The sequence below is a fragment of the Pseudomonas sp. 10S4 genome (assembly GCF_034344865.1).
Lineage (GTDB): Bacteria > Pseudomonadota > Gammaproteobacteria > Pseudomonadales > Pseudomonadaceae > Aquipseudomonas.
Map to the genome: position 1 here is coordinate 3,335,794 of NZ_CP133774.1, position 56,680 is coordinate 3,392,473.

Annotated in this window: 48 protein-coding genes and 6 pseudogenes (1 of these 54 cut by a window edge); 21 read left to right on the plus strand and 33 right to left on the minus strand. The window is 59.6% G+C overall.

Translation table 11 applies throughout. The features are described from left to right. From RHM58_RS15435 to RHM58_RS15475, 9 genes and pseudogenes are all read right to left on the minus strand, one after another. On the minus strand, positions 1-674 hold the 5' portion of the coding sequence (locus RHM58_RS15435; protein ID WP_201201224.1) for an ABC transporter ATP-binding protein. Its footprint begins 91 nt before the window's first position; 674 of the gene's 765 nt are visible here — the first part of the coding sequence; its start codon is at positions 672-674; its stop codon lies beyond the left edge, outside the window. 13 nt (positions 675-687) lie between these two features. Further along, positions 688-1,806 (minus strand): succinylglutamate desuccinylase/aspartoacylase family protein, encoded by a 1,119-nt coding sequence (locus RHM58_RS15440; protein ID WP_201201226.1) that lies wholly within the window; start codon positions 1,804-1,806, stop codon positions 688-690. A gap of 11 nt (positions 1,807-1,817) precedes the next feature. Then, the gene (locus RHM58_RS15445; protein ID WP_201201228.1) at positions 1,818-2,528 is read right to left on the minus strand and encodes an ABC transporter permease; all 711 of its coding nucleotides are present in this window, start codon (positions 2,526-2,528) and stop codon (positions 1,818-1,820) included. Then, entirely contained in the window at positions 2,525-3,253 is a 729-nt protein-coding gene (locus RHM58_RS15450; protein WP_201201230.1) for an ABC transporter permease, read from the minus strand. The genes RHM58_RS15445 and RHM58_RS15450 overlap by 4 nt, the downstream gene beginning before the upstream one ends. A gap of 56 nt (positions 3,254-3,309) precedes the next feature. Next, a complete protein-coding gene (locus RHM58_RS15455) occupies positions 3,310-4,092 on the minus strand; it encodes a transporter substrate-binding domain-containing protein (RefSeq protein WP_201201232.1) in 783 nt (260 codons plus the stop codon). 313 nt (positions 4,093-4,405) lie between these two features. Continuing rightward, entirely contained in the window at positions 4,406-6,094 is a 1,689-nt protein-coding gene (locus RHM58_RS15460; protein ID WP_322270703.1) for an ATP-dependent DNA ligase, read from the minus strand. Then, entirely contained in the window at positions 6,091-7,113 is a 1,023-nt protein-coding gene (locus RHM58_RS15465; RefSeq protein ID WP_322270704.1) for a ligase-associated DNA damage response exonuclease, read from the minus strand. The genes RHM58_RS15460 and RHM58_RS15465 overlap by 4 nt, the downstream gene beginning before the upstream one ends. A gap of 197 nt (positions 7,114-7,310) precedes the next feature. Beyond that, positions 7,311-9,761: a penicillin acylase family protein gene (locus RHM58_RS15470; protein WP_322270705.1), complete on the minus strand. Its 2,451-nt coding sequence runs from the start codon at positions 9,759-9,761 to the stop codon at positions 7,311-7,313. Between the two features lie 296 nt (positions 9,762-10,057). Then, positions 10,058-10,701: pseudogene (locus RHM58_RS15475) on the minus strand (glutathione binding-like protein). Positions 10,702-10,846: 145 nt separating this feature from the next. Here RHM58_RS15475 and RHM58_RS15480 point away from each other — a divergent pair. Together RHM58_RS15480 and RHM58_RS15485 are read left to right on the plus strand one after the other, a co-directional pair. Beyond that, positions 10,847-11,404 (plus strand): cysteine hydrolase family protein, encoded by a 558-nt coding sequence (locus RHM58_RS15480; protein WP_201201239.1) that lies wholly within the window; start codon positions 10,847-10,849, stop codon positions 11,402-11,404. Positions 11,405-11,627: 223 nt separating this feature from the next. After that, entirely contained in the window at positions 11,628-12,653 is a 1,026-nt protein-coding gene (locus tag RHM58_RS15485; RefSeq protein ID WP_201256610.1) for an IS110 family transposase, read from the plus strand. Between the two features lie 310 nt (positions 12,654-12,963). Here the strand turns inward: RHM58_RS15485 and RHM58_RS15490 are convergent, their stop codons facing one another. The 4 genes and pseudogenes from RHM58_RS15490 to RHM58_RS15505 form a co-directional block, all read right to left on the minus strand. Then, positions 12,964-13,179: an SEC-C metal-binding domain-containing protein gene (locus RHM58_RS15490; RefSeq protein WP_201195404.1), complete on the minus strand. Its 216-nt coding sequence runs from the start codon at positions 13,177-13,179 to the stop codon at positions 12,964-12,966. A 5-nt stretch (positions 13,180-13,184) separates the two neighbouring features. Beyond that, positions 13,185-13,670 carry an LEA type 2 family protein gene (locus tag RHM58_RS15495; protein ID WP_322270706.1) on the minus strand — a complete coding sequence of 162 codons (486 nt, stop codon included), beginning with the start codon at positions 13,668-13,670 and terminating at the stop codon, positions 13,185-13,187. A 197-nt stretch (positions 13,671-13,867) separates the two neighbouring features. Continuing rightward, positions 13,868-14,344, minus strand: a complete 477-nt coding sequence (locus RHM58_RS15500; protein ID WP_201201245.1) for a YchJ family protein — start codon at positions 14,342-14,344, stop codon at positions 13,868-13,870. Between the two features lie 4 nt (positions 14,345-14,348). Then, positions 14,349-14,845 (minus strand): annotated as a pseudogene (locus RHM58_RS15505) (DUF6231 family protein). 191 nt (positions 14,846-15,036) lie between these two features. Here RHM58_RS15505 and RHM58_RS15510 point away from each other — a divergent pair. The 4 genes and pseudogenes from RHM58_RS15510 to RHM58_RS15525 all read left to right on the plus strand — a co-directional run bounded on the left by RHM58_RS15510 (position 15,037) and on the right by RHM58_RS15525 (position 17,245). Further along, complete coding sequence (locus RHM58_RS15510; RefSeq protein WP_201201249.1) at positions 15,037-15,705, plus strand: OmpA family protein; 669 nt, start codon at positions 15,037-15,039, stop codon at positions 15,703-15,705. Between the two features lie 91 nt (positions 15,706-15,796). Next, positions 15,797-15,964 (plus strand): annotated as a pseudogene (locus RHM58_RS34065) (OmpA family protein); the annotation flags it as partial. Positions 15,965-16,215: 251 nt separating this feature from the next. Next, positions 16,216-16,494, plus strand: coding sequence for a DUF1145 domain-containing protein (locus RHM58_RS15520; RefSeq protein ID WP_201255546.1), 279 nt, complete (start codon positions 16,216-16,218; stop codon positions 16,492-16,494). After that, positions 16,487-17,245, plus strand: a complete 759-nt coding sequence (locus RHM58_RS15525; protein ID WP_201255545.1) for a collagen-like protein — start codon at positions 16,487-16,489, stop codon at positions 17,243-17,245. The genes RHM58_RS15520 and RHM58_RS15525 overlap by 8 nt, the downstream gene beginning before the upstream one ends. Positions 17,246-17,407: 162 nt before the next feature. Here RHM58_RS15525 and RHM58_RS15530 read toward each other — a convergent pair whose 3' ends face one another. Beyond that, the gene (locus RHM58_RS15530; RefSeq protein WP_201255544.1) at positions 17,408-17,872 is read right to left on the minus strand and encodes a CopD family protein; all 465 of its coding nucleotides are present in this window, start codon (positions 17,870-17,872) and stop codon (positions 17,408-17,410) included. 99 nt (positions 17,873-17,971) lie between these two features. On the opposite strand from RHM58_RS15530, the gene dinG reads away from it, so the two are divergent. From dinG to pdxH, 5 genes and pseudogenes are all read left to right on the plus strand, one after another. Next, a complete protein-coding gene (gene dinG, locus RHM58_RS15535; RefSeq protein WP_201201257.1) occupies positions 17,972-20,116 on the plus strand; it encodes an ATP-dependent DNA helicase DinG in 2,145 nt (714 codons plus the stop codon). A 95-nt stretch (positions 20,117-20,211) separates the two neighbouring features. After that, complete coding sequence (locus RHM58_RS15540; RefSeq protein ID WP_322270707.1) at positions 20,212-22,725, plus strand: beta-agarase; 2,514 nt, start codon at positions 20,212-20,214, stop codon at positions 22,723-22,725. Between the two features lie 288 nt (positions 22,726-23,013). After that, complete coding sequence (locus RHM58_RS15545; protein ID WP_201201261.1) at positions 23,014-24,159, plus strand: serine hydrolase domain-containing protein; 1,146 nt, start codon at positions 23,014-23,016, stop codon at positions 24,157-24,159. Between the two features lie 112 nt (positions 24,160-24,271). Further along, positions 24,272-25,423: an OmpA family protein gene (locus tag RHM58_RS15550; RefSeq protein WP_201201263.1), complete on the plus strand. Its 1,152-nt coding sequence runs from the start codon at positions 24,272-24,274 to the stop codon at positions 25,421-25,423. Between the two features lie 24 nt (positions 25,424-25,447). Next, positions 25,448-26,094 (plus strand): annotated as a pseudogene (gene pdxH, locus RHM58_RS15555) (pyridoxamine 5'-phosphate oxidase). A 5-nt stretch (positions 26,095-26,099) separates the two neighbouring features. On the opposite strand, the gene RHM58_RS15560 reads toward pdxH, so the two are convergent. Further along, positions 26,100-26,336: a hypothetical protein gene (locus tag RHM58_RS15560; protein ID WP_201201266.1), complete on the minus strand. Its 237-nt coding sequence runs from the start codon at positions 26,334-26,336 to the stop codon at positions 26,100-26,102. A gap of 166 nt (positions 26,337-26,502) precedes the next feature. On the opposite strand from RHM58_RS15560, the gene RHM58_RS15565 reads away from it, so the two are divergent. Further along, the gene (locus RHM58_RS15565) at positions 26,503-26,967 is read left to right on the plus strand and encodes a glycine zipper 2TM domain-containing protein (protein WP_201195394.1); all 465 of its coding nucleotides are present in this window, start codon (positions 26,503-26,505) and stop codon (positions 26,965-26,967) included. A gap of 103 nt (positions 26,968-27,070) precedes the next feature. Here RHM58_RS15565 and RHM58_RS15570 read toward each other — a convergent pair whose 3' ends face one another. The 3 genes and pseudogenes from RHM58_RS15570 to nhaA all read right to left on the minus strand — a co-directional run bounded on the left by RHM58_RS15570 (position 27,071) and on the right by nhaA (position 29,780). After that, a complete protein-coding gene (locus tag RHM58_RS15570) occupies positions 27,071-27,295 on the minus strand; it encodes a hypothetical protein (protein ID WP_322270708.1) in 225 nt (74 codons plus the stop codon). Further along, positions 27,292-28,472, minus strand: a pseudogene (locus RHM58_RS15575) (colicin E3/pyocin S6 family cytotoxin). The gene RHM58_RS15570 and the pseudogene RHM58_RS15575 overlap by 4 nt, the downstream one beginning before the upstream one ends. Positions 28,473-28,592: 120 nt before the next feature. Further along, positions 28,593-29,780, minus strand: coding sequence for a Na+/H+ antiporter NhaA (gene nhaA / locus RHM58_RS15580; protein ID WP_322270709.1), 1,188 nt, complete (start codon positions 29,778-29,780; stop codon positions 28,593-28,595). Positions 29,781-30,030: 250 nt separating this feature from the next. On the opposite strand from nhaA, the gene RHM58_RS15585 reads away from it, so the two are divergent. After that, positions 30,031-31,125, plus strand: coding sequence for a PLP-dependent cysteine synthase family protein (locus RHM58_RS15585; protein WP_201201271.1), 1,095 nt, complete (start codon positions 30,031-30,033; stop codon positions 31,123-31,125). A 253-nt stretch (positions 31,126-31,378) separates the two neighbouring features. Here the strand turns inward: RHM58_RS15585 and RHM58_RS15590 are convergent, their stop codons facing one another. From RHM58_RS15590 to RHM58_RS15600, 3 genes are all read right to left on the minus strand, one after another. Continuing rightward, positions 31,379-32,992: an NAD(P)/FAD-dependent oxidoreductase gene (locus tag RHM58_RS15590; protein WP_322270710.1), complete on the minus strand. Its 1,614-nt coding sequence runs from the start codon at positions 32,990-32,992 to the stop codon at positions 31,379-31,381. A 94-nt stretch (positions 32,993-33,086) separates the two neighbouring features. After that, entirely contained in the window at positions 33,087-33,740 is a 654-nt protein-coding gene (locus RHM58_RS15595; RefSeq protein ID WP_201201275.1) for a COG3650 family protein, read from the minus strand. 201 nt (positions 33,741-33,941) lie between these two features. After that, positions 33,942-34,541, minus strand: coding sequence for a short chain dehydrogenase (locus RHM58_RS15600; RefSeq protein WP_201201277.1), 600 nt, complete (start codon positions 34,539-34,541; stop codon positions 33,942-33,944). Between the two features lie 105 nt (positions 34,542-34,646). Here RHM58_RS15600 and RHM58_RS15605 point away from each other — a divergent pair, with 105 nt between their 5' ends. The 3 genes from RHM58_RS15605 (at position 34,647) to acpP (ending at position 36,337) form a co-directional block, all read left to right on the plus strand. Then, entirely contained in the window at positions 34,647-35,561 is a 915-nt protein-coding gene (locus tag RHM58_RS15605) for a LysR family transcriptional regulator (protein WP_201201279.1), read from the plus strand. A gap of 266 nt (positions 35,562-35,827) precedes the next feature. Then, positions 35,828-36,079 (plus strand): hypothetical protein, encoded by a 252-nt coding sequence (locus RHM58_RS15610; protein WP_201255536.1) that lies wholly within the window; start codon positions 35,828-35,830, stop codon positions 36,077-36,079. 18 nt (positions 36,080-36,097) lie between these two features. Then, complete coding sequence (gene acpP, locus RHM58_RS15615) at positions 36,098-36,337, plus strand: acyl carrier protein (RefSeq protein ID WP_201255535.1); 240 nt, start codon at positions 36,098-36,100, stop codon at positions 36,335-36,337. Positions 36,338-36,406: 69 nt separating this feature from the next. Here the strand turns inward: acpP and RHM58_RS15620 are convergent, their stop codons facing one another. From RHM58_RS15620 to RHM58_RS15640, 5 genes are all read right to left on the minus strand, one after another. Beyond that, a complete protein-coding gene (locus RHM58_RS15620; protein ID WP_322270711.1) occupies positions 36,407-37,120 on the minus strand; it encodes an ABC transporter ATP-binding protein in 714 nt (237 codons plus the stop codon). After that, the gene (gene livG, locus RHM58_RS15625) at positions 37,121-37,888 is read right to left on the minus strand and encodes a high-affinity branched-chain amino acid ABC transporter ATP-binding protein LivG (protein ID WP_201201295.1); all 768 of its coding nucleotides are present in this window, start codon (positions 37,886-37,888) and stop codon (positions 37,121-37,123) included. After that, positions 37,885-39,141, minus strand: a complete 1,257-nt coding sequence (locus RHM58_RS15630) for a high-affinity branched-chain amino acid ABC transporter permease LivM (RefSeq protein WP_201201296.1) — start codon at positions 39,139-39,141, stop codon at positions 37,885-37,887. The genes livG and RHM58_RS15630 overlap by 4 nt, the downstream gene beginning before the upstream one ends. After that, a complete protein-coding gene (gene livH / locus RHM58_RS15635) occupies positions 39,138-40,061 on the minus strand; it encodes a high-affinity branched-chain amino acid ABC transporter permease LivH (RefSeq protein WP_322270712.1) in 924 nt (307 codons plus the stop codon). The genes RHM58_RS15630 and livH overlap by 4 nt, the downstream gene beginning before the upstream one ends. Before the next feature lie 231 nt (positions 40,062-40,292). Then, the gene (locus tag RHM58_RS15640; protein WP_201195380.1) at positions 40,293-41,420 is read right to left on the minus strand and encodes a branched-chain amino acid ABC transporter substrate-binding protein; all 1,128 of its coding nucleotides are present in this window, start codon (positions 41,418-41,420) and stop codon (positions 40,293-40,295) included. A 349-nt stretch (positions 41,421-41,769) separates the two neighbouring features. On the opposite strand from RHM58_RS15640, the gene RHM58_RS15645 reads away from it, so the two are divergent. After that, a complete protein-coding gene (locus RHM58_RS15645; RefSeq protein WP_201201301.1) occupies positions 41,770-42,075 on the plus strand; it encodes a DUF2288 domain-containing protein in 306 nt (101 codons plus the stop codon). 307 nt (positions 42,076-42,382) lie between these two features. On the opposite strand, the gene RHM58_RS15650 is transcribed toward RHM58_RS15645, so the two are convergent. Further along, positions 42,383-44,584 carry a hypothetical protein gene (locus RHM58_RS15650; RefSeq protein WP_201201302.1) on the minus strand — a complete coding sequence of 734 codons (2,202 nt, stop codon included), beginning with the start codon at positions 44,582-44,584 and terminating at the stop codon, positions 42,383-42,385. A gap of 194 nt (positions 44,585-44,778) precedes the next feature. Between RHM58_RS15650 and RHM58_RS15655 the strand changes: the two genes are divergently transcribed. Continuing rightward, positions 44,779-45,675, plus strand: a complete 897-nt coding sequence (locus RHM58_RS15655) for an NAD(P)-dependent oxidoreductase (RefSeq protein WP_201201303.1) — start codon at positions 44,779-44,781, stop codon at positions 45,673-45,675. Here RHM58_RS15655 and RHM58_RS15660 read toward each other — a convergent pair. Next, positions 45,566-47,848, minus strand: coding sequence for a putative bifunctional diguanylate cyclase/phosphodiesterase (locus RHM58_RS15660; RefSeq protein ID WP_322270713.1), 2,283 nt, complete (start codon positions 47,846-47,848; stop codon positions 45,566-45,568). The two genes, RHM58_RS15655 and RHM58_RS15660, sit on opposite strands and share 110 nt — an antisense overlap. Positions 47,849-47,995: 147 nt before the next feature. After that, positions 47,996-48,349 (minus strand): YkgJ family cysteine cluster protein, encoded by a 354-nt coding sequence (locus RHM58_RS15665; RefSeq protein WP_201255534.1) that lies wholly within the window; start codon positions 48,347-48,349, stop codon positions 47,996-47,998. Positions 48,350-48,717: 368 nt separating this feature from the next. Between RHM58_RS15665 and RHM58_RS15670 the strand changes: the two genes are divergently transcribed. Beyond that, entirely contained in the window at positions 48,718-50,067 is a 1,350-nt protein-coding gene (locus RHM58_RS15670) for a spinster family MFS transporter (RefSeq protein WP_322270714.1), read from the plus strand. A gap of 174 nt (positions 50,068-50,241) precedes the next feature. Here the strand turns inward: RHM58_RS15670 and rapA are convergent. Beyond that, positions 50,242-53,087 (minus strand): annotated as a pseudogene (gene rapA / locus RHM58_RS15675) (RNA polymerase-associated protein RapA). Between the two features lie 240 nt (positions 53,088-53,327). Between rapA and RHM58_RS15680 the strand changes: the two are divergent. Then, a complete protein-coding gene (locus RHM58_RS15680; protein WP_201201309.1) occupies positions 53,328-53,669 on the plus strand; it encodes an aspartate-semialdehyde dehydrogenase in 342 nt (113 codons plus the stop codon). Positions 53,670-53,715: 46 nt separating this feature from the next. Here RHM58_RS15680 and RHM58_RS15685 read toward each other — a convergent pair whose 3' ends face one another. The 3 genes from RHM58_RS15685 to RHM58_RS15695 all read right to left on the minus strand — a co-directional run bounded on the left by RHM58_RS15685 (position 53,716) and on the right by RHM58_RS15695 (position 56,334). Next, a complete protein-coding gene (locus tag RHM58_RS15685; RefSeq protein WP_322270715.1) occupies positions 53,716-54,906 on the minus strand; it encodes an aminotransferase class V-fold PLP-dependent enzyme in 1,191 nt (396 codons plus the stop codon). Beyond that, positions 54,903-55,373: a RidA family protein gene (locus RHM58_RS15690; protein WP_201255530.1), complete on the minus strand. Its 471-nt coding sequence runs from the start codon at positions 55,371-55,373 to the stop codon at positions 54,903-54,905. Before RHM58_RS15690 ends, RHM58_RS15685 begins: the two co-directional genes overlap by 4 nt. A gap of 88 nt (positions 55,374-55,461) precedes the next feature. Beyond that, positions 55,462-56,334, minus strand: coding sequence for a LysR substrate-binding domain-containing protein (locus tag RHM58_RS15695; protein ID WP_322270716.1), 873 nt, complete (start codon positions 56,332-56,334; stop codon positions 55,462-55,464). 89 nt (positions 56,335-56,423) lie between these two features. Here RHM58_RS15695 and RHM58_RS15700 point away from each other — a divergent pair, with 89 nt between their 5' ends. After that, the gene (locus RHM58_RS15700) at positions 56,424-56,666 is read left to right on the plus strand and encodes a hypothetical protein (protein WP_201255552.1); all 243 of its coding nucleotides are present in this window, start codon (positions 56,424-56,426) and stop codon (positions 56,664-56,666) included. Positions 56,667-56,680 lie beyond the last annotated feature (14 nt).

Below are 56,680 nucleotides of genomic sequence, written 5' to 3' on the forward strand. Positions count from 1 at the left end.
CCTTGGTGCAGAAACAACACCTGGCTCGACACTTTGCGGGCGAAGCTCATTTCGTGGGTCACCATGATCATGGTCCGGCCTTCTTCAGCCAAACCCTGAATCACGCGCAGTACTTCACCCACCAGCTCCGGGTCGAGTGCCGAGGTCGGTTCGTCGAACAGCATGACTTCCGGTTCCATCGCCAAGGCGCGAGCAATCGCAACCCGTTGTTGCTGGCCACCCGAGAGAAACGCCGGGTATTGGTCGGCGACGCGTGCTGCCAGGCCAACTTTGTCGAGATAACGCCGAGCACGGTCTTCGGCTTCTTCCTTGCTGCAACCCAGCACCCGGCGCGGGGCCATGGTGATGTTTTCCAGGACCGTCATGTGGCTCCACAGGTTGAAGTGCTGGAACACCATCGCCAGGCGAGTGCGGATCCGTTGCAGTTCATCGGGATCGGCCACGTGCATGCCGTGGCGATCGCTGATCATGCGGATGTTCTGGCCGTCCAGGCTCATGGCGCCGTCGTTCGGCTGTTCGAGGAAGTTGATGCAGCGCAGGAAGGTGCTTTTGCCCGAGCCGCTGGCGCCGATCAGGCTGATGACGTCGCCGGTCTTGGCCTTGAGCGAAACGCCTTTGAGCACCTGGTGATCGCCGTAGCTTTTATGCAGGCCTTCGATGGTCAGTTTGTACATGGGGCATGCATCCTCAAGGCGAAAGTAGGTAGCCGCTGCGATAGGCTTCGGTGCCCGCGACATGGGCGATCACCATGCCGGCAGTGGCCATGCGTCGCAGCGAACGGGCGTACATCAGCCCGGCGGCGGTGCAATGGATAGGGGTGACACGATCATGGATCGGGTCGATGACTTCGGCGATCAGTTGCCCGGCTTCCAGGTATTGCCCTGGCACCGCAGTGAACACCAGCAACCCGCCCACCGGCGTGGCCACCGGCTCCACTCCGGCCAGCGGCGTGGCCGGGTAGGGCAGTTCGGGCAATGACGTGGGTTCGCCGGCAATGGCGCCGAAGTGAATCAGGTAATCGATCAACGCCTGGCAATCGGCGCTGGCCAGCGGGTGATAGACGTCGCCCTGGCCACGCAACTCGACGGTGACCGATAAGCTGCCCAGCGGAATATCGAAGTGCTCGCCGAAGCGTTCCTTCAACTGCCACCAGAGCAGGGTGAAGCATTCATCAAACGACTGACCGCCAGAGTCGGTGGCCAGCAAACTCGCCTCGGCACCGATGTAGCGCGCCAGCGGCTCAACCTGCGGCCAGGCCTCGGGCGTGGTGTAAAGGTGCGTGACGGCTTCGAAATCGCAATGCAGGTCGAGCACCATGTCCGCGTCACAGGCCAGCCGTTGCAGGGTCAGGCGCTGGGATTGCAGTTGAGTGCCAGCCGTTTGGCGGGCGAGAGCATTGCGCAGGCTGGTACGAATCAGTGTGAGGTTGTGCTGCGGATCGTCGCCGAGTTGGCCTTCGATCTCATTGCCGACTTCTTCGCTCAAATCGACGAACCAGCGGTTGAAGTTCTGGCCGCTTTCCAGTTCGTAGCGGCCCAGAGGCACATCCATCAACACCTGTTCCAGGCCGACCGGGTTGGCCACGGGCACCAACACGATTTCGCTGCGCAGGCGGCCGGCGGCTTCCAGCTCCGCCAGACGCTGCTTGAGGTGCCAGGCCACCAGCATGCCGGGCATTTCATCGGCGTGCAGGGACGACTGGATGTAGATCTTGCCCGCGACGTTGGCCGGGCCGAAATGAAAGCTGTGGATCTGTCGTGCGGTCCCAGGCAGTGGGGCCAGCAAGTCATGTTTCTGGTGGCGCATCTGAAAAAATCCTAGTGAGTCGGCCCGAGGAAGGCCAGCCATCGGCGTTCAGCGAGGCGGAACAGGCCGACCAGCGCAAAGGTCACGCATAGGTAGATCAGCGCGGCGATACCGAACGACTGGAAGGTCAGGAAGGTCGCCGAGTTGGCGTCCCTTGCGACTTTCAGGATGTCCGGGATGGTCGCAGTGAAGGCGACAGTGGTCGAGTGCAGCATCAGAATCACTTCGTTGCTGTAGTACGGCAACGAACGACGCAGGGCTGAGGGCATGATCACGTAGGCATAGAGCTTCCAGCCAGTCAGACCGTAAGCCTTGGCCGCTTCGACTTCACCGTGGTTCATGCTGCGGATCGCCCCGGCGAAAATCTCCGTGGTGTAAGCGCAGGTGTTCAGGGCGAAGGCCAGGATGGTGCAGTTCATCGCATCACGGAAAAACGCGTCCAGCACCGGTTGCGCACGGATCGCGGCCAGGCTGTAGATCCCGGTGTAACAAATCAGCAGCTGGATATACAGCGGCGTACCACGGAACAGGTAGGTGTAGAACTGCACCGGCAAGCGGATGTAGAAGTGCGGCGACACCCGGGCGATGGACAGCGGGATCGACACCAGGAACCCGATGAAGATCGAGGCGCTGAGTAGCCACATGGTCATGGCCAGGCCGGTGATGTGGTAACCGTCGGTATAAAGGAAGGGTTTCCAGTATTCCTGCAAGAGTTCGATCATCGTACGGCCTCCCGGGAGCCGGCGGCGTAGCGGCGTTCAAGCCAGCGCAGAACGAAGTTGGAAGCACTGGTGATCAGCAGGTAAATCAGCGCTGCCAGCACCAGGAAATAGAACAGTTGATAGGTGCTTTTACCGGCGTCCTGCGCAGCCTTGACCAGATCGGCAAGGCCGATGATCGAGACCAGGGCAGTGGCTTTGAGTATCACCATCCAGTTGTTGCCGATGCCCGGTAGGGCAAAACGCATCATTTGCGGGAACACCACAAGACGAAAACGTTGGCCGCGTTTCAGGCCATAGGCGGTGGCGGCTTCAACCTGGCCCCGTGGCACGGCGAGAATCGCCCCGCGGAAGGTTTCAGTGAAGTACGCGCCGTAAATGAAGCCCAGGGTGATGACGCCGGCGCTGAACGGGTTGATCTCGATGTATTCCCAATCCATGTACTCGGTGAACGTCGTCAGCCAGGTTTGCAGGCTGTAGAAAATCAGCAGCATCAACACCAGATCCGGCACGCCGCGAATCAGCGTGGTGTAGACCTGCGCGGGTACGCGCAGCAGTTTGACTTTGGACAGTTTGGCACTGGCGCCCAGCAGTCCGAGCAAAACGGACACTAAAAGCGACAAGACCGATAATTTGATGGTCATCCAGGTGCCTTCCAACAGCAAAGGACCGAAGCCCTTGAGGCTGAAGGCTGAGAGCCCCAGGTTTTGTAAGAGGTTTTCGAACATAAATCAGCAACCTGATCGAGTAAAAAAAGCGCCCATCGCGAGATGGGCGCCGGGCATTATTTGCCGCTGTACAGATTCAGATCGCCAAAGTGTTTTTTCTGAATGGTGGCGTAGGTGCCATCGTCGTGTAACGCTTTGATACCTTTATCCAGAAGTGCCTTCAGGTCTTTGTTACCTTTCGAGATACCGACAGCTGTTTTGGCTGGCAGCAGTGGGTCATTAAATGGCTTGCTGACTTCGTAATCGGCGCCTTGTGGCGACTTCAAAAAGCCCAGTTCGGCTTGCAGCATGTCCTGAATCGAAGCATCCAGACGACCGGAAGTCAGGTCCGCATAGACCTGGTCCTGGTTGGCGTAGGCCTGAGTGGTCACGCCAGCCTTGTCCAGCACGGCTTTGGCGTAGGCTTCCTGGATGGTGCCCTGCTCGTAACCGACCTTTTTACCCTTCAGCGAAGCGATGTCGGTGGTGACGCCGGAACCTTTCTTGTAGACAAGGGAAGTCGGGCCGGAGAACAGCTCGCTGGAGAAGTCGATGACTTTTTCGCGGGCTTCGGTGACGGTCATCGAAGAGATCACACCGTCGAATTTATTGGCCTTGAGGCCCGGAATCATGCCGTCGAAATCGCTTTCGACCCATTTGCACTTGACCTTCAGCTCGGCGCAGATCGCGTTACCCAGATCGATATCGAAGCCAACCAGGCTGCCATCCGCCGCTTTGGACTCGAACGGTGCGTAGGAAGGGTCAACGCCAAAACGCAGCTCTTTGTATTCCTTGGCCAGCGCGGAGCCAGCAGCCATGCACAACGCCAGTGCAGAAAGGGTCAGCAATGCTTTTTTCATTATTCAATCCCTAAGAACCAATATGAGCGCTTGTGGCGCAGAATTATTGTTACTGGAAAGCGTAAGACCTAATGAAAGTAGCAATTTCCGAACCAGAGTCCCGAACAAGCGTTTTAAAAGGTGATTAAAGAAAAGGTTATGACGCATTTGTGCACGAAAGTGGGCGTCGGGAAATTGGTGCACTAGAATGGTGCGATCAGGCGCAAAAACCATGTGCGAGCGGGCTTGCTCGCGAAAGCGGTGTGTCAGTCAAATAATCGTTGCCTGACACACCGCTTTCGCGAGCAAGCCCGCTCCCACATTTTTGATTCATTCAGGTCAGTAAGTCTTGCAGCGTTGCCAGGTTATCGGCCTCTTCGACCGTCTTATCCTGGCGCCACCGCAACATCCTTGGAAACCGCACCGCAATCCCACTCTTGTGCCGCCGCGACCGGGCGATCCCCTCAAACCCCAGCTCAAACACCAGGCTTGGCGTCACGCTGCTCACCGGTCCGAACTTCTCCAGCGTGGTTTGGCGGACGATGCCGTCGACCTTGCGCATTTCTTCATCGGTCAGTCCTGAATACGCCTTGGCGAACGGCACCAGCGTCCGCTCGCTCGCCTCGGGCGGCCCGTCCCACACGGCGAACGTGTAGTCGCTGTAGAGACTCGCTCGACGACCATGACCCTGTTGCGCATAGATCAACACCGCATCGACGCTGAACGGCTCGACTTTCCATTTCCACCAGACGCCCATGTCCTTGGTCCGACCCACGCCATACAGCGAATCCCGGGCCTTGAGCATCATGCCTTCGACACCGAGCCGGCGAGAGGCTTCCCGTTGCCCGGCGAGGTCGAACCAGTCTTCGCCGGTCAGTACTGGCGACGCCAGCAGCACCGGGCTGTTGCAGGTGGCGATGACTTGCTCCAATTGGGTGCGACGCTTTGCCTGAGTCTGGTTGCGCCAGTCTTCGCCTTGCCATTCCAGCAGGTCGTAGGCGAGTAACACCACCGGCACTTCATCGAGGATTTTCCTGCCCAGGGTTTTACGGCCGATGCGTTGTTGCAGCAAGGCGAAGGGTTGCACCGCCGGGGGCTTTGAGGATTGCGGGTCGAAGGCATCCTCGGTGGTGGGGTGTGCAGACTTCCAGGCGACGATTTCGCCATCGATCACCGTGCCGTCCGGTAAACCATGGGTCAGCGCTTCCAGTTCGGGAAATCGCTCGCTGACCAGTTCTTCGCCCCGGGACCAGATCCACAGTCGCCCCTCGCGCTTGACCACTTGGGCACGGATGCCGTCCCACTTCCATTCCACCTGCCATTGGCTGGCGGGACCGAGCAGGGCTTCGAACTGCTCGACCGGTTGCGACAAGGCATGGGCGAGGAAAAACGGATAAGGCTGGCCACCGCGTTGGGCATATTCATCGTCGGAGGGCGGCGCGATGAGTTTCAGGTAATGGGCGGCCGTCGGGCGTTTGGACAGATCGGTATACCCCACGAGGCGCTGCGCCACGCGTTTGCTGTCGAGCCCGGCCATGGCTGCCAGCGCTCGCGTAACCAGTAATTTGGAGACGCCGACGCGAAAACTGCCGGTGATCAGTTTGATGCACAGCATCAGGCTGGCGCGGTCCAGTTGCGCCCACAGGGCGGGCAATCGCCTGGCCAGGAACTCCGGGTTTTCACCTCGCAGCGGCAGAAGCTTGTCTTCGATCCAAGCGGCCAGCCCGTCGGTAGAACTGTGGGTGGCTTCGGGTAGCACCAGCGAGATGGTTTCCGCCAGATCGCCAACCGCTTGATAACTCTCTTCGAACAACCATGTCGATAACCCGGAAATCTCCACCGCCAATTCCCGCAGCGCACGCACCGGCACTAACTGCCGAGGGCGGCCGCCAGACAAAAAGTACACGGCCCACGCCGCATCTTCTGGTGCGGCTTGGGCAAAGTAAGCCTGCATCGCCGCCAGTTTGTCGTTGCTCGAGGTGGTGGCGTCGAGTTCGGCATACAACCGGGCGAAGGCTTTCATGGCAGCACCTCGGCAGCGTCCACGTGTTCTACCTCATCGTCACCGTATTCGGTGCTGAACGCCTGGGCATCGAGGCCTTGTTCACTCAGATGACGAACCAGCACGCCCACCGAACCGTGAGTGACCATCACCCGCTCGGCCCCGGTCTGTTCGATGGCCCAGAGCAGTCCCGGCCAGTCGGCGTGGTCCGAGAGCACGAAACCGCGATCTACACCGCGCCGCCGCCGGGTGCCGCGCAAACGCATCCAGCCACTGGCAAAACCATCGCTGTAATCGCCGAACCGACGCATCCAACTGCTGCCACCTGCGGATGGCGGGGCAAGCACCAAGGCCCTGCGCATGATCGGGTCGTTCTTTTGTACCTCACCGGCATAAATCGTTGGCGGCAAGTAAATCCCACCGTCGCGATAAACCCGGTTGAGCGGCTCAACGGCGCCATGCACCAGAATGGGGCCGATGCTGGCCTCGATGCCGTGGAGAATCCGTTGCGCCTTGCCGAAGGAATAGCAGAACAGCACGCTGGCTTTCCCGGCCACGACGTTGGCCTGCCACCACTGATTGATTTCGGCAAAGACCTGCGCCTGAGGTTGCCAGCGATAGATCGGCAAACCGAAGGTCGATTCAGTGATGGAAGTGTGGCAACGCACCGGTTCGAAGGGCGCGCAGGTGCCGTCGGGCTCGATCTTGTAATCCCCCGAGGCAACCCAGACTTCACCACCGTATTCCAGGCGCACCTGGGCCGAGCCGAGCACATGGCCGGCCGGATGAAAACTCAGGGTGACGCCGTGATGCAGCAAGCGCTCGCCGTAGGGCAGGGTTTGCAGGTTGAGGTCTTGGCCAAGCCGTGCGCGCAGGATGCCTTCACCGGGGGCGGCCGCCAGGTAGTGTTGATTGCCGGCGCGGGCATGATCACCGTGCGCGTGGGTGATCACCGCACGCTCCACCGGGCGCCACGGGTCGATATAGAAATCCCCGGCGGGGCAGTACAAACCTTCGGGACGAGCGATAACAAGATCCATGTTGTTACCAAAATGGAGGGACTTGTTAGCTATGAGGTTTGCGCGGGGCGAGAAGTTCTATCGGGCTTTCGGGTCTAGCGACATTCCCATGTGGGAGCGGGCTTGCTCGCGAAGGCGTCGTGTCAGTCAACATCATCGTTGCCTGACACACCGCTTTCGCGAGCAAGCCCGCTCCCACATGGGGTTGGTGGTGATGCTTACTTACCGGGGATTAGCGTCAACCGCGCCTTGCCATACACCTTGTCAAAGTTCTGTGGCTGCATCGGCAGGCTCATGTACTGGCCCTTGAGCCACGGATCGATGCTGTCGAGGTAGTTCGGACTCGCCGGGTTGCCGGACTGGCCCGTACCGTTCTGGCCCATCAGCGGTTCGACCTGGCCGAAGTCGACGATAAAGCGCATGGACGGCACCAGCGTGGTGTTGAAGTCCTGACCCCAAGCGAACGCCGCAGTGTTCAGCGTGGTGTGATCGCCACCGGCCGCCAACGGACCGCGCACGGTCTGGCCACTGGCATTTTTCCACTCGTAGCGGTGCAGTTTGCCCCACTGCCAGGCTTTGTGATCGCCGCCCAACTGACTGTCCCCCGCAGTGATCGCTGCCGCCAGGCTACGGGCGAGGATCGCCGGTTTATCTTCTTTCTGCGGCGTGCGGACGTCATCCCAGAACGGGCTGTCCTCGCGACCGAGCAGGTGATCGGCCTGAGCGGCGTAGGACAACTTACCGTTGGCGACAAAGGCTTTCCACGCCGGGCTGGTTTCCGGGCCCAGTTCGTCAAGGAAGATTTGCTTCATGCTTTCTTGCAGGAACAGCTCATAAATCGCTGCATCGGCGGAGGTCGGGCTGAGCTTGCCGTCGAACGCCATCAAACGCGTCAACGCCTCGCGCGCCTTGCCACGATCGGCCACCGGCAGCGCTTCGATCGCCTGTTTCAGCGGCTGGGACATGCCCGGCGCCTCAAACATTTTCTTCAATTTGGCGGCGAAAGTGGTGGTCTGGTCGTATTGCATGGCGATCAGGCTGCGGGTGTCGTGCTTGCCGACGCCGGCCAGTTCCGCCAGACGTTCGCCACGTTCCGGGGCTGCCCAGGAGTTGGACAACTGCATGCCGTAACCATGGGGAATGACACGCTGGTTGGCGGTGCCGAGCCAGCCTTGGGCCGGGTCCTGATCGTACGGGTGCAGCATCGGGTCGGCGTAACCGTCCCAATCGTAGCGACCGTCCCAGCCCGGCGATGGCAGCAAGCCTTCGCCTTCACGGCGGTTCGGGTAACGACCGGTGACCTGCCAGCCAATGCTGCTGGCGTCGGCAAACACCAGGTTCAGGGCGATGGCGCGTATTTCACGGCTTGCATCCGAGGCTTTCTCGACGGTCTGCGCACGGGACAGGTCGAAAAATGCATCCAGGGTTTTGTCGTCGGTGAAGCTCGGGGTCTGCAAGGCCAGGCCGAAACCATTGGCCATCGTCAGGCCTTGGGCACTGTTGAGCAGCGGCCCGTGGCGGGTTTCGTACACCGCTTCGCGAATCGGCCGCTGGCCTTTGACGAAGTAGGTTTCGTTACGCACGCCCACCGGCTGCCATTTGCCGTTCACTTCGTATGAAAGGCCATTGCCCTGGCGTTTGATTTTTTCCAGGAACAGGTCCTGGTTGTCGCCCATGACCGTGGTCATGCTCCATGCCACTTTGCCGTTGAAACCACCCAGTACCATAGGCAGGCCGGCGATGCTGACGCCAGCGGCCTGATATTTCGGCGCGCGGATCTGCACGTAGCTGTACAGCGACGGCACGCCCATCGGCCCGTGACTGTCGCTGGCCAGCAGGCTTTTGCCGCTGCGGCTGCGTTGCGGGCCGATCGCCCAGTTGTTCGACGAGGTGGCGCCCAGCAGGTTCAGGTCGGACAGTTGCCCGGTGGCTTTGGTGATTTCGGCCAGACCCGGGATCGCGCCGTTGAGCTTGATGCCCTGGAGTTTTTCCGCTTCAGCCAACGGCAGTTTTTCGTCGGGAGCGGAGGGCGTCAGCCACGGGAGCTTATCGGTGCTGACGGTTTGGGCGATGACCAGCGAAGAGATTTCTTCCGGCAGGTTGGCCGACTGGCTGAAATTCAACAGGCAGAAAATCAGCGCCGAATCTTCCGGCTGCCAGTATTCAGGTTTGTAGCCGGTGGCAGCGAGGTCCGCCGGGAGCTTGTCGCGATAGCGGAACAGATAGGCGTTGACGCCCCGGGCATAGACTTCAAAGAAGCGCTTGAGCCGTGGCGAAGACGCCTTGTACAGCTCGCCGGCGCTTTTCTTTAGATTGACGGCGCGCATGTAGCGGTCGGCGTCGAGCAGGTCCGGACCGGACATTTCTGCCAGACGGCCTTCAGCCAACAGGCGCATGGTCACCATTTGGGTGATGCGGTCGCTGGCGTGCACGTAACCGAGGGTGAACAGCGCGTCGTGGAAGCTGTTGCTTTCGATCAACGGCATGCCCATGGCATTGCGCCGAACCGAAACGTTCTGCGCCAGGCCTTTGAGCGGCTGCACGCCGGAGGTCGGCGGGAGGGTGTCCTGGGTGTTCCAGGTCTGACAACCGGTCAGGCTCAAAACACCGGCCACTGCTGCGGCAACGCCGAACCGGGGAAGAAAATGTGTAAGGGCTGGCGAGGCCATGGCAAAGCTCCTGCGGGGGTAGTAACGCAATAAAGGCGCTACGTTAGTGAGCAGGAGGTGGCCGCGCAAGCGGGGCGCAGGGTTATTTCAGGATTTGTCGGATAAACCACAATCCCGGAGGCGCGCAAGTCCCTTGTGGCGAGGGGCTTGCCCCCGTTCGGCTGCGAAGCAGTCGCCAATCCGTCACCGCGCGCGCTCTGCAAGAACACCGTTGCCGGTTTTGGGACCGCTGCGCGCTCCAACGGGGGCAAGCCCCCTCACCACAGAAGCCCCTCACCACAGGGGTTGTGCAGGTCTCAGGACTTGGGCGGGTTGACCTTTGCCGCAATCGCATACGCCTTCACCGTCGCCGGGCGGTTCTGGATGTGGGTGAACCAGCGCAGCACGTTGGGGAAGTCTTCCAGGTTCTGGCTCTGCCACTTGTGGGAAACGATCCACGGGTAAATCGCCATGTCAGCAATGCTGTACTCGCTGCCGGCGACGAATTCATTGCTCGCCAGTTGCTTGTCGAGCACGCCATAGAGGCGGGCGGTTTCGTCGATGTAGCGTTTGATCGCGTAAGGGATTTTTCCGGCGCGAACTGACTGAAGTGGTGATTCTGCCCGGCCATCGGCCCCAGACCGCCCATCTGCCAGAACAGCCATTGCAGCGCTTGCTGACGCCCGCGCAGGTCCTTGGGCAGGAACTTCCCGGTTTTCTCCGCCAGGTACAACAGAATCGCCCCGGATTCGAACAGCGATAAAGGCGCGCCGCCATCAGCCGGCTCATGATCGACGATGGCCGGAATTTTGTTGTTCGGCGAGATCTTCAGGAACTCAGGTTTGAATTGATCGTTCTGGCTGATGTTGATCGGGTACACGTCGTACTTGAGGCCAGCCTCTTCGAGGAAAATCGAGATTTTGTGACCGTTGGGGGTGGTCCAGTAATACAGGTCGATCATGGAATGCTCCAAAAAATAGACGTCGTTAGATACGGACAGCAACCGCTCGCATTAGGTCGTCCTGTTTGCACTGGAGAGCTTGCCTGTAGGAAGAGGTGATGCTGAAGTGCGTGAAATTCAATGACCCGACACGAGAAAAGTCAGCATGGAGCTCAAGACCAACGCGGCACTGGTCATCATCGACCAGCAAAAAGGCATCCTGCATCCAAAACTGGGGCGTCGAAATAATCCTCAGGCCGAGCAGCGAATCCTCGATTTGCTGACGTTTTGGCGTCGAACCGGGCGGCCAGTGATTCACGTGCAGCACCTGTCTCGCTCACCGGAGTCGGTGTTCTGGCCGCAACAATCCGGCGTGGAGTTTCAGGAACGATTTCAGCCAAAGGCCGGTGAGCAACTGATTCAGAAGCAGGTGCCGGATGCGTTTTGTGCGACGGGGCTGGAGGCGGGTTTGCGCGAGGCGGGGATTGATCAACTGATCATCGTTGGCGTGGCGACCAACAACTCGGTGGAGTCCACGGCGCGAACGGCCGGCAATCTGGGGTTTGATGCGTGGGTGGCGGAGGATGCGTGCTTTACCTTCGACAAGGCTGACTTTTTCGGCACGGCCCGTTCAGCCGAGGAGGTGCATGCCATGTCGTTGGGGAATTTGCATGGCGAGTACGCCACCGTCGTCAGCACCGCAGAGATCCTGAAGGCTGACTGAAATCTGAAATCCCTGTGGGAGCGAGCTTGCTCGCGATAGCGGTGTATCAGTCGACATAAATGTTGAATGTCAGTCCGTCATCGCGAGCAAGCTCGCTCCCACAGCGGATGTGTGGTGACCGCAGAATCGGGTCTCACGCAGATCAAATAATGAAATGGCTCCCCCGCCGCCCCCTGTGATCACCCACTAAGCTTTCACAGGGGGCTCATCGGAGACCGTTGCCATGAACAAAGTAGCTATTGTCGCCATCGATCTGGGAAAACACACCTTTCATCTGCATGCACAAGATGATCGTGGTCATGAGCTTTACCGCAAAAAGTTTAATCGGGCGGCGCTCATCCAGCATCTGGCCAATCTCGAACCCTGCACCGTTGCGATGGAAGCTTGCGGCGGAGCCCACTTCATGGCGCAGGAAGTCTCAAGACTGGGGCATATACCCAAACTCATTGCTCCGCATCTCGTGCGTCCGTATGTGAAAAGCAACAAGAACGACTTCGCTGATGCCGAAGCGATCTGCGAGGCTGCAACTCGTCCAACAATGCGCTTTGTGCCGCCCAAGAATCAGGCTCAGCAGGCGCTGGCCATGCTCAACTCGACACGTGATTCGTTCATCAAAGAACGTACTGCTACCGTCAATCGGATTCACGCAGCCCTCCTGGAAGTCGGAATCAGCTTGGCCCCAGGCTTCAAGTCCATCAAAGATCTTCCAGCGCTGCTTGAAGCACATCCACTTCCCGATTCCATCAAAAAACTACTGACCAGGCTGCGTGAGCACTTCAATTACTTGCACGAGCAGGTCAAGGCTTTGGATAAGGAAGTGGAGTGCCAAGCCGCTGAAGATGATCTGGCTGTTCGCTTGATGACGATGCCGTGTGTCGGCCCGATCACCTCCAGCGTCCTGGCTGCCGAGTTGGGCGATGGCAAACAGTTCAAGTGCGGCCGAGGCTATTCGGCCTCGATCGGGCTAGTGCCCAAACAACACTCCACGGGCGGAAAAACCGTACTTTTAGGCATCAGCAAGCGGGGTGACCGAAACCAGAGACGTCTGCTGATCCAGTGTGCCCGCGTCTATCTGATGCAGTTGGATCGACAGAAAGGAGCGCTGGCGGACTGGGTCCGACGGCTATGGGACAACCATCACTCCAATCATGTGGTCTGCGCACTGGCCAACAAACTGGCGAGAATCGCCTGGGCGATTGCAGCACACCACACCGAATTCGATGCGGGGCCAGGCGCGATGAACGCCTGACCCCGCTGTCACCCGAGCACCACCCACCTGGTTTGCGATGCTGGATAACAGATGACGTGAACGGCCAACCGGCCTGACGAAAACCCTGAGCTCCCACACGGCTGAAAGGCCGTCCAAGTAATTAGGATCGCCGGGCATCGATTCTCATCAAGGCGCGAATGGACCAACCTCCACTCAGACGCCGGATAGATGAAAGCAAGCCAAACACATCATCAAAAACAGTATTGCAGAAAAGGGGGAACCATAGATGTGGGAGCGAGCCTGCTCGCGATGGCGATTCAGCGGGCGAAGACGATCTTCGCCCGACGCATCAAGCGCCGTGGCACTTCTTGAATTTCTTGCCGTTGCCGCATGGGCAAGGGTCGTTGCGGCCGACGTCTTTCAAGGCGTTGCGCACCGGTTCCTGGTGAGCGTGGCCGCAGTTTGGGCCGTGGACATGGCCATGGTCGTGATCATGCTGGTCGTGGGCGTGATCGTCATGATCGTGGTTGCAGTCTGGGCCATGGACATGGGGTTGTTGGGTCATCGGGGTTACTCCGGAATTAAATCGGCGGGGATTATCACGCCATTGCGCGCCAGGTGCACGTAGTGCGCGATGAATAAACCGGTTTCCAATTCACCTTCCAGACGATAGGGCACGGGTTGCCTGGGGTTTTTCAGCATTTTCACCACGTCCCGGACCTTGGGCCACAGGTTGGTGCGGATCGGCACTTTGAAATAGGCGCTGTGCTTGGGGCCGACTGTGAACCAGTGCTCGTGTTCGCCTTCGGTCAGCAGCATGTCGCCCAGATGAATGCGGTATTCGATGCTGCGAACGGTCAAGTCACTGTCGTTCGGGTTGTCGACACGAAAGTGCAGCAGGAATTTCTGCTCCAGCAGTTTGGCCCGCACCACCTCTACCTTGACCAGATGCACCTGAGGATCCGGTTCGTCGTCGCTAAACCAGGACGCGCAGCCGCTGAGGCTCAGGAAAGTGAGCAAGGTGACAAGGTATAAGGCGCGACGTTGACTGAGCATGATGGTGTTTCTCCCTTGAGGCCCAGTCTAGTCCTAAAAGATCTCAATCTTTGTAGGCGCGAGCGGTGCGGCGATCCGACTTGCCCGCGAAAAACGATAACGCGGACTTTCAGAAAGACCGCATCAGCTTCTTCGCGGGCAAGTCGGATCGCCGCACCGCTCGCTCCTACGAAAAACTGCGATCTTTTGCCTTTATCTCAAACCCCGAAATACCCCGCACAACACTTCTTGAATTTCTGCCCGCTCGCGCATGGGCACGCATCATTTCGTCCGGCCTTGAGCTGCACGGTCGGGTCGATGAAGTACCAGCGCCCGGTGTTCTGCACAAACGAAGAACGCTCGCGATGGCTATGTTCACCGGTGCTGTCGTGCCAGCGCGCCGTGAAGGTGACGAAGGCGTGTTCCGGTTGGCCGCCGAGCACCTCGGAGCTTTCCACCTCAAGGCCCAGCCAGGTGCTTTGTGCGCTCCAGTCACCGATGGACTGACGATCCAGCCCTGTCTGTTGGGCGGGCAGGGTGGTCGCCACCAGATAGTCAATCAGCCCTAACACATAGGCGCTGTAGCGCGAACGCATCAGGGCTTCGGCGCAGGGGGCCGGATGACCGGCATGGTAATGACCGCAACAGGCATCGAGCAGGGTGCCGCTGCCACACGGGCAAATGGATGTACTCATTGCGTTACCACCAGTATTTCCCGAAGTTTTCCGGATTGGCCCAGAACCGTGAGTTGAGCCAGTCGGGCACCTGTTTATAGTCAAGCAAATCATAGGTGAACAACGTCAACACCTGATCGTCGCGCTGGAAGCGTTCGCTGGCTTGCAGGGCCAGGGAAAAAAGTCTGTTTCCTGCCAGCCACTGGCCGGTAAATCCGCCAGCACTGCGATACGACTGGCGTTGAGGTTGCGGATCCCGCCCAGCAGATTCAGACCGTCGCGTTTGGGCAGGTGCTCCAGGCAATCGACCACCAGCGCCAGATCAAAGCGTTGCGCCGCCAGTTCCGCAGGCAAGGCGCCGGGGGCGGCGTGAGCGACACAACTGTCCGGGTGCGCGAGCTTGAACGCCTCAAGTGCCGGGAACTGGCTGGCGCCTATCAGCAACAGGCGCATGGGTGCATAGCGGTCAAGCAAAGCGGCCAGCGCTTGCTGGGGCGTGCGCGAAGAAATACCTGCAATCATCAAAGATCCTCAATCAGAGTCTGCCAAGACTAGCCTGCCCCAACGTTCGGGCCTAGAGCCATGGTGTGCCAAAAGTGCTGATCTGCCGTGAACACGGGGAAAAACAGCAATGGCCTATTGCTGGCGGAGATTAAAACTCCGGTCTTTACTACCTGAATCGGTTCTAAGCCGATCCCTCAGGAGAAAACTAGATGAGCATAGTTCGGACAGCATTACCCTTGGTTCTGCTAACCAGTGTGTTGACTGGTTGCGCAGGTTTGCAGAAAACCGACTGGCCGACCTGTGCGGCGGTCGGCGGTGTCGTCGGTGCCGGTATCGGCGCGACCGAGAGTTCGGCGTGGGCGGGGTATGGCGCGCTGCTGATCGGCGGCACGGCAGCCGCTTATTGCTGGGTGCACGGCGCAGTACCCGAGAAGTGCCCGGGCACACCCAAAGGCGTACCGGTCGATGCTGACGGTTGCCCTGTCGCCGCACCTCCTGCACCAGTGGTTGAAGAAGTCGTGGTGGTCAAGGAAGAAACCATCGTCATCCGCGATGTTCACTTCCAGTTCGACAAAGCCACGCTCACACCTTCTGACAAACAGGTCCTCGATAAAGTCGCTACTCGCCTGAAACAGGAGTCCTCTACCGCACGCCTGACCGTGACCGGTCATACCGACAGCGTCGGCCACGCTGCCTACAACCAGAAGCTGTCGGACAGACGCGCGCATTCGGTGGTGGAGTACCTGATCCATGATGGCGTACCGCGCAGCAGCTTCGTGTCTGTCACCGGTAAAGGCGCAAGCCAGCCAGTAGCCGACAACAAAACTGCGGATGGCCGCGCATTGAACCGTCGTACCGAAATCAAAATCGACCGTTAAACCCCTTCCGCGCCGCGGCTTGTGCAGTCGCGGATGCGGGTCTTTCACTCCTGTGTGACCGGTATGGGCCGGTCACACAGGAGCATTCACCATGAGTGTTCTCGCAAGGACTGTCCTGCCGGCTCTGCTGCTTGGCAGCCTCTTGACCGCTTGCGCTACTCACAGCGATGGCACTGCCCCTCTGAATCAACGTACCTGACCGATCTGCAGCGTTATCGGCGGCCTGGTCGGTGGTGGCCAGGGCGCTATCGAAAGTGGCGAGGCAAGGGCGAAAGTCAGCCGTTGGCCGATAACGAGACGGAAGCAGGGCGGGCACAAAACCGTCGCGTGGAATTGCATATCAATCGCTGACACTTGGTGTAGAGCCTCGTTCTAGAGCCGCCGGACGACATTTTTCGTCGAGCCGGCGGTCATTCGGCGGCTCGCAGAAGATTTTTGTGTCGCCCTCTGGCTTATCTCGCGTGGAAGCCGTTACTGTGCGCGCAAAGAATAATGCTGCAAGGGGGCTGTATGAAGGTGTTTTGGGGGCTGGGGAAGGTGCTCACCTGTCTGTTTTGGTTGGTGGTGCTGGTCAATGTTCTGATTCCGTTTATCAAACCGCTGCACCTGTTGGTCAATCTGGCCGGCAGCCTGCTGCTGCTCACCCACCTGCTTGAGTTGTTGCTGTTGAACGGCAGCCTCAAAGGTCGCGCCCACCCTTGGCGTGATCGCCTGCAAATCCTCTTCGTCGGCATTTTCCATCTGCAAACCATTCCGGCCCCGGCCGTCCCAGGGGCATCCCATGCGTAAACTCTGTCTGCTCGCCGCACTCATCAGTCCATTGGCCTGCGCCCAAGTGGTAAGCGTCGAAACCAACTCGCTGATGCGCCTGCCCAACACGGCCAGTACGTTGCAGCTGGAACGGCTGGAAGTGGCTGACTACGGCACGTTGCTGATCCCCTCGAACGTGACCGAAGTGACGGTCGGCGAATTGCGCCTGGGGCGAGAAGCGCGCATCGCCATCGTGCCGGGTGAACAGGCGCTGGAATTGAAAGTCAGCCGTGCGAACTTGTCTGAAGGCAGCCTGATCACCTCGCGTGGTGCGCCGGGGACTTACCTCAAGGCTGCCCGCTCCGGGCGAAACCTGAACTTGCTGATCAAGTCGCTGAACGCACCGGTATTAACGGTGGATGCGCGCGGTGGTGCAGGCGCGCCGGGTTTTGTCGGTCTGGATGGCGGCAACGGTGAAGATCCGGGTTGCACCTGGGGTCAGGCCGGGCACGGGTTCGACGGCAGCAATGGCAGCGACGGTCAGCCAGGGGCGGCCGGTGCACTGGTGCGCCTGCAAGTGCCTCGCGAATATCCGGCAGAGCAAATCAAGGTTCAGGTTGCTGGTGGTGCCGGTGGTTTGGCCGGGCCTGGTGGCAAACCGGGCGCGGGTGGCAAGGCCAAGGGTTGCCTGGTTTACACAACGGATGGCGGCAAGAGCGGCCGCGCAGGGGCTGATGGCCAGCCAGGGCCGGTCGGTGCAGCGGGTGCTGTGACGCTTCAGCGGTTATAAACCCGTCGAGTAACCCTGTGGCGAGGGAGCTTGCTCCCGTTGGGCTGCGAAGCAGCCCCAAAACCATTCAACACGATTTCTCAGGATTAGCGCGTTGGATGGATTACGACTGCTGCGCAGCCGAGCGGGAGCAAGCTCCCTCGCCACAAGAGTTCGATGTTTCTAGAACATAGGCCTCGCCGCAGCAATCGCCACCAACACCAACCCGACAATCAGATTAATCCCCACCAACCGCCGAATCTTCCCAAGCGTCGCTGCGCCAGTCGGCCAATCCTGCGCCGCCACCGCTGTACGCAACTCCGGCAGCAACAACGCCTGAATCCGGATAAACAGCGCGGTCATCACCACATACAGCCCCATCATCACCTGCACATAGCGCGGCGCCGCTTCAAAGCCTGCGAACTGCAAATGAATCATGCCCACACCGCTGATCGGCAAAAGCACCACCGCCACCCAGACCCAGCGGAAAAAACCTTGAAACACTTCTACCCACAGCTTCAATCGGCCGGGGCCTTCCAGGGCCTTCATCGCCGCCGGGCGCAGGACCATCCAGGCGAAAAACATTCCGCCCACCCACACCAGGGCGGACAGGACATGCAGGGTATAAACGAGGCTAAAAGCGGTCATTGAGGTACTCCGTTCTGCGCGGGATTAATTAGCGCGGTATGATAGCCGCCCATCCGAACCACTGAAAATTTATCCAGCGTTTTTTGCGCCCGACAATCCATGATCAGTACCGAACTCAAAACCACGATCCAGGGCGCCTACTCGCGTTTTCTTGAAGCCAAGAGCCTCAAACCGCGCTACGGCCAACGCCTGATGATCGCCGAAATTGCCAAAGTTCTCGGTGACATCGACACCGACGACGAAGGCCGGCGCAGTGGCGACCCCGCGATTGTCGCGGTGGAAGCCGGCACCGGTACCGGCAAAACAGTGGCCTACAGCCTGGCGGCGATCCCGACGGCGAAGGCGGCGGGCAAACGCCTGGTGATCGCCACGGCCACCGTGGCCCTGCAAGAGCAGATCGTCTACAAGGATTTGCCTGACCTGATGCGCAACAGCGGGCTGAATTTCAGCTTCGCGCTGGCCAAGGGCCGTGGGCGCTACATGTGCCTGTCCAAGCTCGACATGTTGCTGCAGGAAGGTCACGCGCAAACCGCCACTGCGCAGCTGTTCGAAGAAGAAGGCTTCAAGATCGAGGTCGATGAGGCCAGCCAGAAGCTCTTCACCAGCATGATTGAAAAGCTTGCCGGCAATAAATGGGACGGCGACCGCGACAGTTGGTCCACCGCCCTGGAAGATGCCGACTGGGCGCGCCTGACCACCGATCACAGCCAGTGTACCAACCGTCATTGCCCGAACTTTGGCCAGTGCGCCTTCTACAAGGCCCGCGAAGGCATGGGCAAGGTCGACGTGATCGTCACCAACCACGACATGGTCCTGGCCGACCTGGCCCTGGGTGGCGGCGCCGTGTTGCCGGACCCGCGCGACACCATCTACGTGTTCGACGAAGGCCATCACCTGCCGGACAAGGCGATCGGTCACTTCGCTCACTACACACGCCTGCGTTCCACTGCCGACTGGCTGGAAGCCACCGCCAAGAACCTCACCAAATTGCTCGCCCAGCACCCGTTGCCGGGCGATTTGGGCAAGTTGATCGAGCAGGTGCCGGAGCTGGCTCGCGAGATCAAGACTCAGCAGCAGTTTATGTTCACTGCGTGCGAGCAGGTCGCCGATTTCAAACCCGGCGAAGACGTCGAAGGCCGTGAGCGGCCGCGTCACCGCTTCGTCGCTGGAGTGATCCCCGAGCACATGCGCGAGATGGGCGTCGAGCTGAAGAAAGCCTTCGCCCGCCTGACCGATTTGTTCACCCGCCTCACCGAGTTGCTCAAGGAAGGCATGGATGGCGAGGTCAACATCGGCATCGCCAGCAACCAGGCTGAAGAGTGGTATCCGTTGTTCGGCAGCTTGTTGTCGCGCTCTTCGGGCAACTGGGAGTTGTGGACCGCGTTCACCGCCGAAGACCCGGAAGACAACCCGCCGATGGCCCGTTGGCTGACCCTGGCCGAAAGCGGTTCGCTGTTCGACATCGAGGTCAACGCCAGCCCGATCCTCGCGGCAGAAATGCTGCGCCGCAATCTGTGGAACGTGGCCTACGGCGCATTGGTGACCTCGGCGACACTGACCGCACTCGGCACGTTCGACCGCTTTCGCATGCGCGCCGGCCTGCCGAAAAAAGCCGTGACGGCGGTGGTGCCGAGTCCGTTCCATCACGCCGATGCCGGTGTGCTGCGGGTGCCGGACCTGAAAGCCGATCCGCGTGACGCGCCGGCCCACACCGCCGCGATCATTCGCGATCTGCCGGCACTGGTCGAAGGCTCGCGCGGCACCCTGGTGCTGTTCTCCTCGCGCAAACAGATGCAGGACGTGTTCGACGGCCTCGACCGCGATTGGCGCAAACAAGTGTTCATTCAAGGCAACCTGTCGAAACAGGAAACCCTGAACAAGCACAAGGCGCGGGTCGATGGCGGGGATTCCAGCGTGCTCTTCGGCCTCGCAAGTTTTGCCGAAGGCGTGGACTTGCCCGGTGCGTATTGCGAGCACGTGGTGATCGCCAAGATTCCATTCTCGGTGCCCGACGATCCGGTGGAAGCCGCGTTGGCCGAATGGATCGAAGCCCGGGGCGGCAATCCGTTCATGGAAATCTCCGTGCCGGACGCCTCGCTGAAACTGGTCCAGGCTTGCGGTCGCTTGCTGCGGACTGAAGAAGACCGCGGCACCATCACTTTGCTGGATCGGCGTCTGGTCACCCAACGCTATGGCAAAGCGATCCTCAATGCGTTGCCACCCTTCCGACGTGAAATTTCCTGATACACGGGTGGGCAGTTTTGCCCAACCCGTTGTCTATTTCTCCGCCATCGCTTTTCCACTGGCCCATTGAGGTCGTTAGGGAGAATTTCGTTCTCATGATTCGTCGTTCGCTGCCTGCTGTATTTGCCCTGTTGTTCGCAACGCCCTTGCTGGCCGCTCCCGCAGGCCAACAGACGCTGTTTAACTTTGTGCGCCCCGCTGATGTGGTTTCGGTGGCGACCCAGGACGCCAGCCTGCCGCAATCCAACGCCGAACAAACGGCCGAAGGCGAAGTCTTGCGCCGGGTCACGTTCAACCCAGTGGCCCGGCCAACCTTGCGCCTGACCCCGCAAACGGGTGCCTGGGACTGGTCGCAGTCGGGTGTCATGAGCTTGCGGGTCCAGAGCGCGATGAACTGGGCCTTGACCCTCTACGTGACGATCCAGAGCAACGATGGCAAGACCCTGGTCAGCCGCGTCGATCTGCCGGCCGGCCCGGCGCAAACCCTGCTGGTGCCCTTGGTCGCCAGTTCGCCGTTGAGCCAAGGCATGAAGGCCGGTCCGCCGATGCCGATGACCTTTGACGGTCAGCGCGTGTTGCTGGCCAGCAGCGCCGGTGAGCTGGATCGCAGCCAGATCGTGTCGGTGACCTTGTCGATGGATCAGCCGAAAGTCGCCCAAAGCATCTTGCTGGAACGCTTCGGCGTGCAGGACGGCGCGGACGTGACCAAAGCCGCCTATGGCGGTTTGGTCGACGCTTACGGTCAATCGACCCGAGCCAAATGGCCAGAGAAAGTCAGCAGCGACGAGCAGCTGAAATCCGCTGCCGCGAAAGAACATCAACAGCTGAAAACCTGGCTGGCCGAGCGCGAGAAATCGTCCCTGGACCAATACGGTGGCTGGAACAAAGGCCCGGCGTTCAAGGCCAGCGGCTTTTTCCGGACCGAGAAACGCGATGGTCGCTGGTATCTGGTAACGCCTGAAGGACACCCGTTCTACTCACTGGGCGTGAACACCGTCGCCCCGGACGTCAATCAAACCTACATCGCCGGTCGCGAGTGGATGTTTGAAAACCTGCCAAAACCCGGCGAGCCGCTAGCCAGTCAATATGGCGAAGGCGACAACCGTGGCGGCAACGGCGCCGATCAGGGCCGTGCCTACAACGCCGGCCGTTGGTATGACTTTTACGGCGCTAACCTGCAGCGCCTCTATGGCGAACCTTGCGCACCGGGCAGCGACACCAAGGCCGGTGTTGCCGAAGCCGCCAAGGCCGACGCGGTTGCGGCGACAGTTGAGAAAGCCGCTGAACCGCCGGTCGTTCCTTCGGCTACCGAATCCGGTGTCGCCGAAGCTGCCAAGAACGGCGCCGTAGAAGCGACTGTCGCGAAAGCAGCCGAGCCAAAAACCACCGAGCGCTGCAAAGCAGTGGTTGATGAAAAACGCTGGGCCAGTCATACCCTGGATCGCCTGCAAGCCTGGGGCTTCAACACCATCGGCAACTGGAGCGCCCCGGCACTGGGCAATGCTGACCGCGTGCCGTACACCTTGCCGCTGTCGATCGTCGGCGATTACGCCAGCATCAGCACCGGAACTGACTGGTGGGGCGGCATGCCCGACCCGTTCGACCCGCGTTTCGCCATGGCCACCGAGCGTGCCGTGGCCATCGCGGCTCGGGATCACCGTGACGACCCGTGGCTGATCGGTTACTTCGCAGACAACGAACTGGCTTGGGCCGGTCCCGGCGATGATCCGAAATCCCGTTACGCCCTGGCCTACGGCACGTTGAAAATGACCACCGACGTGCCGGCCAAACGCGCATTTCTCAAGCAATTGCGCGACAAGTACCGCAACCAGGCGGGCCTGTCGAAAGCGTGGGGCATTGATCTGCCGGCCTGGGAATTGATGGAAGACCCGGGCTTCGAAGCGCCGCTGCCAAGCGCCGATCACCCGGAAATCGAAGCTGACTTCAAATACTTCCAGAAGGTGTTTGCGGACACCTACTTCAAGACCATTTCCGATTCGCTCAAGTGGCACGCGCCGAACCAGTTGTTGTTGGGTGGTCGTTTCGCCATCAGCACCCCAGAGGCCGTCGAGTCCTGCGCGCAGTATTGCGATGTGCTGAGTTTCAACATGTACACCCTCCAACCGCAGGACGGTTACGACTTCGCCAAGCTGCGTAGCCTCGACAAACCGGTGCTGATCACCGAGTTCAACTTTGGCTCGGCGGATCGCGGCCCGTTCTGGGGCGGCGTGACGCAACTGGCGAAGGAAGAAGATCGTGGCCCGGCTTACGCCAACTTCCTCAAACAGGCGATGAGTGAACCGTCGATTGTCGGTGTGCACTGGTTCCAGTACCTCGACCAACCGGTGACCGGTCGTCTGCTGGATGGCGAAAACGGGCACTTTGGTCTGGTGGGCATCACTGATCTGCCATTCCAGGGTTTCGTCGACAGCGTGCGCAAAAGCAATTTGCTGGCCGTCGATCAACTGGGCAAAGAGGCCGAGAAGGCCAAGGCTGAAGCGGATAAGGCCAGCCACGCCGCAACAGAAGGCGGCCGAAAAGGCGAGGCCGGCAAAGGTCCGGGGCAGGGCGCTGGCCATGCGGGTGGGCATTCCGGGAATGGTCATTAAGCACTGAGACCTGTGGCGAGGGAGCTTGCCCCCGTAGGACTGCGCAGCAGTCCCGTTCTTTTTAGGGCGAAATGGGGCCGCTTCGCAGCCCAGCGGGAGCAAGCTCCCTCGCTACAGGTACAGTGTTCATCCCTAAATATGGGTGTGAGGGCTTGCCCTCTGGCTACTCACTATTTCTGAATAAATCTATGGGCGGGTACACCGCCCAGCCCGCACCTGTTCCCAAAACCCTCCGGGGCTGGAACAATGCGGACCACTTTGTAGAGCGTTAATCCGGGGGAGTTGCGGGTGCAGATTCAGGGTCATTACGAGCTTAAGTTCGAAGCGGTGCGCGAAGCCTTCGCCGCGCTGTTCGACGATCCCCAGGAACGTGGCGCGGCGCTGTGCATCCAGGTCGGCGGTGAAACCGTTCTCGATCTCTGGGCCGGTACCGCCGACAAGGACGGCACCGAAGCCTGGCACAGCGATACCATCGCCAACTTGTTCTCCTGCACCAAGACCTTCACCGCCGTCACCGCGCTGCAACTAGTGGCTGAAGGCAAGCTGCAACTCGATGCTCCGGTTGCGCGCTACTGGCCCGAATTTGCCGCCGCCGGTAAAGAATCCGTGACGTTGCGCCAATTGCTCTGCCATCAGGCCGGTCTGCCGGCCCTGCGCGAGCTGCTGGCCCCTGAAGCGCTTTATGACTGGCAAACCATGGTTGACGCGTTGGCCGCCGAAGCCCCGTGGTGGACGCCGGGCCAGGGCCACGGCTATGCCGCGATCACTTACGGTTGGCTGGTGGGCGAGTTACTGCGTCGTGCCGACGGTCGTGGGCCGGGGGAGTCGATTGTGGCGCGGGTCGCCAAGCCGTTGGGCCTGGACTTCCACGTCGGCCTGGCTGACGAAGAGTTTCATCGCGTGGCGCATATCGCACGGGGCAAGGGTAACGTCGGCGATGCCGCGGCCCAGCGCCTGCTACAAGTGACAATGCGCGAGCCAACGGCCATGACCACCCGGGCGTTCACCAACCCGCCGTCGATCATGACCAGCACCAACAAACCGGAATGGCGGCGCATGCAACAACCCGCCGCCAATGGCCACGGCAATGCCCGCAGCCTGGCCGGTTTCTACGCCGGTCTTCTGGACGGTAGCCTGCTGGAAAGCGAAATGCTCGATGAGCTGACCCGCGAACACAGCCTCGGTGAGGACAAGACTTTACTGACCCAGACCCGTTTCGGCCTGGGTTGCATGCTCGATCAACCAGATGTCCCGAACGCTACCTACGGCCTCGGCCCACGGGCGTTCGGTCATCCGGGCGCGGGCGGCTCCATCGGTTTTGCTGACCCAGAACATGATGTGGCCTTCGGCTTTGTGACAAATACCTTGGGGCCGTACGTGTTGATGGATCCACGCGCACAAAAGCTCGTACGGGTACTTGCCGCTTGTCTGTAAAGCGATGCTGAAAGGTCCTGCACAGGAACCTCGTTACCTTTTTTGATTCAAAGCGTCTGTTTATGCGGTCCGTTGTGGGCGTGCATTTATTACTTCATTTTGTGGATATCCAATGTCATCTAATAAAACTCTCGCTTTGGCAGTGTGCTTCGCCATCACCGGTTGCGCACAAACTCCGCAAAATGACGCCGCGGGCGACAGCCACTGGTGGCAGTTCGGTTCCTCCGACAAAGTGGCGACCAAGGATTCGGCGCCAGCCGCCAAGCCTGCTGCGACACCTGCCGCTGCTCCGGCTCCAGTGAAAGCGGCCGCCGCCGCGCCGGTTGCCAAGGCTGAAAGCGCCAGCCATTGGTACTGGCCGTTCGGTTCCGATGACGGTGCCGCCAAGCCGGCCGCCACGCCTGACGTAAAAGCTGAAGTCAAACCCCAAGCCACGCCTGCCGTTGTGGCCAAGGCCGATGCCGACACCGGTAGCAAGTGGTGGTGGCCGTTCGGCGGCAAAGACCAACCTACCGCCAAAGTCGTGCCGATGCCGGACCCGAAAGTCACCCAGGCCTGGCTTGATGACTACGAACCGCGTCTGCGTGAAGCGATCAAGGACAGCAACCTGCAACTCGAACGCCGTGAAAACGTATTGGTCGTGATCGCGCCGATTGACAGCTCGTTCAACCCGAAGCGTCCGGGCATGCTGCTGCCGGTAACCCTTGGCCCGTTCACTCGCGTGGCGAAGATTCTCGAAGTCGATCCGAAAACCGCCGTGCTGGTCCTCGGTCACAGTGATACTACGGGCGTCGCCACGGATAACGTGAAACTGAGTCAGGAGCGTGCGCAATCGGTTGCAGCGATCTTCCGCCTCAGTGGTTTGCAGCGTGATCGCCTGATGTTGCGTGGCATGGGCGGTGACGCACCGCGTGCCGCCAACGACAGCCAGGAAGGTCGAGCCATGAACCGTCGTGTGGAACTGCTGGTGACCCCGCAAAACACCATGGTAGCGTTGCTGAGCAAGTACAACATGCCAGCTCCGGCGCCGATGACCATGATCGCTGCTCAGACCGTCAAGCCTGTGGCCGCGCCAGTCACACCTGCACCTGCCGCGACGAAAGCTGCTGTGCCCGCCACGAAAAAGGCTTCAGCCAAGAAAGCGGCGGCCAAGGCTCCAGCGAAGAAGGCCCCGGCCAAGAAGGCTGCAACCCCAGCCAAGAAAACGGCCCCGGTCAAAGACGCGTCTGACGACGGCAAAGTCGCTGACGCCAGCAAAAAGTAATTCGTTAACCAGAAGGAATGCGCCATGACCCAGGCCCTGGCTGATATGCGTCGCGACTACACCCGCGACGGCTTGACCGAGGCGCAAGCCCCGGCCGAGCCGTTCGCGCTGTTCCATCAGTGGTTCGCCGATGCGGTGAAAACCGAGCAGGTGCCGGTCGAGGCCAATGCAATGACCCTGGCCACCGTCGATCCGGACGGTCGACCGCATTGCCGCATTCTGCTGCTCAAGGGCCTGGATGCTCAGGGCTTTACCTTCTTCACTAACTACGAAAGCGCCAAGGGCGAGCAGTTGGCGGCGAACCCGTTCGCCGCCATGACGTTTTTTGGCCGACCCTGGAGCGTCAGGTGCGCATAGAGGGCCGCGTGGTGAAGGTTACGCCGCAAGAGTCCGACGCCTACTATCAGGTTCGGCCACTGGGCAGCCGCCTCGGTGCCTGGGCTTCGCCCCAGAGCCGCGTGATCGCCGGTCGTGGCGAGTTGGAAGACTTGCTCAAGGCTACCGAGCAGCGTTTCAGCGACACTCAACCTGACTGCCCGGAACATTGGGGCGGTTATCGTTTGCTACCCGAGCGCATCGAGTTCTGGCAAGGCCGTCCGAGCCGCCTGCACGATCGCCTCAACTACCGCTTACAGGGCGCTGACTGGATTCTTGAACGTCTGGCACCCTAAGCGCTCTATCGACCGGGATAGCCTGCTGCAGCGGCTTCAAGCCACTGCGGCAGGTCTCGACGCTTGATTCTCTGCGCTTGAGCGTTCGCCAGTTGCTGGAGCATGAAGGCTTTTTTCTGCTCGTCCTTCCCGGCCAAGGCTAACGCCAGATCGCGGTCCATCCAGCGTTTGATCCGTATGTACAGCCACCCGTGGAAGTACAAACCGGCCAGCGTCGTGACCACAATGATGAAATAATCCATGAAAATCCTTGGCTCAACGGCGCAGTTTTAGTCATTTGACGCTACTGTGTTGTCAGTTCAGAGGCGCCTGTACCGGGCCTGAATGAAAACAATTTTATCCGGGCGATGCCGTGACAGGCGTCAAGCTGCGGAGTTTAATGAATACCTGTCCTTTGGAGTTGATGCTATGCGTAAGTCTGTTCTGCTGGTTGCTTCCTTTTCCACGATGGCGATGTTGCTCACCGGCTGCCAATCGAGCCTGACCGGTGACTCCTACTCCCGTGACGAAGCGCGTCGCGTGCAGACGATTCGTATGGGTACCATCGAATCCCTGCGCCCAGTGAAAATTGAAGGCACCAAGACCCCAATCGGCGGCGTAGCCGGTGCCGTGGTCGGTGGTGTTGGCGGCAGCGCCATCGGTGGCGGTCGCGGCAGCATCGTGGCAGCGGTAATCGGTGCCGTTGCTGGCGGTCTGGTCGGTTCGGCTGCTGAAGAAGGCCTGACCCGCACCCAAGGTGTGGAAATCACCGTTCGTGAAGACGACGGCAGCATGCGTGCCTACGTCCAGGAAGTTCAGCCAAACGAAGTGTTCCGTGTGGGTGAGCGCGTGCGCATCTCCACGGTTGGTGGGACTAGCCGCGTTTCGCACTAAGCGGGATTACGGATAAAAGAAAACCCCGATCAGGTGACTGGTCGGGGTTTTTTGTTTTGCGCGATTGTTAAAAAAAGCTGGAATTTGGTTTTTTGAAAGCTCGTTATTCGTATGTGGTCAGAAACAAATCAAGATTTTTCGGCAAATCGAGAGAGCATGCTTTTTCTATGCTCGTGATCTGTTGTTCGGAAAGGCGATAGTCATGTAATGAGTCTTCATCTTTCTCCCAACCCATAATCAGTTTGAGTTTGGTAGTTGTAATAGGGATTTGCTTCTCAAATGAAGGGAAATCTTCACCCTTCGGAACCCCCATAATTAGATGCTTCATGGCTCTACCTTTCTTGTCGGGTCTGCTGGTTTGTTCTGAGTGCCGGTTTCATGGTCGAACTCGCCCAAATGTTTTCCTCGCTTGTTGTATTTTTCAACTGCGCCGTGCTGAAAATCCCATTCGTAAATCGTTCCACTTCTATCCTTCCAGCGTGGGCGTAATCCTCCGCCACCTTTGATGGGGGTTTTGGGGTTAGCCCATTTAGCGTCCGGATAGGCAGGCAAAAGTGTAGGTTTCGGATGGTAGTTCAGCTGAGGCGCATTCAGCACTATGTAAACCGGCTTCACCCCGAACCCACCGGAAACACAAGAATGAAATCCTTGTACTCAGGCGGATAAACCGGATTCACGATGATGCTGTCCGCCGCTTTCGTCGGCGGGTAAACCCAGATGTGCGGGGCCTGCGGTGCGGCTTCTAAAGCGGGAATACCAAGAATGTCAGACCCATCCACCGCCGGGGTCCAGATCAGCTCAACGCCATCCCCGAGATCAGCCACCCGCTGACTGTCGCGCAACGCGAACTGCACGACATCAACCATTTCCCATTCCCGGTTCTTGCCGGTGTAGAAGCCATAACCCTTGAGGCTGCCATCGGGCTGTTGCTCGATCCTTAGGCGAACACGGGTGCGGGCCTGTTTCAGGGCGCGAAGCTGATCTTCGGTGTAGAGCGCGCTATCACCCAGGCTGGGTGTCCAGAACAGCGCAACCAATCCGGCCAGTACGGTGGCCCCGGCCACGCCGAGTGCTGGCGCTGCGGATATGGCCGGGAGCCGCAATGCGATGTGTCCGATACCGAGCGGGAGGGCAGTGCTGCTGATCGTTTCAAGATTCAGCAACCCGGCATCGTCTACTTCGCGAGCACCGAGCCAGGCGACTTCCCCGTAATCCTTGAGGCTGTCGGTCGGCACCATTCCCGAAGGGTTGGAATAATCGATGATCGCGTCCGGCAAGTTGCAGGATTTGGCGAAGACGCAGCCGGCCCGAACGGTTTCGTCCTTTGACGAGACGACCGTAAGACTGCGTTCGAAGGCGTCTTGCCTGGCAAGCATGGCGTCGTAGGCGCTTTGCCTGGCGTCCCGCGCGGCCAGCTCGGCGGCAGTCATGAAGCGATGGGTGACGTGATGGCCGTCACCCGACGGTGAATTTTTAACCCGGGGAATGTCCTTGTTGCCAGCCACTGATTATCCTTTCATTCGTCCATCGGCAGCCCCCTTAAAGGGACTGCACGACGTTAACGAACGTGGCTAACCGTGGCTGTAGGACGAGTCTTCAATGTCCTGAGGAGTATTCTCTGTTTCTCAGGATTGCAGCGCGGCACTCTTTCGACTCGCCGCCGCCGTCACCGCATAACCGATCAACGCAGCCAGAATCGAACCGGTCAGAATCCCCATACGGTCCATCCCAGCGTATTCACTGGCGCCCGGCACAAACGCCAGGGAACCGACAAACAGGCTCATGGTGAAACCAATCCCGCAGAGGATCGCCACACCCAACACCTGGCCCCAGTTGGCGCCTTGGGGCAGGGAGGCGATGCCGATTTTCACCGACAGCCAGGTCAGGCCGAACACGCCGACGGTCTTGCCCAGCAGCAGGCCGGCGGCGATGCCCATCGGTACATGGTGGGTGAAGCTTTCCACGGTCACGCCACTGAGGGACAGGCCGGCATTGGCAAAGGCAAACAGCGGCAGAATGCCGTAGGCCACCCACGGATGCAGGGCGTGCTCCAGCGTCATCAACGGTGAAGGCTCGGCGTTTTTGGTGCGCAGTGGAATGCAGAAGGCCAGGGTTACGCCGGCCAGTGTCGCGTGGACACCACTCTTGAGCACGCAGACCCACAGGATCAGACCAATGATCATGTACGGCCCGAGCTTGACCACGCCGAGCCGGTTCATCGCGATCAGCGCGACGATACAGGCGCCGGCCAGTGCCAGGGACAGGGTCGACAGCGTGCCGGAATAGAAGATCGCGATGACGATGATCGCACCCAGGTCGTCAATGATCGCCAGGGTCATGAGGAACAACTTCAGCGACACCGGCACGCGCTTGCCCAGCAGGGCGAGTACGCCAAGGGCGAAGGCAATGTCAGTAGCCATCGGAATCGCCCAGCCACCCAACGCCACCGGGTCGTCGCGGTTGAGGAACCAGTAGACCAATGCTGGCACGACCATGCCGCCAATCGCCGCCGCGCCGGGCAGAACGATCTGCGACGGTTTCGACAGTTGGCCGTCGAGGACTTCGCGCTTCACTTCCAGGCCGATCAGCAGGAAGAACATCGCCATCAGGCCGTCATTGATCCACAGCAGCAAAGGCTTGGCGATTTTCAGCGCGCCGATCTGGGCCACCACGGGGGTGTCCAGCAGGCCGTTATAGAGCCACGACAGCGACGAGTTGTTGATGATTAAAGCCAGGGCTGCAGCGGCGATCAGTAACAGACCGCTGGCAGCTTCCAACTGAAAGAAACGCGTGAAAGTGCTACGCAGAGGCAAGGTCGCTCTCCATCGATAAATTCAAAAGGTGGCACACCCTAACCCGTACCGTTAGTTGTTAAAACAAAAGTTATATTCTTTTTTGTTATATGTCGTTACAGCGCAAGCGGTGGGCACGATCCTGAGCCTAGCAGTTGTCCGGCGTATTGGAACTCAGCTGTATCTGTGCGTGATGCAGGAATTTTCCTAAGCTTGTGGGCTGAGCCTTGAAACAAGGCCGACTCTTGCCTGATTCAACGAGATCACCACCATGAGCGACAATCGACAGTGGGCCCGCGAAGCCATCCGGATCATCGAAGCTGACTTCCAGCGCAGCGCCGACACCCACCTGATCCCCTTGCCGCTGCCGGGCTTGCCGGGCATCGAGTTGTACTTCAAGGATGAGTCCAGCCACCCCACCGGCAGCCTGAAACATCGGCTGGCCCGTTCGCTGTTCCTCTATGCGCTGTGTAATGGCTGGCTCAAGCCCGGCGCGCCGGTGATTGAGGCGTCCAGCGGTTCGACGGCGATTTCCGAGGCGTATTTCGCTCGTTTGCTCGGTTTGCCGTTTATTGCGGTGATGCCGGCGACCACCTCCAAAGAGAAGATCGCGCAGATTGCTTTTTACGGCGGCAAGAGCCATCTGGTGGACGATCCGACTCAGATCTACGCCGAATCCGAGCGCCTGGCGCGCGAAAACGATGGCCACTTCATTGACCAGTTCACCTACGCCGAACGTGCGACCGACTGGCGGGCGAACAACAACATCGCCGAATCGATTTTTCAGCAGATGCGCTTCGAGCAGCACCCGGAGCCGAGCTGGCTGATTTCCAGCCCTGGCACCGGCGGCACCACTGCAACCCTGGGCCGTTACGTGCGTTATCGTCAGCATTGCACTCGAGTCCTGTGCGCCGATGCCGAGCGCTCGGTGTTCTTTGATTACTACCTGACCGGCGACGCCAGTCTGCGCCTGGACTGCGGTTCGCGGATTGAAGGGATTGGTCGGCCACGGGTGGAAGCGTCGTTCCTGCCCAAAGTGATCGATGCGATGGTCAAGGTGCCGGACGCGCTGTCCCTGGCAGCCATGCATTACCTGGCGCAGCGCTTGGGCCGGCGAGTGGGCGGGTCGAGCGGGACCAACCTGATCGGCGCCTTGATGGCGGCCCAGCAGATGGTTGCGGCGGGGGAGTCGGGGTCGATCGTGGCGATTCTGTGCGACGGCGGCGAACGCTACGCCACCACCTATTACGATCAGGATTGGCTCAAGGGCCAAGGGTATGAACTGAGTGGCTTGATCGATGCGGTGGCGGCGAGTGTCGAGCGCGGCGAGCCGCTGCCGGCCAGCGTGCTGCGCGCCAATATCTGACACATCGAAGATCAAAAATGTGGGAGCGGGCTCGCTCGCGAATACGGTTTTCCATTCAGCAGAGATGTTGGCTGGTCCACCGCTTTCGCGAGCAAGCCCGCTCCCACAGGGATTGGCGTGCTGACATGGATAGCATGCACTCCTAGAAACCAATGTGGGAGCGAGCTTGCTCGCGATGACGGCTGAGCATTCAACAGAGATGTTGGCTGATCTACCGCTATCGCGAGCAAGCTCGCTCCCACAGGGTTTTGTGTCAGGCCTCCAGGCCGAGGATGTCGCGAGCCACGGCTTCGGCAATCCGAATCCCGTCAACACCCGCCGACAAAATCCCGCCCGCATAACCCGCGCCTTCACCGGCCGGGAACAAGCCTTTGATGTTCAAGCTCTGCATCGACTCGTTGCGGGTAATCCGCAGTGGCGACGAGGTGCGTGTCTCGATACCGGTCAACACTGCGTCGTGCAGCGAGTAGCCACGAATCTGCTTCTCGAACGCTGGCAATGCTTCACGAATGGCTTCGATGGCAAACGCCGGCAAGGCCAAGGCCAGATCACCGAAGGCAACGCCTGGTTTGTAGGACGGTTCGACGCTGCCCACCTCGGTGGACGGTTTGCCGGCAATGAAGTCCCCGACCAGTTGCGCCGGGGCTTCGTAGTTGCTGCCACCGAGCACAAAGGCGTGGGATTCCAGGCGTTCCTGTAGCTCGATGCCGGCCAGCGGGCCGCCCGGGTAATCGACTTCCGGGGTGATCCCGACGACGATCCCGGAGTTGGCGTTGCGCTCGTTACGCGAGTATTGGCTCATGCCGTTGGTGACTACGCGACCCGGCTCGGACGTCGCCGCTACCACGGTGCCACCCGGGCACATGCAGAAGCTGTAGACCGAACGACCGTTCTTGGCGTGGTGCACCAGTTTGTAGTCGGCAGCGCCGAGTTTCGGGTGGCCGGCGTATTTTCCCAGGCGCGCGCGGTCGATCAGCGACTGCGGATGCTCGATGCGGAAACCCACCGAGAACGGCTTGGCTTCCATGAACACGCCACGGCCGTGGAGCATGCGGAAGGTGTCGCGGGCACTGTGGCCGAGGGCCAGAATCACATGTTTCGAATGGATCTGCTCACCGCCATTGAGCTCGACGCCGACCAGTTGGCCGTCCTCGATCAATACATCGGTGACCCGCTGCTGGAAGCGTACTTCGCCGCCCAATGCGCGGATCTGCTCACGCATGTTTTCCACCACGCCGGTCAGACGGAACGTACCGATATGCGGTTTGCTGACGTAGAGGATTTCTTCCGGCGCGCCGGCTTTTACGAATTCATGCAGGACTTTGCGACCGATGAACTTCGGGTCCTTGATCTGGCTGTAGAGCTTGCCGTCGGAGAACGTCCCAGCGCCACCTTCACCAAACTGCACGTTGGATTCAGGGTCGAGCACGCCTTTGCGCCACAGGCCCCACGTGTCCTTGGTGCGCTGGCGCACTTCGGTGCCGCGCTCGAGGATGATCGGCTTGAAGCCCATCTGCGCCAGCAGCAGCCCGGCGAAGATCCCGCACGGGCCAAAACCGACGACGATCGGGCGTTGCGCAAGATCGGCCGGTGCCTGGCCGACCACTTTGTAACTGACATCCGGCGCCACGTTGACGTTACGGTCATCGGCGAACTTGTGCAGCAGCGCCGCCTCATCCTTGGCGGTGAGGTCGATGGTGTAGATGAAGCACAGTTCGGAGGATTTTTTGCGCGCATCGTAGCTGCACTTGAACAAGGTGAAATCGAGCAGGTCATCACTGGCGATGCCCAGGCGCTGCACGATGGCAGGGCGCAGGTCTTCTTCGGGATGGTCGATCGGCAGCTTGAGTTCGGTGATTCGTAACATGACAGGATCCGGTTCGCGGGGCGCACAACTGCGCCAAGGCGTTTGAAGGCGGCGATTATAAGCCCCAAACGCCGGTCTCGTGAGGCAAAAACGATCAGTCGTTGCGCGAGCCGCCGAAATACCCGCAGCCGCGCTGCACCTGGCCGTCGATCCGCAGTTCAGAGCTCATGTGCTGGACACTGCCGGTGCTGCTGTCGACGCAGCGTTTGGGCGCAACCCACAGTTCAATGTGCTTGCCGTTGGCTTCGCTGCTGAGGTTGAAACGACCATCGCCCAGTTGCTCCTCAACATACGGCACCGCCAATGGAGGTTCGCCGGCGCGGTCGATAACCATGCCTTTGCCGCTGACTTTGACGTTCCACTCTGGTCCGTGACCGGCGGCCCGCAGGATCAGCAGTTTGAAGTTGGGATCGTCGCACGCTGTGCCCGAGCGCTCGACGCGGTACAGCTGCTCCAGGTCGAGACGGCTGCCATCGATCCGGCCACGCACATCGGCGAACAGCTTGCCCTGATCATCGGCCAGGGTCGCGGCTTCTTGCAGGATGCTGGTGCCACCGGTGTCGTTGACCACAAAGCTGCGCGATTCATTGCATGGCTGAAACACCAGTTTGCCGTCGGCCGCCGTCAACTGACCCTGCATACGGGTTTGCCCGACGTGAGAGGCGCTTTGCCGTGGACCATCAAACAACTGGCACGCGGCGAACAATGGAAGCAGGGCAACGAGGACGAGGGAACGGGCAACACGCATCTTTGGTTCTCCAGACAAGTGCCGCCACGTTACGCAGCCTGACCGTCCATCACAACCCCACCGATTTCAATGTCGCCCGTCGATCTCCCGTAGGCGCTGCCGAAGGCTGCGATCTTTTGATCTTGATCCTCTCAATAACACTGAAAATCAAAAGCCAGATCAAAAGATCGCAGCCTGCGGCAGCTCCGGATCGGGGTGTTCTTAACCGACGTGGAATGTCTGACCAGTCTGCAAGCCTTCCACACTTTTGGCGTAGGCCAATGCCACATCCACTGCCGGAACCGGCTTGTAGCCGCGGAAGTACGGCGCGTAGCTGCCCATGGCTTCGAGCAGCACGGTCGGGCTGATCGAGTTCACGCGCAGGCCACGAGGCAATTCGATGGCGGCCGCACGGACGAAGCTGTCCAGCGCACCGTTGACCAACGCTGCCGAGGCGCCGCTGCGAATCGGGTCGTGGCTGAGCACGCCGGTGGTGAAGGTGAACGAGGCGCCATCATTGGCGAATTCGCGGCCAATCAGCAGCAGGTTGACCTGGCCCATTAACTTGTCTTTCAGGCCCAGGGCAAAGCTGTCAGCGGTCATTTCGTCCAGCGGGGCGAAGGTCACGTTACCGGCGGCGCAGACCAGCGCATCGAACTTTCCGGTCTTTTCGAACAGGGCGCGGATCGAGGCGCTGTCGCTGATATCCACATGCAAATCACCGCTGTTGCGGCCGATGCGGATGACTTCGTGACGTTGCGACAACTCTTTGTCGACCGCCGAACCGATGGTGCCGCCTGCGCCTATCAAAAGAATCTTCATCGTGCTGTTCCTCGAAGTGGTTGAACGAGGCCTAAGTCTAGAGTGGATTTTCCCGTTGATAAGCGTGCTAATAGGCAACCTTTGGTTTTCAAATGGAAACAATCCATGAGCGAAATGGATGACCTGGCGGCGTTCGCGGTGCTGATCGAAGCCGGGAGTTTTACCCTGGCGGCCCAGCAATTGGGTTGCAGCAAGGGCCAACTCTCCAAACGCATCAGCCTGCTGGAGTCGCGGTTTTCCGTGGTCCTGCTGCAACGCACCACTCGCCGCCTGAGTTTGACGGCAGCAGGTGCGGCGCTGCTGCCGCAAGCCCAGGCGCTGGTAGTCCAAGTGGAGCGAGCGCGTCAGGCATTGGCGCGGTTGAAGGACGACATGGCCGGACCGGTGCGTATGACAGTTCCGGTGTCGTTGGGGGAAACCTTCTTCGATGGCTTGCTGCTGGAGTTCTCCAGCAAGTACCCCGAGGTGCAGATCGAACTCGACCTGAGCAACAACTACCGTGATTTGTCCCGCGACGGTTTTGATCTGGCGGTTCGCTCCGAGGTGAACAATGACGAGCGCCTGGTGGCCCGGCCGCTATTGGCTTGGCACGAAATGACCTGCGCCAGCCCGGCCTACCTAGAGCAATACGGCGAACCGCTGACGCCTCAATCCCTCGCCGAACACCGTTGTTTACTCAACAGCCATTACAGCGGCCGCGAAGAATGGCTGTATCACCAGCAACACGAGTTGTTGCGAGTTCGTGTCTCGGGACCGTTCGCCAGCAATCATTACAGCCTGCTGAAGAAAGCGGCGTTGGCCGGCGCCGGTATCGCGCGGTTGCCGTCGTACCTGCTGCAAGCGGAATTGGCTGACGGACGATTGCGCTGGCTCCTGCGTGATTATCAGACTCGGCGTATGCCGATGTACCTGGTGCATCCGTATCAGGGCGGTTTGCCGAAGCGCACCCAAGTGTTGGCGGATTATTTGATTGGTTGGTTCAAGCGCAGTGGTGAGGCCCTCGACCGACTTCAGCGTTAACCTCTGGCACCGCACAGACCCTGTGGGAGCGGGCTTGCTCGCGAATGCAGTTTCACATCCAACAGAGATATTGACTGACCAACCGCCTTCGCGAGCAAGCCCGCTCCCACATTTGGATTTGTGAACATTTTCGATGGTTGCGTTTGGAATAAACCCAAGCTGCTGATAGCGATTAGTTATCTAGACCTGTTATTTCTGACAGTAGAAAACTGCCCAGCCGGCGAATACATTGAACGCCAGGCAGGTTACTGAGCAGGAGTAATGCCATGAACAAAGTCGATTTGACTGACTATCTGGAAACCATGATCCACGTAAAGTCGAAAGCCATCGTCGAGCGGAGAATGCTGGATGGCAGCGCGGCGCTGGGCGAATTGACTATCTATTACTGTCTTCGCCGGATTTTGAACAACAAGGCAACGCTTCAGGACATCGGCGTCCTGCATGCCGTTAATCACCTGATGCAGGTAGTTGGGCTTCTTGATCCCAAAGAGACACTTGGTTCAACCCTTGAAAAATGATGCTCAGGGAGCAAGAAAATGTCAGACGTAGAAGAGCGTGTAAGAACGATCATTTGTGACCAACTGGGCGTGAAACCCGAAGAGCTTAAGAACTTCAACAGTTTTGTTGACGATCTGGGGGCGGATTCCCTGGATACAGTTGAACTGGTCATGGCTTTGGAAGAAGAGTTCGAGATGGAAATCCCGGACGAAGAAGCCGAGAAAATCACCACCGTCCAACAGGCAATAGACTACGCAACCGTTCATAAGGGCGACTAACCCTGTTGCTCTCCGCTGTCAGTGAAGGTTCACAATGCATAAAAAAACGGCCCGAAGGCCGTTTTTTGTTTAGCGAAATGACTCAACCCCCAGATACGCCTCGCGCACTTTCGGATCAGTCAGCAGCGCTTCACCAGTGCCTTGCATCACCACCCGGCCGTTCTCCAGAACGTACGCGCGGTCAGCAATTTTCAGCGCCTGGTTGGCGTTCTGCTCCACCAGGAACACCGTCACACCGTCCTTGCGCAGTTGTTCGATGATGTCGAAGATCTGCTGGATGATGATCGGCGCCAGACCCAGCGAAGGCTCGTCGAGCAGTAGTAGCTTGGGCTTGCTCATCAGCGCACGGCCGATGGCGAGCATTTGCTGTTCGCCGCCGGACATGGTGCCGCCGCGTTGGGCAAAGCGCTCTTTCAGGCGTGGGAAAAGTCCGAGAACCTTGTCCATCTGTTCCTGATAATCGCCCTTGTCGGTGAAGAAGCCGCCCATGGCGAGGTTTTCTTCCACGGTCAGGCGGGCAAACACCCGACGACCTTCCGGCACCACGGCAATGCTCTTGCGCATGATCTGCGCCGAGGTTTGCCCCACGAGCTCTTCACCCATGTACTTGATGCTACCGCTGTGGGCTTGCGGCGAACCGCACAGCGTCATCAGCAGGGTGGATTTACCCGCGCCGTTGGCGCCGATCAGGGTGACGATTTCGCCTTGGCGGATCTCCACGTTGACGCTGTGCAGGGCCTGGATCTTGCCGTAGAAGGTGGAAACGTTTTCGAATTGCAGCATTTACGCTTCCCCCAGGTAGGCTTTGATCACTTCAGGATTGTCGCGGATCTGTTCCGGCGTGCCGTTGGCCAGGGGCGTGCCCTGGTTGATCACGACGATGTGGTCGGAAATGCTCATGACCAGCTTCATGTCGTGTTCGATCAACAGCACGGTCACGTCGTGCTCTTCGCGGAGCACGCTGATCAGCGCCTTGAGGTCTTCGGTTTCCTTCGGGTTCAGGCCGGCGGCCGGTTCGTCGAGCATGAGGATCCGCGGGCGGGTCATCATGCAGCGAGCGATTTCCAGGCGACGTTGCTGACCGTAGGCCAGGGTGCCGGCCGGACGGTTGGCGAAGGCCTTGAGGTTGACCTTGTCCAGCCAGTACTCGGCGAACTCCATGGCTTCGCGTTCGCTTTTGCGGAACGCCGGAGTCTTGAACAGACCGGCCAGGAAGTTGGTATTCAAGTGACGGTGCTGGGCGATCAAGAGGTTCTCGACCGCGGTCATGTCCTTGAACAACCGCACGTTCTGGAAGGTCCGCACTACGCCTTTGCGGGCGATCTCGTGGCCGGGCAGGCCTTCGATGGCCTGGCCGTCGAGCAGGATGCTGCCGCCACTTGGCTTGTAGAAACCGGTCAGGCAGTTGAACACGGTGGTCTTGCCGGCGCCGTTAGGGCCGATCAGCGCCACGACCTGTTTTTCCATCACGGTCAGGGCCACGCCGTTAACCGCGAGCAAACCGCCGAAGCGCATGCTCAGATTGTCGACTTTGAGGATCTCGCGGCTCATTTTCGCAGCTCCATGTGAGGACGTTGCATGGGCAGCAGACCCTGAGGACGCCAGATCATCATCAGCACCATCAAGGCGCCGAACATCAACATGCGGTATTCACTGAATTCACGCATCATTTCCGGCAACAGGATCATCACTGTAGCGGCGAGTACGACGCCCAGTTGCGAGCCCATGCCGCCCAGCACCACGATGGCGAGGATGGTCGCCGACTCGATGAAGGTGAAGGACTCCGGTGTCACCAACCCTTGGCGCGCGGCGAAGAAGCTGCCGGCAAAACCGGCGAAGCAGGCACCCAGGGTAAACGCCGAAAGCTTGATCATGGTCGGGTTCAGACCCAGCGCACGGCAGGCGATTTCGTCTTCACGCAGCGCTTCCCAGGCACGACCCAGCGGCATGCGCAGCAAGCGGTTGATGACGAACAGTGCGAACAACGACAGCACCACCGCAATCAGGTAAAGGAAGATCACCTTGTTGACCGGGTTGTAGGTCAGACCGAAGTATTCGTGGAACGTCTGCAGGCCCTCGGCAGCAGTTTTATCGAAGGTCAGTCCGAAAAGCGTTGGCTTGGGAATGTTACTGATGCCGTTCGGGCCACCGGTAATGTCGGTCAGGTTACGCAGGAACAGACGGATGATTTCACCGAAGCCCAGGGTCACGATCGCCAGGTAGTCACCACGAAGGCGCAAGACCGGGAAGCCGAGCAGGAAGCCGAAGGTGGCCGCCATCATCCCGGCGATGGGCAGGCAGATCCAGAAGCTCAGACCGTAGTAGTGCGACAGCAGCGCATAGCTGTAGGCGCCGACGGCATAGAAACCGACGTAACCGAGGTCGAGCAGGCCGGCCAGGCCGACCACGATGTTCAAGCCGAGGCCGAGCATTACGTAGATCAATACCAGCGTCGCGATGTCCACCGCGCCACGGGAGCCGAAGAACGGCCACACCAGTGCACCGATGATCAGCGCAATGATGATCCAGCGCTGGGTGGTCGGCAGAGTCAGGAAGGTGCTGACCTTGGCCGGCATCACCGGCATGCTTGGCGAGGATTTCCACGTCGCGCTGATCTTCTGGTCGAACATTACCCGCAGGAACATCAGCACCGAACAGACGGCGATGGTGATCAGCGTGGCGTTGCTGGTGCCATGAACTTCGAGGTTGATGCCGACGATGGTCAGCTTCAGACCGAGTACCGGATAGGCAACAGCCCACACCAGCAAGGCGCTGAACAACGCCTGTTTAAGATTCCTAGTCATACTTTTTCAACCTCCGGACGGCCCAGCAGGCCGGTAGGCCGGAACAACAACACCAGAACCAATAGACCGAACGCCACGACGTCCTTGTATTGGTCGCCGAAGATATCGGCACCGAAGGCTTCCGCCACCCCGAGCACCAGCCCGCCGAGCATGGCTCCGGGGATGCTGCCGATACCGCCCAGTACTGCGGCGGTGAAGGCCTTGAGGCCGACGAGGAAACCGGCGTTGGGGTTGATCACGCCGTATTGCATGCTCAGCAGCACGGCCGCAATGGCCGCCAGCGCAGCACCGATGACGAAGGTCAGGGCGATGATGTTGTTGGTGTTGATACCCAGCAGGTTGGCCATCTTGATGTCTTCGGCACAGGCGCGGCAGGCGCGACCCAGGCGAGAGCGGGAGATGAACAGCGTCAAGCCGAGCATGGCGACCAGGGTCACCACGAACACCACGATTTGCATGTAGGAAATCAGCACTTCATGTGCGCCACCTGGCCCGATGGATAAGTTGCCGGGGATCAGGTTGGGGATGGATTTGTCCTTGGAGTCTTGCGCCAGCAGAACCGTGTTCTGCAGGAAGATCGACATGCCGATGGCGGAAATCAGCGGGATCAGACGGTTGCTGCCGCGAAGAGGGCGGTAGGCGATCCGTTCGATGCTGTAACCGTAGGCACTGGTAACAACGATGGTTGCGATGAAGGCGGCGGTCATCAACAGCGGAACACTGTCGAGTCCCATCATGGACAGGCCCGCGATGGCGATGAACGCCACGTAGGAGCCAATCATGTACACCTCGCCGTGGGCGAAGTTGCTCATTCCAATGATGCCGTAAACCATCGTATAGCCGATGGCGATCAGGGCATATGTGCTGCCAACGGTCAGGCCGTTAACCAGCTGCTGGAAGAAGTGATAGATGTCAGGCATTACTGCGCTCCTAAAAACCTGATACGCATTTCACTGGTGGAGTCATTTTCCCGCTCGAGCCCCGTGGATCTGCATCCACTTCGAATTCGAGGTTTGCCAGCGAACCGCTGATGACGGTTTTGAGATTTTCAGGTGGGGAGACTGGCGGATCACGCCAGCGCGGCCCAATACGTTCGTAAAACAAAGCCCACGGCACGCCGTGGGCTTTATTGGCAGTCAGTCGGCTACGCCTTACTGAGGCGAAACTTCGGTTTTAGGTTTGCCGAAGTGCCACTCGTAAACCACGAACTTGAAGTCTTTCAGGTCGCCCTTGGCGTCGAAGCTCAGGTCGCCAGTCGGGGTCTTGAAGGAACCTGCGTGGATGGCTGCAGCCACTTTTGCAGGGTCTTCGCTCTTGGCGGCAGTGATACCACCGGCGATGACTTCAACAGCCGAGTAGGAAGGGAACACGAACGGACCGCTCGGATCTTCTTTCTTGGCTTTGAACGCGTCAGCCAGGGCGACGTTGGCCGGATCCTGGTCGAAGGATTTCGGCAGGGTCACCAGCAGGCCTTCGGAAGCGTCCTTGGCGATCTGCGAAATGGAGTCGTTACCCACGCCTTCCGGACCCATGAACTTGGCTTTCAGGCCTTTTTCCTGGGATTGACGCAGGATCAGACCCAGCTCCGGGTGGTAGCCGCCGTAGTAGACGAAGTCGACGTTGGCTTGCTTGAGCTTGGAGATGATCGAGGAGAAGTCTTTGTCGCCGGCGTTGATGCCTTCGAACACGGCAACTTTCACGCCTTTGCTTTCGAGGGTTTTCTTGACGGCAGTCGCGATGCCTTCACCGTATTGCTGTTTGTCGTGCAGAACAGCAACGATTTTCGGTTTGACGTGATCCGCGATGTAGTTACCGGCGGCAGGGCCCTGGGCGCTGTCCAGACCGATCGTACGGAAGATCATTTTGTAACCACGGGCGGTGATGTCCGGGCTGGTGGCAGCCGGGGTGATCATGACCACGCCTTCGTCTTCGTAAATGTCGGACGCGGGTTGAGTGGAGCTGGAGCACAGGTGACCGACCACGAACTTGACGCCGTCGTTGACGACTTTGTTCGCTACAGCAACCGCTTGTTTCGGATCACAGGCATCGTCGTATTCAACGGCTTCGAGCTTCTTGCCGTCGACACCGCCCTTGGCGTTGATTTGTTCGATGGCCATTTTGGCGCCACTGAACTGCATATCGCCGTATTGGGCTACCGGGCCGGTTTTAGGGCCGGCGATACCGATCTTGATGGTGTCAGCTGCGAACGAATGGCTGGCAACCCCGGCCAGAACCATAGCGGCAAACAGTTTGGAAATCTGCTTAGTAGCCTTAGTCATAGTGCTCCACTCTTACTGTTGTAGTTTTTATAGTCCTGGCGCCGTAGCAGCAGAACCGGGTCAGATATCTTGGATATCCTCCGGAAAATGCCCCCGGCAACTGTACCGGTACAGTGTAGAGCGCCGATTGTTAGCCTGGGAAGGCAGCGCCGGGGGCAAAACCTGAGGGTGTCGCTATTTTGAAAGAAAAAGACAGAATTGCGGCGGGATGTTAGCTGGCTAATCGCTTGATTCATCAGCATTCCTTGGCGTTCCTGCGAATTTCATTCGGTAACTCAATTGCATCCGGGTTTTTCTGCCAGACCACCGACGTTATCATTCACGCCGATTTCTTTTCCGGACAGGACCCATGACTCAAGAACCTAGCACCCTCTATGCCAAGCTGCTTGGTGAGACCGCATCTATTACCTGGAAGGAACTGGAACCGTTCTTTGCCAAGGGTGCCCTATTGTGGGTCGACCCAAGCCTGGATTTGATCGCTGCCGCCGAAGCCGTGGCCACGGATGAAGGCGAGAAAGTGGCTGCCTGGCTGGCCGCCGACACCCTCGCCAAGCTCTCTGAAACGCGGGCGCTGGATCTTTTCGAGCGCGACCCTCAGTTGTGGGCGGTAGTGGTTTCGCCGTGGATTCTGATCCAGGAAAGGGCGACGAACTGAAGGCTTGCACCAATTAAGTGCGCTACTTGGCCGGGCAAAAGTGTGTAGGCGAGTAGCGTGATGGCATGTTGCCGTAGAGAAAGGCCACAGAAGGGTCTTGGCGAGGGTGACGTGCACGTAACGGGAACAGTTTTATGAGCAGCCTGAGGGCTGCTTAATTGTTTCTGAGTGTGAGTAAAAAGTGAAAGATGTGGCGAATTTAAAGCCGCTTCCGCGAGCAAGCCCGCTCCCACAGGTGACCGCGTTTTTCCTGAAGGAACGCGGTCGAATGTGGGAGCGGGCTTGCTCGCGAAGGGCCCATCACTGACTAAGCGGTTTTACCCGTGTGGTTATTAAGGGAAATAACCTTGGTCTTGCCAATCCGGTGACGGTAAATCTCACGCAGGTACTTGATAGCCTTCTTCACGCAATCGCGCGACAAGCGAATGTCATTGATCGAGACGAACTTGTCTTTGTCGTTGATCAGCTCGCGGTACTTCTTCTCGTACATCGGCTTGATCGCGTACCAGTTGGTGTCGAGGATCTTCGCCGGGTTTTCGAATTCGTTGAGCAGGTCGTCGATCCGGTCTTCGTCGAAGTCTTCATGGATGATGAAGTCCAGGATCGAGTTGTCCAGTGTCTCGTCGAAGCGGTACGGGTTTTTCGCGAAGCAGCGCTTGATGAAGGCCACGATCAACGTCAGGAAATCGTCCGACAGGCACGGGCTCTTGGCGATCAGGGTGGTCAGCGACAGGTTGGCCGAGGCACCGATCACCAGCGCATAACGCTTGAGCGTGGTGTTCGGGAACAGGCTGTTGAGATGCGTCTTCAACCGGTTCAGGTCCATGTAGGACAGTTTGTAGTCTTTCGGCAACGAAACGATCGACACCACCGACGAGCAATTCTTGAAGAAATGTAGGTCGTGCAACGCGGCCGCGTCGTAACCGGAATTCTTGTACTGCTCAAGCGAGGCGCGATAGCGCTTGGACTCGATCGGCAACAGGCTGATGCCTTCGATGGCCTGGGTGACCTTGTTGAAGTGCGGCAGGTCGATGGAGCGGAAGAACAGGTCGTCGATGTTCAGGCGCTGCGGCTCTTTGTCGAACACCTTGAACTTGTCGCTGCTTGGCGGTGGGGTTTCCGGCACCACGGATTCGGCGTAGGCAATCGCCACCGGGCCGGCCAGGCTCATGAACAGGTCGTTGGCGTCCAGGCGAATGGTTTCGCCGATGTCGATGCCGGCACGACGGAAATAGTTCTGGTCGTAGTCAGTCGTGACCGCCTGCGCCGTCAGAATGTTGAAGATCTGTTGCGAGATGTATTGGTTGGCGTGCTTTTCCATCGCATTGACATCAATGTTCTGGATGTTGCCGTCATCGCTCTCTTCGGCGTAACGCATGATGTCGTTGGAGATCAGCATCATCGCGTTCCATGGGCGGATACGGCCCATGACGCTGGCTTCGCTGCTGTCTTCATTGTCGAAGTTGTACGAGAAGTCCCATTCTTCCGACAGGTATTTGCACAGCAGGCGACCGGCGTTGATGTGCAGCGCCTCGGACATTTCGCTGCGGTGGTCGGAGATATTCGGCAGCACACAGATGCCACTGGTGAAGATCGGCTCGAAAACGAAAGCGTGGCCGCTTTTGCTGTCGTGCTCGTCCATTGGCTTGGTGTCGAACGTCTTGTTCATGTACGAGTGCTGCTGGGCCAGGCCGAATTCCGAGGCCATGCCAGAACCGGTACCGCCGCCAGCGCTGAAGATCGAGAAATACAGGCGCGACTGGTTGGCCTTGATCCCGCAGCTGTCGATCAGGTACGAGTGAATCATCTTCCAGTCGGGGCTGGAGAAGCGCTGGGTGTCCTTGTTCAGGATGATCTTGGCCAAGTACTGGCCGAGGATCGGCGCGTTACCGGCGCCGCCGGCGTGGACTTCCGACAAGTCCATGATCTTCATTTTGCTGTAGTCGCGCAGGAAGCCGCTTTTTTCGCCTTTGCGCGAAAAACGGATACGCCCGGCGATGTCTTTGTCCAGGTCGCCAAGCATTACCAGCGGTTCGACCAGGAACACCGGTTTGGTGGCCTTGTTCGACCCCAGGCGCAAATTGTTGCGAATCCATTGGGCCGGGCCGTAGCCTTTTTCGGCGTAGCGTTTGTCCGGCGAAAGACGGTCTTCGTTGTTGAATTCGTTGAGGTAGAACTTGCGCGCGTTGTACACCAGTTCGGCAACGTCCAGCGCGATGTTCGAACCGCAGCGACCGAGGCCAATCAGGCACACCGACGGGAATTCCTGTTCGCTGTGCTGTTCGCCGTCGCCTTCCAGATGTGGTGGGCGCGGGAACACCATGTCGCGCAGGCCGTCGAGGTTGTCGAGGATGCGGTCGGTATTGGTTTCGGTGAAGTACAGGTACTGCTGGGTCGCCAATGGGCGCGACGGAATCAATGGCTTCGACGGCGACGGCGATGGGCTGTTCGCCGCTGGGCTCAGAGTCAGATCGGATACCGCAGTGGCCGGATTGTTTTTAGAAGTCATTGTGCGCCATGTACCTGGACTGGTTGACTCGACGACACGCTGTCATCGAACCTCACGGAATGGGATCTCGCGTCTTGTTGCGCGTGTATTGCCCAGGCGACAGGGCCAAAGCCTGCGTATCGCTCGGGGGAATCCTTTCCTGAGTCATGATGAATCGGCCAGTATTCGGCGATCTTTAATCAAAAGGAGGCTAAATGATGGCAGCGTTACCTTCACTGGGGTTCGCCGGGATCGGCTTGATGGGCTTGCCAATGTGCCGGCGTCTGCTGGCGGTGGGCTATCCGCTGACGGTGTGGAACCGCAATCCGGACAAGTGCGCGCCGCTGGTCGAGGCTGGTGCACGGCAGGTCGCGACGCCCGCTGAGCTGTGCGAACACGCGGATGTGGTGATGCTGTGCCTGGCGGACACGGCGGTGGTGCGTGAGGTGGTGTTCGGCCCGACAGGCGTTGCCGAGCGTGGGAAAAACGGCCAGTTGCTGGTGGATTTTTCCAGCCTTGAGCCCACCGCCACGCGGGAAATGGCGACAGAACTTGCCAGAAAAACCGGCATGGGTTGGCTGGATGCGCCAGTGTCGGGCGGAGTAGTCGGTGCCGAGGCGGGCAGCCTGGCGATCATGGTCGGTGGCGCAGCGACGGATCTTGAGCGGGTGCGGCCGGTGCTGCTGAGTCTGGGAAAACGCGTGACGCACATGGGCGCCATCGGTGCCGGCCAGGTGACCAAGGCCTGCAATCAGATGATCGTCGCCTGCAATGCGCTGGTGATTGCCGAAGTCGTGGCGTTGGCCGAACGTTCCGGCGTTGACGCCAGTCTGATCGCCGAAGCGCTGGCCGGCGGTTTCGCTGATTCAAAACCCTTGCAGATCCTCGCCCCGCAAATGGCCGAGAGCCGTTTCGAACCGGTGAAATGGCACGTGCGCACGCTGCTCAAGGATCTGGACACCGCAGTGAAATTCTCGCGCGAACAAGGTTCGGCCACGCCGATCAGCGGATTGGCCGCACAACTGATGCGCCTGCATGGGGGCCAGGGCTTTTTGGAAAAGGATCCGTCAACGTTAGTGCAGCTATACCGCGAGCCAGACTCAGCGGATTGACCGTGTGCGTGTGCTTGCGCTGGTTGATTTCGTCCAGCACCGGGCGTAATTCCTCCAGCGGCACCGGACGGCTGAGCAGGTAACCCTGGACGAAATCGCAGCCGTGGCGTTCAAGAAATTCGTATTGCTCGAAGGTCTCGACGCCTTCGGTGACCACCTGCAAATGCAGGGTATGCGCCATGACGATGATTGCCTGGACGATTTCCATGTCCTGGGACGCCTTGGGGATGTCCTGGATGAATGAGCGATCAATCTTCAGCGTGTTCAGCGGCAGGCGCTTGAGGTAAGCCAGGGAAGAGTAGCCGGTGCCGAAATCGTCGATCGACAGCGACACGCCGAGGGCGCGAATCTGCCGCAGCAGCACCAGGGTATTGGCGATATTGCCCATCAGCGCGTTTTCCGTGACTTCCAGCTCCAGGCGCTGGGGCTCCACTCCGGTTACGCGCAGGACGTGCTCGATTTCGTCAGCCAGTTCTTCGCGTGCCAGGTTAATCGGTGAGCAGTTCACTGCAATTTTCAACTCTTCACAGCCGTGGCGGGACAATTCGCCCAAGTCTTCACAGGCCTTGCGCAGCACCCAGTTGTCCAGCTCTGCGATCAATCCGTTGGCTTCGGCAATGGCGATGAACCGGTCCGGCGTGAGCAAACCGTGAGTCGGGTGTTGCCAGCGAATCAGTGCTTCAAGCTTGGTGACCTGGCCGGTTTTCAGGTCGTAGATCGGTTGGTAATACAGCATCAGCCCGGCGTCTTCGCGCAGTGCGTGGCGCAGTTCTTCTTCCAGTTGCAGCTCCATGGTGGCCCGGGTTCTGAGGTTCGAGCTGAAGAAGTGCAGGCTATTGCGACCGCCGCCCTTGGATTGATACAGCGCCAGGTCGGCGTTTTTCAGCAGGTCCTCGCAGGTCGTGCCGTCTTCGGGGAACAGGCTGATGCCGATGCTGGTGGTCATGACCATGCGCCGTCCCGACAGCTCGATGGGGTCCTTCATTTTCAGCATGATGCGCTGGGCCATGTGCCGGGCTTCTTCGCGGTCGTGCAGGCCGATGAGGATGCAGAACTCGTCGCCGCCGAAACGCGCCACCACATCGTCGTGGCTGCGGACCGAACCCTTGATGTGCCCGGCCAGCACTTTGAGCAACTCGTCGCCGACCGCGTGGGACAGGGCGTCGTTGATGCGCTTGAAGTGGTCGATGTCGAGGAACATCACCGCGAGCATGCCGCCCTCGTTGGTTTTCTCGATCAGCTTCTCGGCAAAGATCTGATTGAAACCACGGCGGTTGATCAGGTTGGTCAGGGCGTCGTAGTGCGCCACCTGTTGCAGCGACATGCGCGCCTGGTCCAGTTGGCTGAGCAGGGCGTTGACCCGGCGCAGGTCGTGTTCCTTGTTTTGCAGTTTCTTGTCGGCCAATGCCGCGCTGATGCAGCTGCCGATGATCAGCAGGGTCATGATCGCCACCGTCAGCCCCAGTTGCAGATGGCTGTTTTCAGTGGGTAGCGTTGGCAGGCTGTTGACGGGCAGCGTCAGACTTAACGCCGCCATGCCGGTGAAATGCATGCTGACGATACCGGCGCCAAGCACCAGGCTGGCGGTGAATTTGAGCAGTTGATGAAACGTGCCGTTGCCATCGCGCAGGCGACTGGAAATCAACAGTGCGGCGAGGCTGGCGCCAATCGCGATCACGATGGAAAGCGCAAACAGGGCTGGGTGGTAATAAGCCGTCGCCACCGAACGCATGGCGGCCATCCCCACATAGTGCATCGTTGCGATGCCCAATCCGATCCAGATCGCGGCGCGCAGGTATTGCCAGAAATTGAGGTCAGGATGACTGAGCGTGTGCATGGCCAGCCACGATGCGGTCAGGGCGAATAACAGCGAGAGCAGGGTGATGGGCAGTTGGTAGTGAATCTCGATCGGCGCCTGGAACGCCAGCATGCTGATGAAATGCATGGCCCAGATCCCGCCCGCCAGGCACCCGGCACCGACCCAGCGCCAGAGCCGCTGGGAACCGGACTTTTCCACGTGGCCGACCCGTTCGGTCATGTCCAGTGTGGCGAAACCGGCCGCACAGGCCACTACGTAGGCCAACAGCACCAGAAAGGGGTTGTACGTACAGTTGAGGATGACCTGCCCGTTCTGCGGCAGCTCGGTAACGAACTGCAAACCAAGCCACTCCATAGCATGCCCCGTCTCTGCGCCATGAGCGCTGGCGAATGCTCTGGAGTATAGAGGTCATCGGCAGAGCGCAAGGCGTGATGGCACGGTGACTCTAATGATTTTGGCATGGGGTCGATAGCGATTGGCGCTAAGCCTCAAGCACTCAGTTCATACCGCTATTTCGAACTCGGGTTGCAGCGCCGGCAGGCCGAATGCAGCCCGCGCCGCATCGCAATCCACGTTCGCTTCGCCATTGGCCCAGGACGCATCGAACTCCCGGCAAGTGCTGGAACGCTGATCGTAAATCGAGCACTGCACGGTACTGCCGACCTCGCCGACCAACCCGACGCAGCGGGTGGGTTTGCAGTCGGTGCCGAGCATGGCGACCCTGCTGGGGCTGATCGGCGCGACCAGATCGTCGGGCACCGTACCCCCGGCCGAGGTGCATTCACCCCAGAAAAAAGACACGCGAAAATGAGAACAGCAGGCACCGCAATTCAGACACGGACTGGCTTCGGACATGGGCGATAGTCAAAGAGGGATGGGGGCAACGGTGGGGCAGACAAGGCCGCTATTCTAGGCTTCGCCTTGGGGTTTGGAAGGGGGTGCAGAGGTATATTTTTCACACGTTTTGTCGGCGCCAGGCTTGAGATTTCATAAGATCTGTAGGAGCGAAGCTTGCTCGCGAAAGCGGTCTGTCTCCCAACGAAGATATCGACTGAACGACCGCTTTCGCGAGCAAGCTTCGCTCCTACAGGATTTATGTCTGGCTGGGATTCGATGGACTGATATCAGGCTGGCGAATGATCACAGACATGCCGCGCGAGCCTGACTAGATTGCAGATTCCGGGGGCAGCGAAGCCTTCATAACAATAAAAGAGACGGACCCCATGCAGAACTCGACCCAAGCGGCGAATGCCTGGCGCATTCTGTTCCTGCTGTTCCTGGCCAACCTGTTCAACTTCTTCGACCGCACCATCCCCGCCATCATTATTGAGCCCATCCGTAAGGAATGGCACCTCAGCGACTTTCAGCTTGGGATCATCGGCACCGCGTTCACCATCGTCTACGCGATTGCCGGTCTGCCGCTGGGGCGAATGGCCGATACCGGTTCGCGCAGCAAGTTAATGGGCTGGGGCCTCGCGGTGTGGAGCGGGTTGACGGCGGTCAATGGCCTGGTCGGCAGTTTCTGGGGCTTCCTGCTGGTGCGCATGGGCATCGGCATCGGTGAAGCCAGTTACGCGCCAGCGGCCAACTCGCTGATTGGCGACCTGTTCCCGGCCCACCGTCGGGCGCGAGCCATGGGGATTTTCATGCTCGGGCTGCCGCTGGGCCTGCTGTTGGCGTTCTTCACCATCGGCGCGATGGTCAAGGCTTTCGATAGCTGGCGCGCACCGTTCTTTATCGCGGCGGTGCCGGGGTTGATCCTGGCGATCTTCATGTTCTTCATTAAAGAACCGAAACGCGGCGCAGCGGAAAGCGTGCAAGTGTCCCAGGAACGTGTGGACCGGCCGATCCGTCGCGTACTGGCCGTGCCGACGTTCCTCTGGCTGGTGCTGGCAGGGCTGTGCTTCAACTTCGCGACCTATGCCTGCAACTCGTTCCTGGTGCCGATGCTGCAGCGCTATTTCCTGATGCCGTTGCAGGAAGCGGCGGTGGCGACCGGGGTGATCGTCGGCGTGACCGGGCTGTTCGGCTTGACCCTGGGCGGCTGGATCGCCGACAAGATTCACCAGCGTGTGGCCAATGGGCGACTGTTGTTTGCCGCGTTCAGTTTGATCATCTCGACGGTGTGCACCGCGTGGGCGCTGCATGCCGGGCGCATTGAAATCGGGGTGTTTGTCGCGGTGTTCAGTCTGGGCTGGCTGTTTGCCTACAACTTCTACACCTGCGTTTATACGGCGATTCAGGACGTGGTCGAACCGCGCCTGCGGGCAACGGCCATGGCGATGTTCTTTGCCGGGTTGTATTTGTTGGGCGGTGGATTGGGGCCGGTGGTGGTCGGTGGGTTATCCGATCACTTTGCGCATTCGGCGATGCTGACGGAGGGTGCCGAGCAGATGACCGAAGCGTTCAAGGCTATCGGTCTGCATGACGCGATGTACTTGATCCCGGTGGCGCTGTTTTTCACCATGGTGTTTCTATTTATGGCGTCGCGGTGTTTTGTGCGTGATGCAAAGCGGATGAAGGACGGGTTGGTGGCTGTCGTTGAGCCTGAAGGTGCTGCGGTGACTGCGTAACCGCCATCGCGAGCAAGCTCGCTCCCACATTGGATTTGTGAACGCCACAGATCCCCTGTGGGTGCGAGCTTGCTCGCGATCAGGCCATCAGCCACACCCCATCATTCCGGCAGACAAAAAAAGGCCCGCATCACTGCGGGCCTTTTTTTGTTTCTACGGAGTAGGAGAGGGCGATTAACCCGCTACCAACACCCGAATTGCTTCCAGTCGCAGCGCAGCCTTGTCGAGCATGGCCAGGCCTTGCTCGCGCTGATTGCGCAGGGCAACCAGTTCGCTATCGCGTACGGTCGGGTTGACCGCTTGCAACGCGGTCAGGCGTGCCAGTTCTTCGTCAGTGTCGGCAGCCAGGCGACGTTGCGCCTCAGCCACACGCTCGGCGTGACGCGGGGCGATCTTCTCTTCGCCGGCGTTGATCCGTGGCGTCAGTTGATCGCGCTGAGCCTGGACGAACTTGTTGGCGCTGGCGCGCGGCACGCTTTCCAGTTGATCGTTCAGGGTTTCGAACGACACCCGGCCCGACAGGTCGTTGCCATTGGCATCGAGCAGGCAGCGCAGGGCGGCCGGCGGCAGGTAACGGCCCAGTTGCAAGGAGCGCGGGGCAACCACTTCGCTGACGTAGAGCAGTTCCAGCAACACGGTGCCAGGTTTCAGCGCCTTGTTCTTGATCAGCGCTACGGCGGTGTTGCCCATCGAACCGGACAACACCAGGTCCATACCACCCTGGACCATCGGGTGTTCCCAGGTGATGAACTGCATGTCTTCGCGAGACAGCGCCTGGTTGCGGTCGTAGGTGATGGTCACGCCTTCGTCGTCGCCCAGCGGGAAGCTGGCGTCGAGCATTTTTTCGCTCGGCTTGAGGATCACGCATTTTCCGAATGGTCTTCGCTGTCGATGCCGAACGCGTCGAACAGGGTTTCCATATAGATCGGCAGGGCGAACTGATCGTCTTGCTCAAGGATGTCCTCGACCAACTGATCGCCTTCGCCCGAACCGCCGGAGTTGAGTTCCAGCAAGCGGTCGCGACCGGTGTGCAATTCGGCTTCCAGACGCTCACGCTCGCCGCGGGCCTCGTCGATCAGGGCTTGCCACTCGCCATCGTCGGCGTTTTCCAGCAGCGGCAGCAGGCGCGGGCCGAACTGATGCTGCAAGGCGTTGCCGGTCGGACAAGTGTTGAGGAACGCGTTCAGCGCTTCGTGGTACCACTGGAACAGCCGCTCTTGCGGGCTGGTTTCCAGATACGGCACGTGCAGCTCGATGATGTGTTTCTGGCCGATCCGGTCCAGACGACCGATACGCTGCTCGAGCAGGTCCGGGTGCGCTGGCAGATCGAACAGCACCAAGTGGTGCGAGAACTGGAAGTTGCGACCTTCACTGCCGATTTCCGAGCAGATCAGCACTTGCGCGCCGAACTCTTCATCCGCGAAGTAGGCGGCGGCGCGGTCACGCTCGAGGATGTTCATGCCTTCGTGGAAGACCGTGGCCGGAATGCCGGAACGTACGCGCAGGGCGTCTTCCAGGTCCATGGCGGTTTCGGCGTGGGCGCAAATAACCAGCACTTTGGTGCGCTTGAGCATTTTCAGCTGATCGATCAGCCACTCGACGCGTGGGTCGAATTTCCACCAGCGTTCTTCTTCGTTGGCATCCGGCTGGGCCTGGAAGCTGACTTCCGGGTACAGCTCGGCGTGATCGCCCAGCGGCAGTTCGAGGTATTCGTCCGGGCACGGCAGCGGGTACGGGTGCAGTTTGCGCTCCGGGAAACCCTGCACGGCGGCGCGGGTGTTACGGAACAGCACGCGGCCGGTGCCGTGGCGATCGAGCAACTCGCGCACCAGACGGGCGCTGGCTTCGGCGTCGCCATCGTTGACCGCGGTCAGCAGCGCTTCGCCTTCGTTGCCGAGGAAACCGTGAATAGTCTTGTGCGCTTCAGGCGACAGGCGCCCTTTGTCCAGCAGCTCCTGAACGGCTTCGGCCACCGGGCGATAGTTTTCGCTCTCGGCGCGGAAGGCGTGCAGGTCATGAAAACGGTTCGGGTCGAGCAGGCGCAGACGCGCGAAGTGGCTGTCCTGGCCCAGTTGTTCCGGGGTCGCGGTCAGCAGCAGCACACCAGGAATGACTTCTGCCAGTTGTTCAACCAGCGAGTATTCCGGGCTGGCCTTTTCTTCGTGCCACACCAAGTGGTGGGCTTCGTCGACGACCAGCAAGTCCCAACCGGCGGCGAACAGCGCGTCCTGGGCCTTCTCGTCGTCCACCAGCCATTCCAGTGCAACCAGCGCGAGCTGGGTGTCTTCGAACGGGTTGGCGGCATCGCTTTCGATAAAGCGTTCTTCGTCGAACAGCGCGACTTGCAGGTTGAAGCGGCGGCGCATCTCGACCAGCCACTGGTGTTGCAGGTTCTCAGGAACCAGGATCAACACGCGGTTGGCGCGACCCGAGAGCAGTTGGCGATGGATGACCAGGCCGGCTTCGATGGTTTTACCCAGGCCTACTTCGTCCGCCAGCAGAACCCGAGGCGCGATACGGTCGGCGACTTCACGGGCGATGTGCAATTGGTGCGCGATTGGCTGCGCACGCACGCCGCCCAGGCCCCAGAGGGCAGACTGCAACTGACGGCTGGTGTGTTCCAGCGTGTGATAACGCAGGGAGAACCAGGCCAACGGGTCGATCTGCCCGGCGAACAGACGATCGCTGGCCAGACGGAACTGAATGAAGTTCGACAGTTGGGTTTCCGGCAGGGTGACCGCTTCGTTCTGCGCGTTGAGGCCGTGGTAGACCAGCAGGCCATCGACGTCGTCGACTTCCTGTACGGTCAGTTTCCAGCCTTCGAAGTGAGTGATCGAGTCACCCGGCGAAAACCGCACACGTGTGAGGGGCGCATTCCGTAGCGCGTACTGACGAGTGTCGCCAGTGGCCGGATAGAGCACGGTCAACAAGCGGCCGTCCTGTGCCAGAACGGTGCCCAAACCCAGCTCGGCTTCGCTGTCACTAATCCAGCGTTGCCCCGGTTGATACTGCTGCGCCATGCTGCCTGACTCCCACCTTGAAAAAGCGGGCTATCTTAACGGAATGAGCCTTCAGGGCCAAAGGATTACTCATGTAGGAGCTGCCGAAGGCTGCGATCTTTTGATCTTGGGGAACGCTTGAGTTCTGTGCTGTCGGATAAAACATAGCGGCCCGCACGTGTGCTGGTTCACAACTTTGCGACCGATGGCTCAAGTCGCAACCTGCGCAGCCGACAGCCTGAAGACAGGAGACTAATAATTATGCTGCAACCGATGCTGCCCTTGAGTGCCGTGCCGATCACCTCACAGCAGGACCCGATCCGCCAGCGCCCGGACATTCCGCCGGTAGTGCCTGTGCAGGAAAGCTCCAGCGACAGCACGATCGACATGCAAAAACGCGACCCGGAAGAGGCCGCCCTGCAACTGCGCGAAGAACAGCGCCGAAAGCAGGAGCAAGATCGCCGCCGTCGCGAGGCCGATGAGGACCCGGAAGAACACCTGGCGATTCCCGGTGACGAACTCAATGCCGACAACACTGTGCCGGTCGCACCGTTGATAGACGATCAGCCGCGCCAAGGGCTTTGGGTCGATATCCAGATCTAAGATCTGACTTCGCCCCCCGTAGGAGCTACCGAAGGCTGCGATCTTTTCAGACGCCGTCGTCTCTGGCCATTTCCCCCAGATTCCCCAACAACACATCAATCTCCTCCTCGGTGTTCAAATAACTCACTGCAATCCGCGCAATGCTCTCGAGTCTTCTGGCCTGCATATCCAACGGTGTATAGGCCACACCATTGGCGCCGATGTTGATCCCATGCTGTGCCAACCGTTGCTTGAGCTCGACGCTGTCCCAACCCTTGAGCGTGAACGCGATCAGCCCGGATTGATGATCGGCCAGGCCGAGGTTGTGCAGTGTCAGGCCGGGGATCGTTATGAGCTGTTCGCGCAAGCGCCGACTGAGCGAATCGATCCGCTGACGGATGTTTGAAACGCCCCAACCGTTGCATTCTTCCAGCGCATTCGCCAACCCGGCCAGCAAGGCCACAGACACTTCGCTGCTTTCAAAGCGCCGGGCATCGTTGCGCAGGGCAAAGCCTTCACCGTCCCACGGGGCTGAAAACACATCGAGTTGAGTCGGTTTTAGCCGCTCCACAAATCCCGGCCTTATGTAAAGCAGTGCCGTTCCTCGAGGCCCTCGGAGGAATTTGCGCCCGGCGCCCTTGAGCACATCGCAGTTCAGCGCCTGGACATCACAGGGCAATTGCCCTAGCGCCTGGCCGGCGTCGATGAAATAAGCGATGCCGTGTTGTTGCGCCACCACGCCAATCGCCTCGGCGGGATTGATCAGGCCACCGTTGGCGGGCAGCCACGTCAGGGCGATCAACTTCACTTTTGGGTCGATCATTTGCACCAGGGCACTTACGGACACCGCGCCCGTTTCGTCGCAGGGGATTATCTCCAGTTGCGCGCCAGCGCTGACAGCCCGGGCGATGCACGCCAGATTGCCGCCCCATTCGTGGCGGCCGACCAGAATCCGGTCGCCGGTTTGCCAAGGTCCAAGCGCGTTGAACGCCATGCCCCAGGCCGCCGAGCCGCTGCTGGCGAAGGCGATGGTTTCGGGCACGGTGTTCAGCAGGGTCGCCGCCGCCGTTCGGGCGCGGGCCTGGATGCTTTGATCGGCGGCCTCCATCGGACCGCCGAGGGCTTCGCGTTGCAATTGCTCGCGGATCGCGTCGAGGGTCGCCTGGCTTGGCAGCGAGGCGCCCGCATGGTTGAAGTGAATCACGCGGGCGCAACCCGGAGTGGCCGCCCGCAAACGCTCCACTTCGGCACGGTTCATGGTTTGAGCTCGAAAATCGCGTCGATTTCCACGGCTACACCGCCCGGCAGGCTGGAAACACCAACAGCCGTACGTACATGCCGCCCTTTCTCGCCGAGAGCATTGACCAGCAGGTTCGACGCGCCGTTGGCCACCGCGCCCTGGCGCTGGAATTCTGCGGAGCTGGCGATAAATACGCCGAGACGGATGATTCGCACCAGTTTTGAGAGGTCATCGCCCAATGCATCGCTCAGTTGCGCGAGTAAGCCCAATGCCGCCAGTTCAGCGGCGTTGGCACCTTCTTCTTCGGAGATTGCGTCGCCGAGTCGTCCGACGAAGGCTGGTTTGCCGTCGAGCATCGGAATCTGCCCCGAAATGTAGAGCTGGTTCTGACTGACCACATGGTTGACGTAGTTGGCGATCGGCTGGCTTGGGGTTGGCAGCTTCAGGCCGAGTTGCTGGACGCGTTGGGCGAGTGAATCGGTCATGGTGAATCCTCCTGAATGAAGGGCTCAGCATGTTGGCGTCGCGGCCGCGCGACAAACGCATAGATTTAATCCGACGTATTCATTTGGTTCATGTGTCGACGATTTCATTCAACCATTGGGCGAAGCATTCGGCCGCATGGCTGGGCGGGCGATCCGGGGTGACCAGCCAATAGCCGATCTCGCCAAGGAATGGCGGGGTATCGAAGGCTTCTACCAGCGCGCCTTCCTTGAGCCGGCGTTCGATCAAGTGTTGGCGGCCCATGGCGATGCCTTGGCCGGCCACGGCGGCTTCGACGACGATGTTGTAGTCGTGGAGCATCACGCTGGGGTAATGGCTGAGGTCGACGGCGTTACGGGCGCTCCAGTCTGTCCACTCGAACGGCTGGTAGGACTTGGCCATGAGCAACGGGCCTTTGTCGACGCCTTGCGCCTTGAACGCTGGGCTGCACACTGGGGTGAGCGTTTCCAGCATGAATCGCCGGGCCTGGACCTTGGGCCAGCCGCCCTTGCCGTAGCGGATCGCGAGGTCTACTTCGCCGCCGCTGACGTCGGCCAATTGCACCGAGGGCAGCAGTTCCACATGAATCTGGGGATAGCGCGCGTTAAAACCGGCCAGTCGCGGTGCCAGCCACAGGGTGGCGAACGAAGCGAGCAGGCCGATGCGTAGGGTGGCTTCCTGTTGTTCATTACCGCGTAGTTCACGGGTGGCCGAGGCGATGGATTCCAGCGCAGGTTGAATCTTGCGGTAATAGCTTTCGCCGGCCGGTGTCAGATCGATGGCCCGGGTGCGGCGAATAAACAGTCGCTGGTTGAGGAATTGCTCGAGTTTCTGCACCTGATGGCTGATTGCACTTTGGGTCACCGACAGCTCATCGGCAGCCTTGATGAAACTCAAATGGCGGGCCACGGCCTCGAAGGCGCGCAGGGCCATCAAGGGCGGCAGGTCCTGGTGCAATTCCACAGTCGGGTCCTTTGGGTCCATCGCAAAGCACCGATTGTGCGGTGAAACATCGCCTTGAGCACATATTTTGTTAAGCCCTCGTTGCGCAGGTGACTGGTCAGCGCGGGCGCCAGACCGCATTATTGGCGCAATCCCGACTGAACTTCCTTTCCAGCGATGCACTGAACACCATGAGCCAAGACGACAAACTGATCGACCTTAATGCCGAACGCGCCAAGCGGGTTCATGACCTCAACGATAAGCGCCTGAACGAAGTCCGCCAGGCGTTCGAGCAGGCCATGCCGTTGGGTAAAGCGAAGAAAAAGCCGAAAAACAAACCGAAAAAGCGTTGAAACCCCCTGCATCG

Bases quoted from the DNA above. Each gene is read 5' to 3' on its own strand.
- RHM58_RS15440 (WP_201201226.1), bottom strand. From the start codon at position 1,806: ATGCGCCACCAGAAACATGACTTGCTGGCCCCACTGCCTGGGACCGCA.
- RHM58_RS15445 (WP_201201228.1), bottom strand. From the start codon at position 2,528: ATGATCGAACTCTTGCAGGAATACTGGAAACCCTTCCTTTATACCGAC.
- RHM58_RS15450 (WP_201201230.1), bottom strand. From the start codon at position 3,253: ATGTTCGAAAACCTCTTACAAAACCTGGGGCTCTCAGCCTTCAGCCTC.
- RHM58_RS15455 (WP_201201232.1), bottom strand. From the start codon at position 4,092: ATGAAAAAAGCATTGCTGACCCTTTCTGCACTGGCGTTGTGCATGGCT.
- RHM58_RS15460 (WP_322270703.1), bottom strand. From the start codon at position 6,094: ATGAAAGCCTTCGCCCGGTTGTATGCCGAACTCGACGCCACCACCTCG.
- RHM58_RS15465 (WP_322270704.1), bottom strand. From the start codon at position 7,113: ATGGATCTTGTTATCGCTCGTCCCGAAGGTTTGTACTGCCCCGCCGGG.
- RHM58_RS15470 (WP_322270705.1), bottom strand. From the start codon at position 9,761: ATGGCCTCGCCAGCCCTTACACATTTTCTTCCCCGGTTCGGCGTTGCC.
- RHM58_RS15480 (WP_201201239.1), top strand. From the start codon at position 10,847: ATGGAGCTCAAGACCAACGCGGCACTGGTCATCATCGACCAGCAAAAA.
- RHM58_RS15485 (WP_201256610.1), top strand. From the start codon at position 11,628: ATGAACAAAGTAGCTATTGTCGCCATCGATCTGGGAAAACACACCTTT.
- RHM58_RS15490 (WP_201195404.1), bottom strand. From the start codon at position 13,179: ATGACCCAACAACCCCATGTCCATGGCCCAGACTGCAACCACGATCAT.
- RHM58_RS15495 (WP_322270706.1), bottom strand. From the start codon at position 13,670: ATGCTCAGTCAACGTCGCGCCTTATACCTTGTCACCTTGCTCACTTTC.
- RHM58_RS15500 (WP_201201245.1), bottom strand. From the start codon at position 14,344: ATGAGTACATCCATTTGCCCGTGTGGCAGCGGCACCCTGCTCGATGCC.
- RHM58_RS15510 (WP_201201249.1), top strand. From the start codon at position 15,037: ATGAGCATAGTTCGGACAGCATTACCCTTGGTTCTGCTAACCAGTGTG.
- RHM58_RS15520 (WP_201255546.1), top strand. From the start codon at position 16,216: ATGAAGGTGTTTTGGGGGCTGGGGAAGGTGCTCACCTGTCTGTTTTGG.
- RHM58_RS15525 (WP_201255545.1), top strand. From the start codon at position 16,487: ATGCGTAAACTCTGTCTGCTCGCCGCACTCATCAGTCCATTGGCCTGC.
- RHM58_RS15530 (WP_201255544.1), bottom strand. From the start codon at position 17,872: ATGACCGCTTTTAGCCTCGTTTATACCCTGCATGTCCTGTCCGCCCTG.
- dinG (WP_201201257.1), top strand. From the start codon at position 17,972: ATGATCAGTACCGAACTCAAAACCACGATCCAGGGCGCCTACTCGCGT.
- RHM58_RS15540 (WP_322270707.1), top strand. From the start codon at position 20,212: ATGATTCGTCGTTCGCTGCCTGCTGTATTTGCCCTGTTGTTCGCAACG.
- RHM58_RS15550 (WP_201201263.1), top strand. From the start codon at position 24,272: ATGTCATCTAATAAAACTCTCGCTTTGGCAGTGTGCTTCGCCATCACC.
- RHM58_RS15560 (WP_201201266.1), bottom strand. From the start codon at position 26,336: ATGGATTATTTCATCATTGTGGTCACGACGCTGGCCGGTTTGTACTTC.
- RHM58_RS15565 (WP_201195394.1), top strand. From the start codon at position 26,503: ATGCGTAAGTCTGTTCTGCTGGTTGCTTCCTTTTCCACGATGGCGATG.
- RHM58_RS15570 (WP_322270708.1), bottom strand. From the start codon at position 27,295: ATGAAGCATCTAATTATGGGGGTTCCGAAGGGTGAAGATTTCCCTTCA.
- RHM58_RS15585 (WP_201201271.1), top strand. From the start codon at position 30,031: ATGAGCGACAATCGACAGTGGGCCCGCGAAGCCATCCGGATCATCGAA.
- RHM58_RS15590 (WP_322270710.1), bottom strand. From the start codon at position 32,992: ATGTTACGAATCACCGAACTCAAGCTGCCGATCGACCATCCCGAAGAA.
- RHM58_RS15595 (WP_201201275.1), bottom strand. From the start codon at position 33,740: ATGCGTGTTGCCCGTTCCCTCGTCCTCGTTGCCCTGCTTCCATTGTTC.
- RHM58_RS15600 (WP_201201277.1), bottom strand. From the start codon at position 34,541: ATGAAGATTCTTTTGATAGGCGCAGGCGGCACCATCGGTTCGGCGGTC.
- RHM58_RS15605 (WP_201201279.1), top strand. From the start codon at position 34,647: ATGAGCGAAATGGATGACCTGGCGGCGTTCGCGGTGCTGATCGAAGCC.
- RHM58_RS15610 (WP_201255536.1), top strand. From the start codon at position 35,828: ATGAACAAAGTCGATTTGACTGACTATCTGGAAACCATGATCCACGTA.
- acpP (WP_201255535.1), top strand. From the start codon at position 36,098: ATGTCAGACGTAGAAGAGCGTGTAAGAACGATCATTTGTGACCAACTG.
- RHM58_RS15620 (WP_322270711.1), bottom strand. From the start codon at position 37,120: ATGCTGCAATTCGAAAACGTTTCCACCTTCTACGGCAAGATCCAGGCC.
- livG (WP_201201295.1), bottom strand. From the start codon at position 37,888: ATGAGCCGCGAGATCCTCAAAGTCGACAATCTGAGCATGCGCTTCGGC.
- RHM58_RS15630 (WP_201201296.1), bottom strand. From the start codon at position 39,141: ATGACTAGGAATCTTAAACAGGCGTTGTTCAGCGCCTTGCTGGTGTGG.
- livH (WP_322270712.1), bottom strand. From the start codon at position 40,061: ATGCCTGACATCTATCACTTCTTCCAGCAGCTGGTTAACGGCCTGACC.
- RHM58_RS15640 (WP_201195380.1), bottom strand. From the start codon at position 41,420: ATGACTAAGGCTACTAAGCAGATTTCCAAACTGTTTGCCGCTATGGTT.
- RHM58_RS15645 (WP_201201301.1), top strand. From the start codon at position 41,770: ATGACTCAAGAACCTAGCACCCTCTATGCCAAGCTGCTTGGTGAGACC.
- RHM58_RS15650 (WP_201201302.1), bottom strand. From the start codon at position 44,584: ATGACTTCTAAAAACAATCCGGCCACTGCGGTATCCGATCTGACTCTG.
- RHM58_RS15655 (WP_201201303.1), top strand. From the start codon at position 44,779: ATGATGGCAGCGTTACCTTCACTGGGGTTCGCCGGGATCGGCTTGATG.
- RHM58_RS15660 (WP_322270713.1), bottom strand. From the start codon at position 47,848: ATGGAGTGGCTTGGTTTGCAGTTCGTTACCGAGCTGCCGCAGAACGGG.
- RHM58_RS15665 (WP_201255534.1), bottom strand. From the start codon at position 48,349: ATGTCCGAAGCCAGTCCGTGTCTGAATTGCGGTGCCTGCTGTTCTCAT.
- RHM58_RS15670 (WP_322270714.1), top strand. From the start codon at position 48,718: ATGCAGAACTCGACCCAAGCGGCGAATGCCTGGCGCATTCTGTTCCTG.
- RHM58_RS15680 (WP_201201309.1), top strand. From the start codon at position 53,328: ATGCTGCAACCGATGCTGCCCTTGAGTGCCGTGCCGATCACCTCACAG.
- RHM58_RS15685 (WP_322270715.1), bottom strand. From the start codon at position 54,906: ATGAACCGTGCCGAAGTGGAGCGTTTGCGGGCGGCCACTCCGGGTTGC.
- RHM58_RS15690 (WP_201255530.1), bottom strand. From the start codon at position 55,373: ATGACCGATTCACTCGCCCAACGCGTCCAGCAACTCGGCCTGAAGCTG.